Below are 56,794 nucleotides of genomic sequence, written 5' to 3'. Positions count from 1 at the left end.
CTAAGCTCGACAATAGAAATGAATTCAATTGCTTCAGTACTCACAGTAAAATCAACTGTGTAAGTACACATATATATAACCTTAAAATTATTGGATATAATTTATTGTATAATCCCCGTCAATATATGCAATTTTTAATGTTTAATTCCCATAATGAAACAAGTTTTTTCATCTGGAATAAATAGAACTTAAGCATGCCAGATGCCGTACTCGACGAATATAAAACTGCATTGGTTTTTTGTAGGGGCTATAAATCAAGTTTATAACACAACTTTGTGCTCATTCTTGCTATAGCCCGAGCCTACATACCACACCTAATTTTTCCCATTATGAAACTGAGTGCGTACCCATTTCACTCGTCCACGGGTGAGTTGTTGCCCGCCTACCGAGACGCCTATTTGCGAGGCGACTTGAGCAGTGAAAATACTGCGCTGGTAGATGGATTTTTAAAAGAACACAAGGAAAAAGGTGACGAGGTACTGCGCCGTTTCTACGAGATGAGCCAGAAAGGCCACACTGTACAGCCCGTGGGTTGGGTGCAGCGCCAGTTTGATCTGATCCGCACGGAGCCCGAGCGGTTTCGGCGGCGGGCGGCCTCTTTGCTGATTGGTGGAGTGGTTGTCAGCGGCGCTGTATTCGCTAGTAACAATCTGCCAACTGCCGTTAACACGCCCACTGAAAACACGCCGGTGGTAACTGATGCTATCGAAATGCCCGTTGAAGCCGGAACTACCAGTGCTGTGCGCATGGTAGCCGTGAAGGGCCGCATTTTGGATGAGAATGGTCACCCGCTGATTGGGGCAACGGTGTTGCAGAAGGGCACCCACCGCGGCGTAAGCACTGATGCCGAGGGCAATTACACCCTCCGGCTTCCTGCTAACCAGAAATCTACTCTGCAGTACGGTTACGCCGGCTACTCGGAGGAGGAAATGCTGGTGCGCAGCGGGGCTACCGCCAACGTGACTTTGCTGCCAAAGGCGGGTAAACCCGTAGCCAAGAAGCGCTGGTTGTTCTTTTAATTTACCCCAGAGAGAGGGTGCTGGGCTTCAGCACACTCTTCTCCGTGGGAGGCTAAAGTGATGTGCGGCATCTTGCACTGCTACAGTCATTTCAGGAGGATTTTTCTTTGATACTGCCTCCTTTTTTACGCCCAGAATCAGTTACATGAGACTTCCTTTTCTGCACAAGTTCACTGTGAAGAAAGTTACGGGAGATGCCTCAGGGATAGAGCGCCAGCAAGCAGAAGCAATTCTGACGGCTATTTTGCGGGAGCTACCGGAGCTGCTGGCCATGGCGGTGGTAGAAGTCCAGTCGGGTAAAACGATGGCAGCCTACACGGCTACTGCTCTCCTCGACCCCTACAAGCTCAATAGCCGCTATGCCGCCAACATTCGGCAAACCCGGCAATTTCTGACGCAACCCTGGCTTTCCGCCCAGAACCTGACGGACTTTGTGCTTTTGCTGGAAGACCAGCAGCATTGCCTGCGCCTTGCCGCTGATGGCCGGTGGCTGTGCTACGTGGTAGTGCGGATTGCTGATGCCAACCTGGCGTTGGTGCGGGAGGTGATGCGCCGGTGCACTGCCTGATTATTACTGAATTTTTCTCAACATTTTTTCTTTTGACCATGTCAGCCATTACCCCCAACCAAGCTATCCAGAACATTCTGAAAGAGTTGCCTTCACTGGTGGCAGTAGCTGTGGTAGAAACCGAAACTGGTATGCCCCTGGCCCACCACTCTAACCTGGCTTCGTTTGACGCAGAAACAGCTGCTGCTTACAACACGGAAGTAGTAAAGCAGAAGCTGAAAGCCATTCAGGCCCTGAAGCTGGACCAGACGATTCAGGACATTCTGCTGACGCTGACAGACCAGTTGCACCTGCTGAAGCTGTCGGCTGATGGCGGCAAATTCATTTATCTGGCTGTTAACTCCCGGGATACGAACTTGGCCATGGCTCGTCAGATTCTGAAAAGCCAGACGGCGGTTCTGAACTAAGCACTGCCCCGCTTTAACCTAAAAATCCCCGTCAGCAGCTGCTGGCGGGGATTTTTAGGTTAAAGCGGCGGCCCGGTCGGCTTTGGCTTATTCATCTCGCGATGCATCTGCGTCATCATGTTCAAGTAGTTTTCCAGCGGCTCCATACCAATGGCGGCGCGGCGCTGGTTGACGCGGGCAGGGTCGCGCAGCGACTTGGGCACCGCTTTGACAGTTGGCGTGCCTACCCCCTCATACACCACCTGCGTACCGTATTCTTCGGGTTTACCAGCGTTGATGGCTACGCGGTCAGTGAGGTAGGCATAGTTGATAGCACTGGCGTTTTTGCGTCGTACTTCGGCCAACATCAGCTTGCGAATGCGCCGCTGGAAGTCCGGGTGGGCATCAGCGTGCTGCACCAGGAGCCAGAAGTTGTTGGAGCTTTTCTCGCCCACCTCCTTGAAACCAGGGTAGCCGTACCGCCTTACAATAGCCTCCAGCACGGGTTGGTGGCGGGCATAATTAGCCTTTTCCACGTCTTCCAGATTGCGCCCGGCACTATCAGGCAGTTGCTGAAACATGCGTTGCATGGGCCATTGGTCAACGACTGCCAGACTATCGAGGGTGCGGCTAAGGGCGGGGTAGTGCGGGCGGGCAGTCTGCGCGGAAACTCCGCTACTTACCCTCAACAAGGTCAGTAAGACGAGCAGCTGTTTCATAGCAGTACTAGATGGTGACGACAGGTAACGGAGAATAGCTGCAACAGCTCCTGGCATTGCTTACTGCCCATTCAGCAGCATACGGTAGGCGCGCACGCGGGCCCCGGCGTTCTGGCGGATGTTGGTGTAGAACAGAGCATAATCGGCAATGTGGAAGGAGTGGCGCAGCTCGGGGTGGCCGGGTAGCAGAAACCGGGGGTAGCCTTTGGCCACGGGCGGGTGCACCCACACCAACCCATCCTGCACCTTGGCATCCACCACGCGCTTATCCTGGCGGTTGTAATCGTGCGGGACGCCGCCGAGGTTGAGGCGGGCCGGGGCCGTAACCGTATCCCGTGACCAGGTAAGCGGATTTACCGCCACCCCGTTGGCGAAGGGCGCGTAGGTATTGCCCCAGGCCACCGTGTTCCAGGCCACAAAACAGCCGGTTTGGGTGGAGTCTTCGCAGGGGCGCAGCACCTTGTACTCGTCGGCTTTCACTTTGAAGCCGATGAGGTAGGCAGCCACCAGCTGGCGGCGCAGCTTGGGGTCCTCATCAAAAAAATCGTGCAGGAGGCGGGTGGCGTGCACCGTACCCTGGCTGTGGCCAGCAATGATGATGGGGCGGCCGTGGTTGTAGTTATCGAGGTAGAACTGGAAGGCCGTTTTCACATCGGAGTAGGCCAGGTCGAGGGCCTCCCGCCCGCTCTCATCCTTGGTGTCGAAAAAGGAAAACAGCGTGGCTTGGCGGTAGCGGGGCGCGTACACGCGGGCCGTGCCGTTGAAGGCCGTGGCTTGCCCCCGAATCACCGATTCATCGGTAAACCGGTTCAGCCGCTCATCGGTGAGGCTGGCGTTCCACTGCTTGCGCCAGTAATAGGTGGTGGGGTGAACGAAGAACACATCAGCGGGGGCGTCGCGCTGCTGGTCGTGCAGCAAGGTGCCACGCGGTACCACATCGGCCGAGTCGCGCCGGTCGGGCAGGGCGGCCCAGTTACCTTCCATGCGGTAGTCGGGCACTTCGGGTGCGGGGGCCTGGGCGAAGTCCTTGGCGGGCTTCAGCACACTCAGGCAGGAAGTCAGCAGGGCAGCCCCAAAAATAAGTAAGTAGGAAACGGATACGCGCATGAAACGGAACAGCAAATCGGCAGGAGCTAACAACACCAACGCCCGCCGCCGGTTGCAGGCGGCGGGCGTACGCGCACAGTAAAACAGCTGCGCGGCTAGTCGATGAAGTTGTTTTCGAGCAGCTTTTCCTGGCGCAGGTACACGATTTTGAAGTTCTTATCGAAGCGCACCCGCACCTGAGCCGCCGTTTGCTGGCGCTTCTGCAGCGACTGGCGCAGGGCCGTACTCCGCTCCACAAAGGTGACAACGCGGGAGCCATCGGCCACCGGCGGGCTTACCTTAAGCGTGCCCGGCTCAATAGTGGTCTGTCCTTCCAGGAATTCGGGGAAATGGGTTTTCTCCAGCTCGGCATTGATGGCCGCCGGCGTGGTGTTTTGCTGCAGATAAAACCGCTCCACCTTAGGGGCGAAGTAGGCCGTGGCGGAAAAGGGGGCGGCCTGCAAATCGGAGTAATAGTTCTGCAGGGTACTCTCTATCCGGTTTTGGGCGGCTCCCTCGTCGGCGGCAGATGGAGCCAACGGAGCCGTTTCTTCAGGAGCGGGGGCGGGAGCAGCAGTAGCAACTGAATCGACGGGGGCCACGGGCACGACCGGCGCCACACGGATGGTTTCGGGCGCGGCGGCCGGGGGCAGCTCAATCTGCTCGGTCTGGGGGCCTACCTCGGGGTTAGTAGCCAGGGAATCGGCGGCGGTGCGGGTGGTGCTGGTCAGGCGCTCCGATTCCCGGTTACCCAGCATCAGATACGCCACCAGCGCCAACAGCAGCACAATACCACCCACCACCAGAATGGTGCCCAGCGGACTTTTGGCCGGGGCCGTGTAGGCGGTATCCTCCACGTATTCCTCCTCCGCAGCCGGGGCCGTAGAGGTTACGAAAGCATCATCCTGGCTGGGCGAAGCGCCGGGGCGGCCAGCTTCCAGTGGGTGCGAGAAGCCCGGCGTAGCAGTGGGCGGTGTGGGTGGAAGCGGCGGGTAGCCGGGCACTGGCTCGGTAGTAACGGGCGGTAGCAGCGGCTCCGAAACGGGCGCGGCCATGGTGGTCGGCTCGTGAACAAGAGGTGTCGGCGTTATGGGCGGGGTGCTGGGCGGCGCGGGGGAAGCCGGCGGAACATGGGCCGCAGGCGGAGTAGCCGCAGGGGCGGGCGTTTGGTTAAACACCAGCTTCTGCTTCAGGGCGTCAAACTCCTGTTGCGTAATGGTACCGGCGTCCAGCCACTCCTTGAGCTGGCGCAGGGTGTCGAGGGAAGAATCTTTGTCCATGAGAGAGGGAAGCGGCGGCAGGGTTATTTCCGGTCGAGGTTAGTGAGGCGGGCGCGGCGGCGCTCCAGCTGCTGTTTACGCAGCTCCATGAGGCGGGCGTTATCTAGCAGCTTTACGGAATCTTCGGCCGACTTCAGCTTATTGTCGATATTCTGCTTTTTGAGCTGCTCAATTTTCTCCAGGTTGGATTTGGTGTTACCGGCCAGGCTTACCCGCTCCTTTTCCAGCTTCTCCTTGTCTTTTTCGGCGGCGGTCAGCTGCTTTTCGGCTTCCGAAATCTGCTCCCGGTAGGCCTGCAGGCGGGCGGCGGCGGCAAAGCTCTGCACCATGGTGCGCAGGGAGCTGAACTCGGAGGGCGTACCAGATGAGGACAGAAACGAATCGGGGCCCATGGCGGCCCACACCGACAGTTCGGCTACCGTGTCGGCGGGGGCCGTAACGGTGGAATACAAATCCAGCAATTTGCCCGTGACGTTGGACATGGGTACCTGCTTGGCGGCCAGCACGTCCTTCTTACCCACGCCAAATACCCCGTCGCCTTTCAGCTTGATGTTGTACGTATCCTTGAGCCAGCGTTGCCAGAAGTCGCGCGTCCATTGGGCAGTGCCGTCAATCTGCACTTTCAGGGCTTCCCGCTCCCGCTTTTCCACGTTTACGCTGCTGGTACGCACTTCGTAAAGTTGGGCGTGCACAGCCACGGGGCCCAACAGAATGGGCAGGAACAGAAGATAGTGAAAGAGCCGTTTCATAGGTAGGCGAGTTAGGAAGGGAAGCTGCACGCAACGTGTGCATTAAATACCGTGCCGGTCGAAGGCGGCCTGCAAATCCTGCTGCATGCCTTTGAAGCGCTGCACGGCCGCCTGCACAAACTCCTCGTCCAGTAATTGGTGAATATCATCTTCGCTGGTTAGGTCTAGTTCGCTCACCTTGTAGGTTTGCTCGAAGGAGCCTTTTTCCAGCTTGATGAGGTACTTGCCGTTCCAGCTGAACAGGGTGATTTTGGCCTCGGAGTGCGGAATAATGGCGAGTTGACGCATAGGAGTAGCAGGGCGGTTACGTGGGGCGAAGATACGCACCGGCCCGCAACCCGGTTCCGGAGCTCCGCATAACACAGCTACCCCGGGCGCGTACTGTCTGGTAGTACGTGGTTGTTTCACTTCTAACCCATTTGCATCATGCCCCAGGGAGATAAATCGGCCTACACCGACAAGCAGAAGCGGCAGGCTGAGCACATTGAAGAGAGCTACGAGAAGCGCGGCCTTTCGGAGGAAGAAGCCGAAAAACGCGCCTGGGCCACCGTCAATAAGCAAGACGGCGGCGGCAAGAAAAGCGGCTCGGGCCGCAAGAATTAATCTGATGTTCGATAAAGCAGAAAGCCCCGCCAAAGTCTTCGGCGGGGCTTTCTGCTTGCTTGTACTACTTGAATCAGGCGTGCAGAATCACGTACAGAGAGGCCGTGGAAATGACCAACCAGAGCAGCACGCCTAAGGCAAACGGTTTCGGCCCCACTGAGCGAATAGCCTTCATAGACAAGCCGGCCCCAATGAAGAACAACGTAACCGTGAGCCCCAAGCGGGCCGCCTGTACCAGCCAAGGGCCTACTACGTGCGTAGCGGGCACGTACGTGTTCAGCAGCATGGCCCCGATAAAGCCTAGGATGAAATAAGGAATCTTCACTTTTACCTCCTTCTGCTTGAAGAGCATGGCCGTACCCAGCGCCACGGGAATAATCCAGAGGGCGCGCGCCAGCTTCACGGTAGTAGCCACTTCCAGGGCCTCTTTGCCGTAGGCCGTAGCGGCTCCTACCACCGAGGAGGTATCGTGAATGGCAATGGCACACCACAGGCCGAACTGCTGCTGGGTAAGGCTGAACGCGTGCCCGATGGCTGGAAAAGCGAACAGCGCAATGGCGTTGAGCACAAACACCGTAGCCAGCGCCACCGACATTTCCTCATCCTTGGCGCGCAAAACCGGACCCACGGCCGCAATGGCCGAGCCCCCGCAAATGGCAGTGCCGCAGGAAATGAGGTGGGTAACGTGGCGGCCTAGCTTCAGCCAGCGTCCCGCCGCGTAGCCCAGCAGCAACGTGCCAGCAATGGAGCAGATGGTGAACAAAATGCCCTGGCGCCCGGCCTGCACCGCCGAGTGCGCATTCATGCCAAAGCCCAGCCCGATAACCGAGTATTGCAGCAGCTTGGCGGTGTACTGCTTGGTGAACGTGGGAAACGGGTTGCCGAGGGTTTGGGCCAGCACCAGCCCCAGGGCCAGGGCCAGCGGCGGCGAAGCCCAGGGCGTCAGACAAAACACCAGTACCAGCCCGAAGCCCACGCGGGCCAGCTGGTGCCGGTGGTTGCGGTTGAGGTCGTTGGGGGGGAGAGTGGGCGCAGCTGAAACGCGGGTGGGGGCTACTAGGGTGGCTTTCACGGAGGGGAAACTGAAGTGGGTGCTTCAGCTCAAAAGTACGGCCTCTCCTGCCCTATCGATAATCCCGAATAGTTATGCGTTATTACCTGAAGTTATAACGATTTGTACGTACCGCAAAAACCGCTCGGCGGGCCGGGTCAGGGGCTGACCTTGTATCCAGAGGCCTTCAAACTGCCGCCGTAGCTGCAGGCCGGCAATGGGCACTTCCTCCAGCAGGCCCGCCGCCAGCTCGCGCGTCAGGGCCCGCCTCGATACAAATCCCAGGGCCTCGGGCGCGGCTTCCAGGTAGGTTTTGATGGCCTCGGTATTATCAAAGTAGAACACGACTTGCAGGCTGGCCGGCTTGATGCCCCGCTCCCGCAGGGCAAACTCCAGCACTTCCAGCGTACCCGAACCCCGCTCCCGCAGCACCAGCGGGTGGGCCAGGGCCTCGGCCAGGGCCAGCGGCTGGGCGGGCGGCCCGGCGGCGGTTGCGCGGCGCACGGCTACCAGCTCATCCTCCAACAACGGCTCGTAGTGCAAATCCCGGCTCTTGGAGCGGCCTTCCACAAAGCCCAGGTCGAGCTGCCCGGCCAGAATGGCTTCGGCAATCTGCTCGGAGTTGCCGTTGAGCAGGGTCAGCTGGACCTGGGGGTAGCGGTGCTGAAACCCGGGCAGCAGGGCCGGCAGCACGTATTGGCTGAGCGTAGTGCTGGCCCCCAGGCGCAGCCGGCCGGCCGCTTCGCCGTGCAGGTTGTGCAATTGCTCGGTCAGGTGTTGGTGCAGTTGCTCCACCTCATCGGCGTGAGCGAGCAGCAGAGCGCCGGCTTCGGTGAGGCTTACGCGGTTGCCGCGGCGCTCAAACAGGCGCTGCCCGTAAGTGCGCTCCAGCTCCCGGATGTGCTTGGTAATGGCGGGCTGGGTGATAAACAGCTCCTGGGCCGCCTTGGTAAAGCTCAGGTGCCGGGCCACTGCCTGGAACACGCGCAAACGAAAATCGGGCATAAGCAGGCCGGCAGGAAAGGAGAAGCGGGGAGAATAGTGCCGCGCTTTCTGCAACACCGCCTAAATTTAGCCCATGAAACGAAACCTATTGACCGCGCTGGCGCTGTTGCCGCTGGCCGCCGCTGCCCAAACCGGCAGCGTATATACTCCCGAGCTGCTCTGGAAGCTGGGCCGCCTGGGCGAAATGCAGGTGTCGCCGGACCGCAAAACCGTGGCCTACACCGTTACGCGCTACAACCTGGCCGATAACAAAGGGCAGTCCGATATCTGGACGGTGCCGGTGGCGGGCGGCGCGCCTCGTCAGCTGACCAGCACGCCTACCGTCTCGGAGAATACCCTGAACTGGCGGCCCGATGGCAAGCTGACCTTTCTGAGTGGGGAAAGCGGCACCGACCAGCTCTACGTGATAAGCGCCGATGGCTCGGGCAAGCAGCTGCTGAGCCAGTTCCCCGAGGAGGGCCTGAACAACCTAAAGCTGGCTCCCAAGGGCAACTTCATGCTGTACACTCAGGACGTGAAAACCGGCAAATCAGTGCAGGACTGGTACCCCGACCTGCCCAAGGCCGACGCCAAAATCATCGACGACCTGAACTACCGCCACTGGAACGTATGGGACGACTACAAAGCCTCGCACGTATTCTTCCAGCCCCTGGGAGCTGATGGCAAGCCCACCGGCTACAGCAAGGACGTAATGGCCGGGGAGAAATTCGATTCGCCGCTGCAGCCCCTGGGCGGCTCGGAGCAGCTGAACTTCGCGCCCGATGGGTACCGGCTGGCCTACACCTCGCGCAAGCTCACAGGCAAAGCCGAGGCCGAAAGCACCAACTCCGACATCTACCTCTACGACGTGCGCACCGGCCAGACCCAGAACCTGAGCGAGGGCCTGGGCGGCTACGATACCGAGCCGGTTTTCTCGCCCGACGGCACCAAAGTAGCCTGGCTGAGCATGGCCACGCCGGGCTTCGAGTCGGACCGCAACGGGGTGGTGGTGTATGATTTCAAGACTAAGAAGCGCGAGGACGTAACCAAGGGCTCGGAGCAAACCGCCGCCAATGTGCGCTGGAGCCTGGATGGCAAAACGCTGTACTTCGTGAGTCCGCTGGAAGGCACCGAGCAGCTGTTCAGCGTACCGGCTAAGGGCGGCAAGGTGCAGCAGCTGAGCCGCGGGGCCTTCAACTACAACAGCTTCGAGCTGGCCGGCCCCGGCGTGGCCATCGTCAGCAAAACCACCCAGGCTACCCCCGCCGACCTGGTGCGCGTAGACCTGAAAACCGGCCGCGAAACTGCCCTGACCAACATCAACGAGCAGGAGTTGGCCGGCGTGAAAACCGGCAAAACCGAGGCCCGTATGGTGCGTACTACCGACGGTAAGCAAATGCAGGTGTACGTTATCTATCCGCCTGATTTTGACCCGGCCAAGAAGTATCCGGCCTTGCTGTACTGCCAGGGCGGCCCCCAGAGCCCCATTACCCAAAGCTTTTCGTACCGCTGGAATTTCCAGCTGCTGGCGGCCAACGGCTACATCGTGGTGGCGCCTAACCGCCGCGGCCTGCCCGGCTTCGGCACGGAGTGGAACAACAGCATTTCCGGCGACTGGGGCGGGCAACCCATCCGCGACTACCTCTCAGCCATTGACGCCGTGAGTGCCGAGCCCTACGTGGACAAAGCCCGCCTGGGGTGCGTGGGAGCCAGCTACGGGGGCTACTCGGTGTATTTGCTGGCCGGCAAGCATGAGGGGCGCTTCAAGACGTTTATTGCCCACTGTGGCCTCTACAACCTTACCAGCTGGTACCCCAGCACCGAGGAAATGTTCTTCGCCAAGCAGGATATCGGGGCAGCACCCTGGGAAACGCCGCAGCATAAAAGCTACACCGACTTCAACCCCCAGCTGTTCGCCAAAAATTGGGATACGCCCCTGCTGGTGATTCACGGGGGCAAGGACTTCCGGGTGCCCGAGGGCCAGGGCATGGAGGCGTTTGGCACGGCGCAGCTGCGCGGTATTCCCAGCCGCTTCCTCTACTTCCCCAACGAAGGCCACTGGATTGGCAAACCCCAGAACTCGGTACTCTGGAACCGGGTGTTCTTCGACTGGCTGGGCCGCACGCTCAAGCCGGAAGCTTCCGCTACGAAGTAGAAGCCCGATTCACCTCCCAAAACGCAAGCTCTGGCAACGGGGCTTGCGTTTTTGCTTTTCTGCCAGCTGCACGGCAGATACCGCGCAGTGTCCTCTGGTCCGGCGGGCGGAGCCCGTCGGGCCGGTTGAAGCCAGCTGACACCTGAACGACACGCCACCACCTCAGCACGCGGCAACCGGCCCGACGGGCTCCGCCCGCCAGACCGGCACGCTAGCCGTAAAATTGCCACGGCGGTAAAGCCCCTAGGCAACCGGCCGGGGCAGCCGCCGCAGCCAGAGCAATAACACGAGCACCACCAAGCCGCACCCGAAGCCCAGTACTGGGGCCGACATTACCTTCAGGGCCCAGCCCGTGACGTAGGAGCCCGCCACCCCGCACAGATTCACCAAAGCCATGTAGGTGGTGAATTGGGAGCCTTCGATGCGGGGGCGGCACAGACCCATAAGTAGGGGCAGCGCGGCTACGCTCAGGCTGGGGTCGGCCATGTTCCAGACGAGCAGGCCCAGAGTAGCTACGGGTTTGGAGTGCCAGGTGAAGCTCAGGGCGCAGAACACCAGCAGAAAGCTGCCCAACACCAGCATCACCCAGCGCTGCAGCCGGGCCGCACCCAGGCGGTCGGCCAGCACGCCCCCGGCCACAATCAGGCAGAGGGTGGCCACGCTGCCCCAACTGCCCTGCAGAATCGACACCTCACTATCGGCCCAGTGCAGGCGCTGAATCAGGTGGTAGGAATAGGCCCACCCGAAGGCTCCGAAGCAGAGGTAGGTAAGAGCAATGATGCCGAACAGCAGCAGGGTCCGCGGCTCCAGCATGGCGCGCAGCAGCTCCCGAAACAGCCAGCTTACGGGCGGATTATCGACGTTGCGGCGGGCCGGGGCGGGCACCGCCCCGAAGCGGGGCAGCAACTGGTCGGTGCGCTCCAGCCGGATAAAGAAGGTAAGCACCGTAAAAACCAGCAAGGCCCCCGACTGCGCCAGCGCCGCCTGAAAGAAGCCGTAGCGGTGCAGCATCCACGACAGGCCAGCCGCCCCCAGGGAGGAACCCAGCAGAAAACCGCCCCGCATAAACGCATTGACCCGCCCCCGCTCGGTCTCGGGCACCACGGCAATGGCAATGGCATCCACGCTGGCATCCTGAATGGAGGCAAATACGCTGTGCACCACGAAAGCCAGCAGCATGAGCCGGAGCTGGGCGGCGGGGTCGCGCACGAGCAGCAGCAGCAACGAGGCCAGCACTGCCACCAGCTGCGTGAGCACCACCCACTGCTTGCGCTGCCCCAGCACCGACTCCTGGTATTTGTCAATCAGCGGCCCCCACACAAACTGCAGCGTCCAGGGCAAGCCCACGGCCGCCGAAAACGAAGCCACTACGGGAGCATCCAGTCCCTGCCCAATCAGGTAATTCACTACCGCCGTCAGCCCAAAGCCCGCCGGGATGCCCTGCATGATGTACAGGTAGAAAAAGGTGAAATACCGCAGGCGGGTACTTTCGCGCAGAACCAGAGCAGCCACAACAATAGAAGGTAAAGCAGGATCGAGATGGACCTGAATATAGCACCGCGCCTGCACGGAGCCGACCACCCAAGCTACTCCTTCCCGGCAAGCCCCACTTATTCATTGGTGAACGAGGCTTTTTGGCGTAGCTTTCCTTTTCCACGCAGGGTTCCGCGGGGAGGCGGCGCAGTGGTTTGCAGTGCCCGACCACCGCGAGACCCTGCGCCACTCAGTTGTGAACCACCGAGAGAAACTGTATGACTAACGCTACTATTCGCCTGCTCCTGGTCGGCTTAATGGCCACCGCCCCGCTGCTGGTACCGGCCCAGAAAAAACCCGCCAATTCCCTCAGCGCCATTAAGGAGGCCGATATCAAAGCCGACCTGTTTGCGCTGGCCGATGACAAGTACCGCGGCCGGGAGGGCGGCACCCTCGATGAGTTGCGGGCCAGTATGTGGCTGGCCGAGAAGATGCGCGCCCTGGGCCTGCAGCCCGCCGGCGACGACGGCACCTTCTTCCAGTTCTTTAATCTACAGCGTACCCGCCTCACCAAAAGCAGCCGCCTGAGCATCGGCAGCCACCAACTGCGGCCCAACCACGATGCCCTGGTGTTTGCGCCCACCACCTATGCCATGCAGGCTCCGCTGGTGTACGTGGGCACCGGCACGGCCGCCGAGCTAGCCAAAACTGACATCAAAGGCAAGGCCGTGGCCCTGTTGTTCTCGGGACAGCCCGCGTCCGACATGAGTTTCCGGCGCTACCTGAGCCAAGTGCTGCGCGAAAAATCGGCGGAGCTGCTGAAGGCCGGGGCGGTAGCCGTGGTGTTCGTGGCTGATGAGCGGGCCCAGAACATTTACGAGCACTGGGGCCACACCTACGAGCGGGGCCGCTATGGTCTGCCCGGCGACGCCAACGTGGCCGCCGTCACTACCGCCCCTACCCTGCTGCTGCCTAGTAGCGCCCTGAGCTGGGCGCAGCAGGCCGGCCAGCAGTTCACCGCTGATTTACGCACCGAGTCGTTCCAGTACCCTTCCGTAAACATTGTGGCCACTGTGCCCGGCACCGATGCCCAGCTCAAAAACGAATACGTGCTGTTCAGCACCCACCAGGACCACGACGGGGTGCGCGAGGCCGTGCAGGGGGACTCCATCTGGAACGGGGCCGACGACAATGCCACTGGCTGCGCGGCTTTGCTGGCTATTATGCGGGCCTACAAGCAGCAGCCGGCCCGTCGCTCCGCCTTGTTTGTGTTTCACGGGGCTGAGGAACGGGGCTTGCTGGGTTCCCGCTACTATTCGGCCAAGCCCACCGTGCCTCAACAACGCATTGTGGCCGTGCTGAACGCCGAAATGATGGGCCGCAACGCCCCCGACTCGGCCGCGCTGCTGGGTTCCATTCCACCCCACCGCAACTCCTCCGACCTAGTTAACCTGGCCCTGGAGGCTAACCAACAGGGTCCCAAGTTTAAGCTGGATACCAAGTGGGACCAGGCCACCCACCCCGAGGGCTGGTACTTCCGCTCCGACCACCTGCCCTACGCCCGCCTGGGCATTCCGGCCGTCATGTACACCTCCTGGCTCCACCCAGACTACCACACGCCCAAGGACGAAGCCAACCGCATCAACTACCCCAAGCTCCTGCGCATGACGCAGTGGATGTACCTCACCGGCTGGGCCGTGGCCAACCGCACTGCCCCACCCGCTCGGGAACCAGGCTTCAAGCTGGAGCGGTAAATGATACGTTGAGACTGTCATTCCGAGCGAAGCGAGGAATCTGGGTGTACCATCTTGTGGATTTACCCAGATTCCTCGCTTCGCTCGGAATGACACTTTATTTCAGCACGGCTTCCGTCACCTTGCCAATGTCACTGCTTACCTTCTGAATAAACTCCAGCTGCTCGCCCAAGTGGGCATCGGGCTGGTGAGCGGGGGCGGGCGTGGGTAGGTCGGCGGGCAGGTTTTCGGGTTCCTTGAGGTCGAGGCGGCGGAGGCTGCGGTGCAGGGTCTGCTGGGCTTGGCGCAGGTTTTTGAGGCCACTGGCCGGCAGATTGGGTCGGGTTTCGCCGTTGAGCAGGGAGGTGGTGATGGAGGCCACGTTGGACGACAGAATGTGGTTGAGAACCACAAACTCGTGCACCTCCGTGGGCCGGTGCTGCTTGGCTCGGGGCTCCGACATCATGCGCTGAAAAGCTGCCCCCAGATTAGCCGACGACACATATACCTCTTTACGGGCCAGCTTGTAGTCAACCAGCGCCACCGGGGAGCCGATGAGTACTTCCTGCAGCGTGCGCAGGTACTTGAGGTTGGCGCGCAGCACAGCCACGAAATAGTCCTGCAACTGGTCGGACTCCCACCTTGGAAACAGCAGATAGCCCACCGAAAACGCAATCAGGCACCCCAGCACCGTATCAAACACCCGCTCCTCCACCACCTGCACGTAGCCCAGCCCCAGGAAGCTGAACAGGATGAGAATAAACGGCGTCATGAACGTAACGGTAACCAGGTAGTTGATGCGCACAAAGCTGTAGGATACCACCATGAATACCACCATAATGCCCAGCAGCACCTGCCGGTCCGGAATCAGCCACAGAATGCCCGCCCCCAAAATGCCGCCCGCCAGCGTGCCCAGCACGCGCTGCACGTTGCGCTGCTTGGTGAGGCTGAAGGCGGGCTTGAGCATGTAGGTAATCGTCATCAGCACCCAGTAGCTGTGGTGGCCGGGCAGCAGTTTGGTACCGATAAACCCGATAGAGCAGGCAATGAGCATGCGCACCGAGTGGCGAAAAATACCCGAGCGCATGGTCAGGTGGTCGCGCAACACCTTTAAATCAAAGCTCTGGTGGGTTACAAAGCGGCCAAACTCCAGCTCCCGCCCGGCCGGTACCGGCGAGTTGGCATCGAAGTAGGCCAGAATATCCTGGAGGCGGCCCACGAGGTTGCGCAGGTTCACCAGAATCTTCTTGAGCATGCGGGTATGGCCGGGGCGGGCGGGGTCTTCCAGGGCATCAATGCGGCTTTTCACCCGCTCCAGCCCAGCCGGCAAGTCGCGGCGGGACGTGTGGCCGTGATTGGCCTGAATGGCGAAGCCGATGCTTTCCAGCTCGGCGGCCAGTTCCTCAATTTCGTGGGCAATGGCATCGAGCACCCCGCTGGCCTCGAAGCGGCGGTGCAGGTCGGCGTAGTTGTAGTAGGTGATGGTAATCTGCTCATAGAGGTCTACCAGATCCACGAAGGTGAGCACCAGGCGGCGGCCGGTGCCGGTGGAGTCTTTCACGAGTTGGCGGGTTTTGAACAGGATTTCACGGACGGCATCCTGCTTTTCGCTCACGGTTACCTGCTGCTGCACCAGGCGACGGTAGTCGGCCTCCAGGTTGGTACCGGTACGGTAGAATTCGGCCTTGAGGCGCAGGAAATCGGCAATGGCCCGGATACAGTCGCCGAGGGCCTGCTGGGCCACCCGGTGCGGGCGCAGCTGGTTGAGCAGGCCTGCAATACCCGCGTACCACAACCCACCCAGCACAATGTAGCCGGCATGCGGTAACACTTGGTGTGGGGCCAAGGGCCGGTCCAGCATCAGAATCATAATGAGCAGGCCCGCCGTGCCCACCGTGCCGGCCCGGTTGCCGTAGGCCAGCAGCAGGGTAAACACAAAGCTCGCCCCCACCAGCACCATGCCCAGCAGAACGGGGTAAGGCTGAATAAACCCGGTAACCAAGGCCATCAGGCCCACCAGCGCCGTGGCGGCCAGCATACCGTTGCGCTTGTGCACAGGAGGGCCCGGCATATCAGCCAAGCTCACGCACACCGCCCCCAAGGATACCGTAAGGCCCGTTTCCAGGTCGCCCAAGACCGATAGTACCAGGCCCGGTAGCAAAATGGACAGCGTGGTACGCACACCATCGGAGAATTCCTGACTGGAAAAAAAGTACCGAATGGACCGGAGTCGTTCGTTCATGGGAGCCGCGCCGAAAAGTAGACCCAGCTTGTACGTAGCGGGCCTGATTCGGGGGTGCAAGGTACGACGGCGGAGTTAGTCAACGGGTGGTAAATCGGAGTTGGCGGGGCCGTTCACCAGTTTCCCGAACGCATCAAAACGCGAGCCGTGGCAGGGGCAGTCCCAGCTATTTTCCAGCCCATTCCAGTGCACTACGCAGCCCAGATGCGGGCAAATGGCCGAGCACTCGTGCGTGTGGCCTTTGGTATCACGATACACGGCTACTTTACTGAGGCCGCGCCGCACTACAGCCCCGGTACCGGGCGCAATTTCCTTGCTCGTATCTACGTCGCCGCCAGTCAACAGCTCCGTGTACTCAACTGCCACATTCACATTCTCCCGCACAAATTCCTTGATGGATTCGGGCTTGAGCGTAACGCGGCCAGGGTCGTAGATGCCTGCCCACGGATTTTCCCGGCCCGCTATCAGGTCGGTAATGAGCATAGCACCCAGAGTAGCGTGCGTCATGCCGTGCCCCGAGTCGCCGGTGATGATGTACACATTTTCACTATCCAGGGGGTTGCGGCCGGCGTAGGCCAGCCCATCGGTAGGCTCCATTACCTGCCCCGACCACCGGTACTCCACCCGCCCGGCCGTGGGAAAATGCTCCGTTACCCACTCTTCCAGGCACTGCAGCCGCGCCTCGGGATGTTCTTCCTGGCCGGTTTTGTGGTCCTCTCCGCCCACAATCAATAAGTCGTAGTCGGCGCCGGGTACTTCCTGCAGGCGGATGTAGTGGTAGGGGTCGGCAGTGTCCCAGTACAGGGCTTTGGTTACGGAGCCTTTGGGCACCCGCACGCCCACCACGTAGGTGCGGTAGGGAGCCTGCTTGGTATGCATCACCACCCGGTCGTTGAACGGAGTGTTGGTGGCCACTACCACCGCCTGGGCCTGTACTTTCAGCCCTTCGGCCAACAATACCCGTGCCGTGGTGCCCCCCTCTACCCCGGTTACGTGAGTGCGCGTGAAAATGCGGCCACCCTGCCGCTCAATGGCCTGCACCAGCCCCCGTAGATAGTTAAGAATATGAAACTGCCCTTGCTCCGGAAATACCAGGCACTCTCCCGTCTGGAAGCCCGTGGCCTGGGCATCGGGCAGGCGCTTCACCTTGCTCAGTCCTGCCCGGTGGGCAGCAGCCAGCTCCTCATCCAACTCCTCGGTAGTGCCGTTTTTGGGCAGAAACAGGTAACCGGGCAGGCGCTCAAAGTCGCAGGCTATGTTTTCCTGCTGCACAATCTGCTCAATGCGGTCTACGGCCGCGCGGTGGCTGTCGGCGGCCAGGCGGGCTCCTTCCTTGCCGAACAGCTGCTCCAAGGTGGTGTACCGATCGTCAAGCGCGAAGCTGAGGTGGGCGGTGGTACGGCCGGTTTCGCCGCTGGCCAGCTCCCCGTCTTCCAGCACTATCACTTTTTTGCCTTCCAGCCCCAGCAGGTAGGCCGTGGTCAGGCCAGCAATGCCGCCGCCCACTACCACTACATCGGCAGTGCTATTCTGGCGAAGCGGCTGGAAAGAAGGCAGCGCGTCGGCGGTGGCAAACCACGAAGAAACGGTGGCACCCGAAGTCAGGGCAGGAGAAAAGCGGGGCATAGCACGGAGGCGTAGAGTGGCAGGATGAGTATGCAGAAACCTACGCCGCCCGGTTCCGGCGGGTTAACGCCGAGCTAGGTCTTTTTCGCCCGTAACCTCCAAAAATTCAGTTTTTTATACACAAAATAAAAAGACCATCACACATTGCCATTGGCGCTGTATGATGGTCTTTCTCAAAAAAACGGGGCATATTTCCCGTTGGCCCGTCCACGGTCCAGCTGTCTGTCCTCCGCTTGCGCTAGTACAGAATATCCTCTACCGGCTCCAGCTTGGGCGGCACTTCGGTTTCGCCCAACATCTGGCGCAGATCAATTTCAATGGAGCGGCAGATGGCCGTCATTGATACGTCGTTCATGTTGTTTTCAAACGGATTCTCGCTGCTGTGGCCCACGGTTTCGATGGTAGAAAACACCCAGGACACCAGCACTGAAAACGGCACCGTGAGCCAGATGTGGTTGGGGCCCATCTTGGCGAATTCGGTAACCAGGCCCAGGGGCATCAGGGCCGTAAACAGGTACACGAACACCATGCTGAAAAAGGCGTACTGGCGCGGAAACGGCGTGTTCTTGATTCTTTCGCAGCCACCCTGCAGGTTATAGAGCACTTCCAGGGTGTTCATCATGGTCACGTGCTGGAAATCGTTGAGCAGGCCCCGCTCCTCGCGCAGCTTGCGCAGCTCGGCGGCCTGCTGCCGCACAATTTGGGCCGGGGGGTTGGCCAGTTGCCGCAGCTTTTCCGATTCCTCTTCTTCCAGAAAGGGAGCCACGGCCGCATCCCACTGTTCAGGCTGGCGGCGCAGGTGAATACGCAGGGCGTTGCACCAGGCAATCTGGCGGTATACCATGCGGCGGTGGCGCTGGGTAAGCTCCTCGGCCGAGGCGGCGGGCGCATCTACACCGGGGGCATCTACCACCGAGGTAACGAATTCCAGAATCTGCACGGCGCTGGTACGGCTGCTGTTCACGATACCGCCCCACAGCTGCCGGCCTTCCCAGAAACGGTCGTAGGAGCCGTTATTTTTAAAGCCGATATAAAACGCCACGGCCGTACCCAGCGTGGCCACCGGCTGCCACGGAATGGCTACCGAGTGAAAGTTCAGAGGGCCATAAACCAGGCAAACAAGGGCACTGTACACCGTAAAGACGGCCACAGATTTCCAGCCTAGTTTCCAGATAATATGCCAGCGGAGATTTTCGCGAATGTACACAGAGCGAGGGGGTGAGCGTGAGGGAAGCAGGATCGGCCGGCAAGGTAGAGGGCCAACATTAACCTCCTATTAAACCCGGCAATTCTGTACGTGCTTACGCAGTACCCCCCGGTACAAGTTGCTCAACTGTAATTCGGCTTCATTAAGCCTCAGTGTCTACCACAATGCCCATCAGGCGCATAAGCTGGCTGGCGTTGAAGGAGCGGCACATGCCAGGGGTAAGCTGGTAGTCGAAGCGCAGGGTGCCATCGGGGTTGAGGTAGCTGTTGAAGCTCACGTTGCGCACGTTGGCGGGCAAATCGGTTTCCAGCGCGGCCAGCTCCAGGTCGTGGGTACTGATGAGGCCACTGGCGGCGCGGTGGCGCAGCTGGTACACCAGGGCCCGGGCTCCCCGGTGGCGGTCCTCGGAGTTGGTACCTTTCAGAATCTCATCGAGCAGGTAGAAGATTGGTTTTTGGTTGTTTGTTATCGGGGATGCGGCCGACGGGGCGGGGTGGCCGTCCGTCAAGTCCAGCAGCAGGCGCAGGCGCTTCAGCTCAGCGTAGAAGGAGGAGGTGCTTTCGGCCAGATTATCGTTGGAGCGCATGGCGGTAAACACCTGGGCGGGGCCGCAGCGCAGCGCCTGAGCCGGCACCACCGCCCCCGCCTGAGCCAGCACCAAATTCAAACCTACTGTGCGCAGGAAAGTGCTTTTGCCCGCCATATTGGAGCCCGTTACCACCACCGTTTGCCCGGCTCCGCTCGTCCGAAAATCATTGCGCACTCCCTCGCCCTTGAATAATAACGGGTGTCCGAGCTGGCTAGCCTCCAGGGTAAGGGCCGGGGCCGTCACGTCGGGCTCGGCAAAGGTGGGGTTAGCCGCCCGGAAAGCGGCCAGGCTCACCAAGGCATCCAGCTCGGCGGCGGCTTCCAGTAGCGGCTCCAGACCGCCCTGCAACCGGCGCTTCCAGCGTTCCAGCTGCCACATACCCCACAAATCCCAGAGCAGCAGCGTATTCAGCCCACCGGCTACGGCCGGATTCTGGCGGGCCGAAAACCACCCGGCCACTCCCGACAACCGACTCAGCAGCTGCGCGGCTGCCGTGCCACCCGTCTCGTACAACACCTGGTGCAGGCGGCGCAGAGGGGGGCTCTGCCACTGGCCCGCTTCAAACAGGGCCAGTTGGTCGTGGGCGGCCCGCAGCGCGTCCCGGATGGTCGTAGTTTGCTGGTAATACTCGGCCCGCACAGCGGCAAACCGGTTGTTGAGCAGTACCGCTGGCAGCAGTAGCAGCAGCCACAGGTTGCCATAGCCGTTGAGTGCCGCCAGTACCGCCCCCACGGCTAACAGCGGCAGCCCGGCCATCAGCGGCAGCAGCCACGCCCGACCCGCAAAAAAATCGGGGGTACGCAGCCAGCCGGAGAATTCGCGGGGGTCCTGTTCCTGGCGCGGATAGTGGCGGGCCCGGGCCTGCCACTCCTGCTGCCAGGCCACATCGGGGGCCAGCTCGGCGGCGGCTTGCTGCCGCTCCCGCACGGCAGCCGGGGCGGCCGGGGCCAGCAGCCAGCCGGCCAGCCAATCTTGGCCCAGGCGGGAGGTGCTGCGGTTCAGTAATTGAAACACGGAGTGCGGCCCAAATACGTCGAGGTCGGCGGCGTAGGGATGCTGAGCATCCAGGTAGCGCAAACCGGGGTCGAAGCCGCTGAGCTTGCCTTCCAGCCGGGCCAGCTCGTCGCGGTTCAGCTGGGCCAGCAGGCGGTGGTGCTCCCGCTGGTAGCCTACCTTGCTATGCCACTGCACCAGCCCCAGAAAGAGCAGGTACGCGGCCAGTATCACCCCAAAACCGGCCAGAACTGCATCAGCACTGAACAGGACCCACGCCCCTACCGCGGCCCCACCAAACACCAGCAGCCGCACCAGAGCCACCAAGCGGTGGCGGCCGGCAAAGTAACTCTCCCGCTCAGTGTGGTGAGTCAGATTTTCCTGAAAAAGCTCGGCGGGAGCAACGGTAGGCTTGCGAAAATCAGCGGAAACAGGCACGGCAGCAGAAACGGGTGAAGCTGCAAAGGTACGGCTATGTGGTGCTTTCCTCCCGAATACCGAGACACGCCTGAACTCCAGTTACAACAGGCGGCGCAAGGGACTGCTGGGCTTCAGAAAGGGCGTGAGCTCCGCGTAGGTAAACGTCACCTGAAAGTTGCCCCGCAGTGTTTTCCAGATATAATTAGACAGGCCATCATACGACACCGGGTGGTCGAACACGAGGCCGCCGGTGCCGATGGTATATTCTTCGGTGCTGCGCAGGGAAAACTCCTGGCTGAGCACCCCGGCCTGGTCTTCGGCCGATAGGAAATCCCCCTGCTCGGCCACGCATTCTTTGGACCTTACCGCAAGTTTCCGTTGCCCCAGCGCCAGAAACTGGGGCAGCAATTCCGGCTTCAACTCGTCGGCCAGCCGAATAGCAAAACCGGTTACCAAATCCAGGTTGTAGGTTCGGTCGTCGTACCAGGCACTGGCACCCTGGCCATAGTTTTGGGCCGTGAGGCTGAGCAGGCCCTGAGCATTGTAATTTTCGGTATACTCTGCACCCTGAATGCCCTGGTGCTCCTGCAGTTGCTCCTGCAAGCCGGCTATGTCGTCGTTTGTCAGGTTTTGCAGAGAAAATACGTGGGCCAGCAGGCGGCTCACGCCCGCATCCGGCACCGTTACCACCGGCACCCGAAACGACTTGAGGTAGGTTTTAGGAGTAATATAGGCTACCAGTCCCGCCGGGCGGGCCGCACCGCCAACTCGCTGGAGCTTCACGGGTAGTAGTGTGGTGCCGGAGGCGTTGTACCATTGGCCCAACAACTCCGGCCCATTCACGTTGCTGAGGCCGATGGTGAACCAGCCAGTAGCCTGAGCATTTGCCAGGGTATTCTCGCGCAGTTCCAGGGCCTGGGTCGGCACGCTAGGTCGGGTAAAGCCCTTTAGCTCCAAGGGCTGCCCCTTGGAAAGATAGTAGTACGTGCCCGTCAGCAGCGTATCGGCTTCGCCCGGGCTGAGCTGCAACCGGATGGCGTATTTGCCCCCAATCTGGCCCTCGTACGTACCGGTCAGGGCCTGCAGTCTGGCCACCTGCTCTTTCCGAAGTTGGGCCCAGGTATCCGTATTCTGACCCGCGTTCTGGGCCTGGACAGCCGGAGAAAGGCCCGGCACCGCCAGCAGCAGCGCGGCGGCGGCTTTCGTATAAATATTCATGTAGCTCTATTCTATACAATACCTAACCGACTGCTCCCCTACCCCGGCAGGGCCGCTACGCACTTCAGCTCAATGGCAATGGGCGTGGGCAGGCAGTTGATTTCGACGGTGGTGCGGCAAGGCTGGTTGGTCTGGAAATACTCGGCGTAGAGGCGGTTGTAGGTGGCGAAATCGGCGCGCATATTGGTCAGAAACACCGTCACATCTACCAAGTCCTCCCAGCGGGCCCCGGCATCTTCCAGAATGTAGCGCACGTTTTGGAATACGGCGTGGCACTGGCTTTCGAAATCATAGCGCCGGATGCGGCCTTGCTCGTCCAGCTCCACGCCGGGCACCTGCTGCTGGCCCCGCTGGCGCGGACCGACCCCCGAGAGAAACAGCAGGTTGCCCACGCGGCGGGCATGCGGGTACAGGCCCACCGGCTCGGGGGCGCGGCCAGAATGGTGGGCGGCGGAAGTTACGTCAGGTTGCATAGCGTCAAATCTACCGAAAAGCCGTTCTTTTCGTATCACCCGGAAACCCAGGCCGGGGCTGGTGCGGTTGTTGTGCCAGCTGGTCAGTCTGCCCTTCTCTGCCTTCATCCGTTATGAAACACGCTTTCCGTTTGCTGCCGCTGGCGGCTTTGCTGAGCACGACCGCGCTGGTGCCGGCCACCGCCCAAAAGCTGAAGTATCCCAAAGCCGCCGCCGCTTCCGAAATTTATGACGCGGTGGAGAAGCCCGCCGTACCGGTGGGCGGCGTGGAGGCCTACGCCCAGTACCTGGCCGACAACCAGCAGTACCCTACCGCTGCCCTGCAGGCCAAGGCCCAGGGCACGGCCACCGTCACGTTTGTGGTGGAGAAAAACGGCTCCGTTTCCAACGTGGCCGTGGCCCAGCCCCTGCACCCACTGCTGGATGCCGAGGCCATTCGCGTTATCAAAGGCGGGCCCCGCTGGACGCCCGCCCAGCACAAGGGCGGCACGGTGCGCCAGCGCGTGTCGGTACCCATCACGTTTGAAATTCCGGCGGAAGCTGGCACTGGCACGGCCGCCGCGCCGGGCGGCACCGCCCCCGATGGGCCCATTACCCAAGTAGTAAAACCCGACCAACCTGCCCGCCCGGTGGGAGGCACCGACGCTTTTTTTGAGTGGATTCAGCAAAATCAGAAGTACCCTGCCCTGGCACGCCAGAAAAAGGTACAGGGCCGCGTGATGATGGAGTTTGTAGTACAGAAAGACGGCTCCCTCAGCGAGATAAAGCCCGTCAAACGTCTCGGCGCCGGCCTCGACGAGGAGGCCATCCGGCTGATTAAGGCCGCACCCAAGTGGCAGCCCGCCACCTACCAGGGCCAGCCCATGAAGCAAAAGATGGTGTTGCCGGTTGTATTTACGCTGTAGCCCGCGGGCAGCTTCACCCGCCCGCTCTAAAGTATTGTTTCGCCTTTTTCGTCAGCCTGAGAAGTATGGGCTGATTTCCTCGGGTCAGCACGCTGGCTGTACCTGTTTGCTGCTCCGTTATGTTGTCGCCCCTGCCCCTGCTTGCTGCTCCCCCCGTTGCCTTCGGTACGCCTTTGCCCCTGCCCACCAGCTTCTCCATCTGGCCTTACCAGACCCGGTTCCGGCAGGCGGCCCAGGCCATAGCCACCGGCATTTTTGAAGTACTGGATGAAGATTTGAACCCCTACGTACTCCTGCTGGCCCTGCCCGCCGACGAAGCCGACCAGGGTAATTTCGACGAGAATCCTGCTCCCATTTGCCTGGAACCCGCCGACTGCGGCCTCGAAGCCCTGGCGTTTCAGGAGGCCCGTGCCCGGGGGCGTTATTACCAGTATCTGCATCCTTGGAGTGCCCCGGAGGGGGAGCTGATGCCCGAGGAAATGGTGCAGCGTAAGCGTGTGGCGCTGGGCCTGCGCCAGGCTGTGCAGGAGGTGCTGGAAGACCTAACCGGCAGCAAATACCAGTACTACGCCGGGGCACCGGTACTTATTCAGGCGCACTTTGTGGTACCGGTATTGCGGCTCAACCGCAAGGTGGTACAGGCTTATCCCACCCTTCAGAAAAACCGCTACTACACCGACGGCCGCCTGCTGTCCCACTCTCTGCTGATGTCGGCGGTGCTGCGGTTTCACGAGGAGTGCTTCAAGTCGCTGACGGAGCCCGAGCCAGGCTCCGGCTTGCTGGTGCGCCCCCGCGAAACCGACGAAATTGTGCGCTCAGCCGGCAAGCTGTTCATGGACACGCCGGCTCAGGATCTGGGCATGAATCCCTCGGCCACCAAGCTATTTGCCACCTGTAACACCATTTCCTCTTTGCGCTACGAGGGTGCCGAGGGTGTGGGCAAATTGCTGCTGGCTCGCCGGGGGCATCCCAACTTGGCGGAGGTATTTGCCCTCACCTGCCCCACCCCGCTCACCGACTACCGGGCCGTGCGCAAGCTGCTCGAAATGACCACCCAGGACGTAAGCTTGCTGGCCGATGGCGAGAACGTATATGCCCTGGGCCGGCAGATCGGCCAGTATGATGCCGCGCGGGAGGACCTGTTCGTTATCAGCTTTGTAACCCACTATGCCTGGGAGTTTCAGCACGGTGGGCAGGTGCTCATGCGCGCCCACTACGGCCTGCCCAGCCTGCCCCGCACCCGCCTCAACCGCGCCCGGTTCCGCCGCGACCTGAAGCAGACCTTCCAACTCACCGACAGCACCAAGGTTGAGCGCCTGTGGGATGTGGTAGTAGAAGCCAGCCGCCAGAAGCACGGCACCCTGCTGGTCATCACCACCGAAGCCCTGGCCGAAGCTGACCGGCTCAAGCTGCAATGCACGCTCATTGAGCCCGTGCCGCTCACTCCGCTCATTACCCGCCTGGTTACCGCCATTGACGGGGCCGTGCTCCTCGACCCAGAAAGCTACTGCTACTCTATTGGGGTGATTCTGGACGGCAAAGCCTCCGGCCACGGCACCAGCACCCGCGGGGCCCGCTACAACTCCGCCATCCGCTACGTGGAAAGCTCCCCCTACCCCTGCCTGGCCATTGTGGTGAGCGAAGACGGGTTGGTGGACGTGATAACCAAGGAAAGCCTCCGGGACGAAAACTAGGGCCTAGCTAGCCCGCCTTGGCCAGCTTCTTCAGCTGCTTTAGCTCCGCACGTTTCACTTCCCTGAGTTCCTGGCCCCGGTTGCAGAGGCTGGTAGCAAAGTAGGGTGCAATGGGCGTGGCCGGGCCGCCATCTGCCGGATACTTCTCGCTGACTTGAAAACCGTATAACAGATACGCAGAACCTACTTTGAACTCCCGGCCGCAGGAGGCACTTTGGGTTTCAGACGACACTTGTACCCTGGATTCAGTTGTTAAACCCTTGTACTTGCGCGCTACAGCAAACGTATAGCGGAACGTTTCATGCTGTGTGAGCCGTACGCGCTGCTCCAGTGGGCCCGTATCGGAAACCCAGAGCGTATCGGTTGTCACTACTTTCTCTACGCTAAGCACGCGCCCCACAAACACCAGCGCGTCGCGTTGGTAGGCAGCAGCAACCTGCTCCTTTTCGGAGCCAATGGCGCCAATGCAGGAACAGGCTAACGCGGCGGAAGAGTGTAGCAGCAGGAAAAACAGAATTACAGGAACAGATTTCATACAAAGAAGAAGGAGGTTTAGAGTTTCTCTGGTCACCCCCGCTGGCTATGCATAAGAGCTGAGGCATCCAGGGAAGGTTCAAGGGCTAAAGGCAGGCGCTTGCTCGTTAGATGCCAGTCCCACTTCTATTCCACATAACTTCCCTTCTTTTTTCTTACCAACCGGAAAACGGGCTCAATTACCGTTTGCACTGCGCTGGAAAACCTCGTGCCGCAAAGCTTACCGCTTATTTCTTCGCCCGGAAGGACCAGGTAATACGGAAGGTAGCCACCGTGTCGCCGGCAGCATCGAGGCCCGTGCTGGTGCACACCACCGTGCGGCCTTCGCCGGTGGCGCGGCTTTCGGCAATGGCTTGGGCAATGGCCGCCCCGTCCTGGCTGCTGAAGCGAATGAGGCCCACGGCTTTCTTGCTGAAATCAGCTTCCAGACCCACAACCAGCATGGATACTGGCGGCCCGGCCTGCACGTGCATCATGCTGAGCAGCCCACTGGCCATTTCGGCCGCCATACTCAGGCAGGCGAAATAAACGCTGCGAAACGGGTTCTGTGTGAGGTATTTGTAGGGCACCGTTACGGTGGCCCGCTCCGCCGTTAGCTCCGCCACGCGCAACCCAGCTAAGTAGGCCATTGGTAGCCGCCGCAGCATAAATAGCTTCAGCTTAAGCGGATTGCTGATGTCGCGGCGGAACTTCTCCAGGCGGGCGGCATCGGCCGGAACGGCGGTAGTGGGTGAGGTCATGGCTATGGCAGTTGGGCATCTGCAATGAACAAAAAATACTCGGCATGCTGAGTATATTCTTCAACCAGCACCAACCACGCAAGCTGGCGGCTCTTCAGTTTCTTGATTTCCCAGCCCCTCACCTAAAGGGCCCAAAGGCTGCTAGCTTGCAAAAACCGGCAACGAAGAACCGGTAGCTTACTGCTTTTTCTTGGCCCGCGCCGGCTTCGGCAACGTGACGGGGGGAGCGGCTGCTGGGGTAGCAGGGTGTATGGTCAGCTCTTTGTAGCCAAAGGTTGGATCAGCTTCCCGGCGGAATTCCAGTTCCGGCAATTCGCCAATCACCAGTTCCAGGGTGGTGTACACCAGGTTGCCATCCAGTAAGTGCCCGCCCACCGTCCGGCCGGTGGAGTCGGCTACGGAGAGGTGCAGGTGGCTGCCGCTGATAGCCAGCGTGCCCACCAACGACACAACTTCAAAATGGCCGTGGTACACTGTGGGCCCTTCCTGGTTAGCCAGGCGCAGGGTGGCGGTAGTCAGGCTGCCTACGCTCGTCAGAATGCAGGCGGCCTTTAGCTGGTGCTGCCGGGCAAAGGCTTGTAGCTCCTGGCGTACATCCTGCCCCGGCCGGAGGCGCAGCGCGTAGGTGCGCATGGCGGAAGAACCCGATACTGGCGAAGCAGCAGACATAACGGAAGGTGTAGTTTGGGCAGCGACCCGGCTGTGCCCGAAAGCCAGCACAAGCATACAGCCGCAGAACGTGAGCCGTTGAACAGAGTAAGGCAGCATGGCGGAAATATACAAAGCCCCTGCCCGATCAAAGACCGAACAGGGGCTGCGTATCATGAGGGCGGTAGCTTAGCGGTTGAAGCTCACATTGCCGTAGCGCACTTTAATGTTCACGTTGCTGGCGTTGCGGGCCGGCACGGCAGCCCCGAAAGAGCCCTGCAGGTCGCTGGAGCCGGCGGTGGTTTCTTCTGAGGCCACCTTCACCAGGCGCTTATCTACCAGCAGCTGGCCATGCTCGGTGTTCACATCGAAATCAAAGGCCGCGCCATCCGGGAAGTTGAGCAAAATGGTGCTGTAGCCGCCGTCGAGGTTGATTTGCTGGAAGTTTTTACCCGTGTTGCGCACCTCAAAGCTGGGGCAATACTGCAGCTTCATATCCAGCTGGTTGCTGAGCTTATCAATGCTGAACTTAGAGTAGCCGGACGTGCCGCGCAGGTTGCGCACTGTACCCAAAGCTACGTCGCCGTACTTGCTATGCACAGTCAGGTCTTGCACCGTACCGATATCGATGGTCGAAGAATTATTGCGCAGGTCCACAGTGCCGCCATCAGTGAGGCGCAGCTTGGAGTAGGAAGCATCTACGGCCATGCGGCGGGCGTAAGGCACGGAGCATTGCGCATTGCACAGGCGCACTGTATTACGCGGACCGTCCAAGCGGGCGGTACGCAGGCTGCCGTACTCCACGGCCAGCTCGGTGGCGCCGCTTACGTCACCGGTCAGGCTGATTTCGCCGAAAGTGTTGTGCAGGGCCATAGGCGTGTTTTTGGGCACCCACACGGTGTAGTTCACCTCATAGAGTTTGGTACGGCTCCAGCACTCCCGGGGCATGGCCCCAAAGCGGGAGCGAACCACAATTCCACCAGTGGTAGGGTCCTTGTCCTGCAGCTGCACCTGAATCATATCCTGAAGCTGCTGGGCTTTTTCGTCGGTATCGGCCCGGGTTATTACGTCTACGTCCGTCCGGATTTCGGGCCGGTTCCATACGTTTACCTGGACCCGGCCGTAGCGCGTATCGAGCGTATAGAGCTTGGTGGCACTGGCCGGAAACGTCCGGCTGATTTTGCGCACCTTCTCTACTGCCGGCGTAGGTTGGGCTTCTTCCTGAGGCCCTTGACCGCCTCCACCCTGAACCGGGCCGCCCTGGCGGGCATCGGGGGTGCCTTGGCCAGTACCCGTCCACCCAAGCGGAGCAGGCTCACAGAAGTACACGGCCGCCATATCGGAGCTGCCGCCCGCTACCTGAGCCTGGCTACTCAGTGGGACAGCACCCACCAGGCCGAGCAGCACCGCCAGACAAGCAGCACGGCCGGTATATAGAAAAGATGAGCGCATAGGTTACGGAATCCGGCGGTTGTCGGCTACCATGTATGGCTGGCTATGATAGTCCCGGATTCGCTCCCGCGTGTGCAGTTGCTGGGTCAGCAAATCCAGCCGGATTTGCATGTTGCGGTTCATAGCTTCCAGCACTACATCGGGCTCAGGGTTGCGGTACAATTCGGCTTTGAGCTGCTGATAGGTAGAATCCAGGGCCGCAAGCTCCTGCTGCCAGTCGGCTTTCGGAGCGACACCCACCGTTTCGGCGGCTACCTCATGCAATTCCTGCTGGCGCTCCGCAATCTGAGTGGCGTAGTAGGATTCCATACGCTGCACGGCGCTGGCCAACCGCTGCTCGGGACCGGCAGCAGCCGTCGTAGCCGTCAGGTCGGAGCCCGCATAGAAGTCATGGTCAGGCGCCGCGGGGGCTGCTGCGGTCAGGGCCGGCTGGCCAGTACGCGTCCAGATGGTGGCCTCGGTGCGGTGCTGCCAAAACCACGTACCCAGCAGCAACAGGGCGGCCACGGCGGCAGCCATACCGTAAGGGCGCGCCGAGCGTACCGCCGCCATATCGGGGGCCGCAGCCGGAGCCAGTGGAGTTGCTTCAGCGGCTGGGAACAATGGCACTACGCGCAGAGGCGCAGTTTCTTCGGCAGCTTGGGTAGCGCCTGATTCTAAATCCAGGGCAATATCATCCCAGAGGTCAGCGCGGGGCTCAAACGCGTCGAAATCGGCGCGGTGGTATTCCACAAAGGCTTCCAGTCCGGTTTTCTTCTCGTTCATGGTAGGTGGTAGTGGTAGGGCGGCAGGCCAGGAGCAAACTGGTCGGTATGGTTGGGTGGGCCAGTGAAAAAGCGGCTGGTCCGGAATGCCGCGCCTGCGGTCAGAGGGATAAAATCAGGTGGCAGAATTACAGCCCGTGCTGGCGGGCCAGCTCCAGAAGTTTTTTCCGGGCCCGGCTGTACTGCGACTTCGAAGTAGATTCAGTGATGTTGAGAATACCGGCAATTTCAGCGTGGTCGTAGCCCTCCAGCAGATAGAGCGTGAGCACCACGCGGTACCCATCGGGGAGTTCCTGCACGCAGCGGCGCACCACATCGGCCCGCCAGCTGAGCTCCTCCCCATCCAGACTACCAACAGCATCGGCCTCGGGAGCAGCGCCATCGTGCTGCTCGGCCAGGGGCACCAGCTGCAGGCGCCGGTTGCGCAGGCAGTTAATGCTCTTGTTGATAACGATGCGCTTCAGCCAGGAGCCAAACGACGAATCCCCTTTGTAGCTGTGCAATTCCCGGAAGGCGCTCAGAAACGACTCCTGCAATACATCCTCCGCCTCAGCATAGTCGCCCGTGATGCGCAGACTAGCGTTAAACATGGCCTTGGAGTAGCGCTTGTAGATTTCGGCCTGGGCCCGCCGGTCGCCCAGGCGGCACCGCTCGACTAGCGGCGCGTTGATGTCAGTGTACGCAAATGCCTCCATTGGTTGCTGTGTTGGCGGGGATTCGGAAACGAGAGAATCGTAAATATCCAACTTTCCGGGGTAAAGCGGCGGGTGCTGGTAGGTAAGCAAGTGAAAGACAGCCGACCGCAAGGCGGGGTTGCACCCGGTTCAAATTACCTTGTCTCACTCCGCTATATCCTGCTTTATCGTTTTATTTGCTCTGATGAAAACAGGCCGTTTACTCCAATTAGTTCTCCTCCCCCTATTCGTGTGGCTTGCTTTGCCGGCTGCGGCACAATTGTCCCTGGACAAAACGCCATCTAAGGCTGAAATCCACATGACTCTCGCATTACTGGACACCATCCGGCAAGATATTCGACACCAACGGGCGCTGCTAACTCCCCTTATCAGCCCCGATGATCAAACGCATTTGCAGCAGCACTGGGACAGATTACACCAATTCGCTACCCAGCAACAGAGGACACCGCCAGTGCTGCAAAAGCAGGCTCGGCAGCAGCATTTGGCCGCTGTTATGCGCGAGCAGCAGGCATTGGCTCCTCTCATCCAGAAGTACACGCCCGCCTGCCAGCAGCTCACCGCTCCACTCGCCAAGCAACAGCCTCGGTGGGTGAGCCGGATGCAAGCTATTCACCGCCATTTCTCATCGCCTGAACACCACTGCAACCCCACTGAAATTCTTCCCAGCGTGAAGCTCATCGACCAGCTGCTGGAGCCGGCGGTTTTTCTGACTTCACGTCCCAACTTGTAAGTGAACATATCACCACGCAACACGGCCCGCTCGGTTTATCCAAGCGGGCCGTGTTGCGTGAAAATCAGGCTGATTCTGGCGTTATACGTCGAACTTGATGCCCTGAGCCAGCGGGAGCTGGGTGCTGTAGTTGATGGTGTTGGTCTGGCGGCGCATGTACACGCGCCAGGCGTCGGAGCCGGATTCACGGCCGCCGCCGGTTTCCTTCTCGCCACCAAACGCGCCGCCAATTTCAGCGCCGCTGGTGCCGATGTTCACGTTGGCAATGCCGCAGTCGGAGCCGGCGTGGCTGAGGAAGGCTTCGGCCTCGCGCATGTTCACCGTGAAGATGCTGGAGGAAAGGCCCTGCCGCACCCCGTTCTGGGCGTAAATGGCGTTTTCTACGCCGCCGCTGTACTTGATGAGGTAGAGAATAGGGGCAAAAGTTTCTTCCTGCACGGTGTGGTACTCGTTGCGGGCCTCCACTAGGGCGGGCTTCACGTAGGTACCAGTTTCGTAGCCGGCGCCGCTCAGCACTTCGCCCCCAATCAGCAGCTGGCCGCCTTCGGCCTGCACGGCTTCCAGGGCTTTCTGGAAGCTGGCTACGGCGTCTTTGTCAATCAGCGGGCCAACCAGGGTGCCTTCCTGCAAGGGGTGGCCGATGGGCAGGTTGGGGTAAATTTTAAGCAGGCGGGCCTTTACATCCTCGTAAATGGAGTCGTGGATGATGAGGCGGCGGGTGGTGGTGCAGCGCTGTCCGGCCGTACCTACCGCCCCAAATACGATACCCGGAATGGCAATGCCCAGGTCGGCGTGCTCGGTGAGGATGATAGCGTTGTTGCCGCCCAGCTCCAGCAGGGCGCGGCCTAGGCGGGCACCCACCACTTCGCCCACTTTCTTACCCATGCGGGTGCTGCCCGTGGCCGATACCAGCGGCACGCGACCATCGGCGGCCATTTTAGCTCCAATTTCAGCGTCACCAATCAGCAGGTTGAAGATACCTTCGGGCAGCTCGTTTTCGCGCAGTACGTCCTGCAGAATATGCTGCACAGCTACGGCCGTGAGGGGCGTTTTCTCGGAAGGCTTCCAGACGCAGGTGTCACCGCACACGGCGGCCAGCATGGCATTCCAGCTCCACACGGCCACCGGGAAGTTGAAGGCCGAAATGATGCCGACCACACCCAGCGGGTGGTACTGCTCGTACATGCGGTGGCCGGGCCGCTCAGAGTGCATGGTGTAGCCGGTGAGCTGGCGCGAGAGGCCCACGGCAAAGTCGCAGATGTCAATCATTTCCTGCACTTCGCCGAGGCCTTCCTGCAGGATTTTGCCCATTTCGTAGCTCACCAGCTTACCCAGGGGCTCTTTGAACTCGCGCAGCTTGTTGCCAATCTGACGCACAATTTCGCCGCGCTTGGGTGCCGGCACCAACCGCCAGGTGGCAAACGCCTCCTGGGCTTTTTGCACCACCTGCTCGTAATCTTCGGCGGTGGCCAGGGCCACGGTGCCAATGGTGCGGCCATCGGCGGTGGAGGTGATGGTGCGGGTGCTGCTGTTTTGCTGGCCGCCCCAGGCGAGGCCGGTGCTCCAAGCCGCGTTGTGGGCGGCAATGCCCAGCTCCTGCAGTACCTGCCGGATGCCGTGGTGGTCGTGGTCCTGGATATCGGTGCCGGTGGCAACGGCTTCTTCAAGCGCTTGTTTCATGGGAGTGAAAACGGGTATGGTTGGGTGGGAATGAGATGTTGAAGGAGGTGTCGCCGGAGCGGTCAGCAAAGCTAGCAAAACCATTTTGAGCACATGGTCGCTTCGTATCTTTATGCCATGACCTCCGCCCTCTCCCTCACTCCCCGCCCCGATCTACACGCTTTAGTTGCCCGTTGGTCCGATGACAGCCCTACCCTGCAGCTGCAGCAGGATTATGCCAACATTCTGGCCCAGGCCCAGGAACACCGCCTGGCACGGTGGCTACTGGACGTACGCCGCCGCGACCAGCTGAACCCCGAGCTGGGGCGTTGGACTACCCACGAGTTTTATCCCCTCGCTGCCTCCAGCCTCGAGCCGCAGCACCTCCGTATTGCCGTGCTCTGCTCCCCGGGGCGGTTAGCGGTGTATGAGGCTGACCCATCCCAGCAGCAGTACCTGGCCTATGGCCTGGAGCCCGGCCGCAATTACGATTTACGCCTGTTCATTGAGGAAGGCGTAGCTATGGAGTGGCTGCTGGGCAGTGCTTGAAAACCCCGGAACGTCATACTGAGCTTGCCGAAGCATGACGCGCAAAATAGTTGCAAATGACTTTTCTGGCCCAGACCACACCTTGAATAGCAAAGGCCTTCCGCTGGTGCAGCGGAAGGCCTTTGCTACTAAATGATACAAGCTACTGGGCTTGCCCGATAGGGTAGTATGCCTTGCGGCCATCGGGGTACACCCCCTCAACCAAGGCGCCCTCGGTTTCTTTGGCTGCTTCGAGGTAACGCTGCACGTCCTGGGGTTTGCTCACCTTGTTCTTATCGATGCGGGTGATGATGAAGCCGTCGGCAATGCCGGTTTCGCGGAAGTTGGAGTTACGGATGCCGCTGATTTTGGCCCCGCCCTCAATATCCAGCTTGCTCAGCTCTTGGCGCGTTACCGGGGCCAGCGTGGCTCCTTCATATTTCAGGGTAGAAGCTACTTCCTCCCGAATAATATCGGTGGTGCCGGTGGAGTTACGCAGAGTAGCGCTGGCAGTGTTTTGGCGGCCGTCGCGCAGGTAGGTCACCTTGATTTTGTCGCCGGGACGGAAGCGAGCCACCTGTTCCTGCAGCTGCGAGGAGGTGTTCACCTTAGCACCGTTGATTTCCGTGATAATGTCGCCTTCTTTCAGGCCAGCATCGGCCGCAGAGCTGGTTTTGTTGAAGCCCATCACGTACACCCCATTCAGGGTGTTCAACTTCTTCTCAGAAGCCAGTTGGGCATCTACCTCCCGGATTTGCACACCCAGCAAGGCGCGCTGCACCACTTTGTACTTGAGCAAATCATCTACCACCTTGCTCACAATGGAGCTGGGTACAGCAAACGAGTAGCCCACGAACGAGCCGGTTTGCGAGGCAATGGCGGAGTTGATACCAATCAGGTCGCCGTTGAGGTTTACCAGCGCCCCACCCGAGTTACCGGGGTTCACCACGGCATCAGTCTGCAGGAACGACTCTACCCCCATGCCATCCTCGCGGCGCAGGATATTGATGTTGCGGCCTTTGGCGGAGATGATACCGGCCGTAACGGTGGAGTTCAGGTTGAAGGGGTTGCCCACGGCCAGTACCCACTCCCCTACTTTCACCTGGTCGGAGTTGCCGTAGCGGATGAAGGGTAGGTTATCGGCCTTTACCTTGAGCAGGGCCAGGTCGGTAGTGGGGTCGACACCTACCAGCTCCGCCTGAAACTTGCGCTTGTCGTCCATCACCACCTCAATCTTGTCGGCCTTATCCACCACGTGATTGTTGGTCACGATGTAGCCATTGGCGGCAATGATAACACCCGAGCCGGAGCCCTGCTGCGGTCCGCGCTGGCGTCCCCGGCCTTGGTATTGATCTATCTCATCGCCAAAAAACTGCCGCAGAAAGGGGTCCATGCGCGACATCTCATCCTGGCTGTTTTTGGGGGCATATTCCGTCATTACGTGTACTACAGCGGGCGTTACGGAAGCCGCGGCAGCCGTGAAGTTGAGGCCTTCCGGCACCGTATAGGTGCTGCTGCGTAGCTCACTGGTATAGCGCACATTAGGGTCGGCAGCAACGGCCTGGGGCGAGTACGGGCGCTCCGGCTCCAGCAGCTTGTACCCACCTACCGCTACGCCGCCACCCAAAATGGCGGAACCGAGCAGGCCGAGCATCATTTGTTTTGCTTGCATGGGTAAGAAAGAGGTGAAAATTGAACGGTTTAATGACTTGAAAATACAACGGAAACGTGAGCTAACCATGCCCCACTTACCCGAGTACGTGACCAGGAGGCCGTTTTATTACCTTCCTAACGCCAGATACCAACCAATTGGTGTCCGGTTGCATGGCTGTTGAAGGAGGAAAAAAGGCCGTTGGTAGATTTTTTGGCAAACCGCTACCAATCTGAACGGTAGCGCACCGGGCTGTAAACAAAAAGAGCACCGTTTCGGGTGCCCTTTTTGTAAACTACTTAGCGCACCTCAATCTGGTGCTTTGTTACTTTCTTACTATCGAAGGGCAGTTGCAGGCGCAGGATGCCGTTGGTCAGTTCGGCTTCAATGGCCGTTACATCTACGGTATCGGGGAGGCGGAAGCTGCGGGAGAAACTACCGTAGCCCGACTCTACGCGGCGGAATTTAGGGGCCTGCTCATCCGTGTTTTCGGGGGCCTTCCGCTCCCCGCTGATGGTGAGTTGGCTGTCCTGAAAGTCAATTTTCACATCTTCTTTCGCCACGCCGGGGAGCAACAGGTGCAGCTCAAAGCCCGTTGGGCCTTCCAGCACGTCGGCTTGGGGTACAAAGGTTTTTACGGGCTCGTTGAGAGTGGGCAGCGTGTCGCGCAGCATTTCGTTAAGAACTGAGTTGAAAGCGCGGGCGGGACGGTTGTTATACAGCAGAGTTGCCATGGTAGTAAGGATTGTTTAGCGTTAAGGTTTTACCTGTCACTTCCGAAGCGGTGACACCCGTATTCTATAAAATCTATACCACCTTGCTTTTTATGACTTTTTGGCATTAAAAGAAAAAAGGGATGCTGTAAACACAGCCCCCCTTTTAATAAATAGTTGCTCAAAAATTGTCTCTTCGCCTATTACTACCTTTTTCCGTTAATGTCAAAATGACATTAATATTGAGTGGGCAACTGACGACGCTCTGCGCTCTTGACGCCATTGCCCAGCGTAACGCGCATATCCAGGCCCAGTATAGGCTGCACGTAGCGGCTGTTGCCGCCGGGTATCTTCACGGTGCCATCGGCATTGTATTGGGGCAGGGCAATGGAGTAGCTGTTCTGCCAAGAAAACCAAGGCGTAAAGTCAAAGCGAGGTGAGAGCCGTACCCCTACTTCTCCACGCAGTTCCGAGAAATCCAGGAAAGGCTCCTTGGCTTCGTAGTCTTCGCGCTGAAAACGCAGGTAAGCAACCGGCTCCACGGCCAGCCGGGGGAGCAGGGCGAGGCCGCTGCTACCCAACGGGAAAACCCGGTCCACATCGAGGCGAAGAGCCGCCAAGGCCCGCTCCTCCGGACCGTCGAGAGGAATTCGATAGCGCAACCCCAGGCGCTGCCGAAAATTAACGGTACCCCAGGTATTCCAATGACGGGCAAATACTTCAGGCTCGAGCTGTCTGCCACCCAACTGACTGAGAAACAGCCGCCCGCCCCCACTCCACTGGTTGTTCCAAAAATGTTCGTAGCCTACCCGGATTTCTCCCCCCGCAAAAGTGCTGCCTGACGGACTGTACGAATAAATATTGGGTATCAAGTTAAAGGCCGCAAACACGTAGTCGTCACCTCGCAGGGAGTATTCACCCTGTACCTGGGGCAGAAGCGTTAAGTCACCTACAGTCCGGCGTTGGGCCTGAGCGGAAGCAACGAGGCTTAACACGAAAAATGGTAATAGCAAAGAGAAACAGATACGCATCCGATACATATTCAGGAAATTAAGACCGAGACTCACTTGATTCAGCAGTAGTAATTCAGATAACAGTGTCAAGCTATTCTCCCAGCTCCCGCAGCGTTAGCCAGGCCATGAGGCCAGGGCCGGTTTCCAGGGCGGCGGGGTCAATATCGAAGGTAGGCGTGTGCACCGAGGACGTATGCCGGCCGCTACCATCGGCGGCGGCGGTGCCCAGGCGGTAGAAGCAGGCGCTGGTGGCCTGGCTGAAGTAGGCGAAATCCTCGGCGGCCATCCACTGGTCCAGCTCCACCACGTTGTCGCGGCCCAGGTACTCCACGGCGGCCTGTTCGGTGCGGGCGGTGAGGGCGGGCTCGTTTTCCAGGTAAGGATAACCACGGCGGATTTCCAGCTCGCAGGTAGCACCCATGCTCCCGGCCAGCCCCTCGCAGAGGCGGCGCAGGTGCTTGTGGGCCTCGTTGCGCCACTCCTCGTTCAGGGTCCGGAACGTGCCTTCCAGATGCACTTCATTGGGGATGACGTTGGTGGCACCCTGAGCAATGACTTTCCCGAACGACAGCACCGAGGGTAGCTTGGGGTTGGCGCGGCGGCTCACAATCTGCTGGGCGGCCACAATAATGTGGGCGGCCACCAGCACAGGGTCGATGTTCTGCTCGGGCATGGCGCCGTGGCCGCCTTGGCCGCGCACAGTCAGGTACAGCTCATCGGTGCTGGCCATGTAGCGGCCGGCGCGCAGGCCTACCTTACCGGCCGGCAGGCGCGGAAATACGTGCTGGCCCAACACGCTGTCGGGAGCGGGATTTTCCAGCACGCCTTCCTTGATCATCAGGGAGGCACCACCGGGCAACAGCTCCTCGCCGGGCTGAAACATGAGCTTCACGGTGCCTTCAAATTCTTCCTTCAGGGCCACCAGAATGCGGGCCACACCCAGCAGGGAAGCCGTATGCACATCGTGGCCGCAGGCGTGCATTACGCCGGGGTTGGTGGATTTATAAGGTACCTCGTTCTGCTCCGTGATGGGCAGCGCGTCCATGTCGGCGCGCAGGGCCACGGTACGGCGGCCGGGGTTGCGGCCTTCGATGAGGGCCACCACGCCGGTACCGGCAATGGGCTGGGTAGGCAGGCCCAACTTGTGCAGCTGCGCGGTTACGTAGGCCACCGTGTTGTGTTCCTGAAAGGAAAGCTCGGGGTGGGCGTGCAGGTGCTGGCGCAAGGCCACGGTATCGGCGGCGGCCTCGGCGGCCAGCGTTTTGATGCGGGGTATCAGATCAAGCATAAGGCAAAGCTGCCCGGGCAGCACAAATGAAAGGTACACGAAGCCATCCGTGGACAGCAGCCGGCCAAATTACTCAAACAGCACGCTTGGGCAGGGGCGCACCGACAGCAGCATGGAGCGGCCGAAGGTATTGGCACTAAAGGCGGCCTCATCCTGCTCCAAAGAAAACGAGATGCGGCTGACCAGCACACAATCGGGAAACTCCAGGTACTGGCCGCGCTTATCGTTGTTGAAGCGGATGCGGCCGCGCACGGCCACCGTAAAATCCAGCAGAATGGCGCGGGTTTGCAGGTGTAGCAGTGTCACATCTACCACCCCCGCCTGGGCCCAGAGCGTTACCAGCAGCTTTAGCCCAGCCTGCTCCACCTCAAAGTGAAGGCCGCCATTGTCGTTTTCGGAGGGCACCACTTCCAGGCCCTGCAAGAGGTCCAGCTCATCCCACTGCAACTGGCGCATACTTGCCATACGTATTGCGGACTTGCGGCTTACCGGCCTAGTAGGCAGTTTTGTTGATGATAACCTGAGCCGATTCCAGCTCGGCTTTGGGGGCCAGCGGCCGGATGCGTAGCAGGGCCTGCTCGGCTTCCAGGCGGGTCATGTAATCACCCACCCACAAACGGAAAATGGGCTGCTTGAAGGCCAGATAGTCGGTTTCCTCGGGGTAGCGGCTGATGACGGCCCGCCGAATAGCCATAGCCTGCTCCTTCTCCAGTCCCACATAGGCCAGAATGCGGTAACCCTGGGCGTACTTCACGTTCTGGTTGGTGAAGGCCTGGTCACGGAGGCGCTGCTCCACCTGGGCATTCACGTGGTTGGTAGGCGTTACAACCCGGGCCGGGGTAACTGGCGCAACCGATGCCTTCGGGGTTGCAAACGTGGGCCGGTAGCGGCTTAAGTCCTCGGCCGGTACTGGCGCGGCCGTAGCCGCTTTGCGCGCGGTATCGGGGGCCGGGGAAACGGCTGGGGCCGCCGGGCCGGAAGAGGCGCAGCTTCCCAGCGCAAACAGGGCGGATAACAGCAGCACGTTAGGTAACAGATGGTTCATGAGAAGATTCGGCCACTAAAGCCAGACTATTAGAGGAGCCAATCCGGTCGGCGCCAGCCTGCACCAGCGCCAGGGCAAACGCCCGCTCCCGGATACCGCCCGAGGCCTTGATACGCATGTGCGCCGGCAACGACTGCCGCATCAGGGCAATATCGGCCACCGAGGCCCCGCGGCTGGCAAAGCCGGTGGAGGTTTTCACGAAGTCAGCTCCAGCTTCCTCGCAGAGGCGACAAACCGTTACAATTTCCTCGTTGGTGAGCAAAGCCGTTTCGATGATGACTTTGAGCAGGGCCCCGCGCAGGTGGCACAGCTCGGCTAACTGCCCGATTTCCTCCTCCACTTCCGCCAGCCGGCCCGCTTTCAGGGCGCCCACATTGATAACCATATCCAGTTCCGTTGCGCCTTCGGTCAGGGCCTGGTGGGCTTCAAAGAACTTCACTTTGGCCAAGGAGTAGCCCAGCGGAAACCCAACAACGGTGCATACCGGCACACCGGTGCCGTGCAGTTGCTCAGCGGCCAGTCGCACGTAGCAGGGCGGCACGCACACGCTGGCAAAACGGTACTGGGCGGCTTCCCGGCAGAGTTGCGCAATCTGCTCCGGCGTAGCGTCCGGCTTCAGCAGAGTATGGTCGATGTGGGAGGCGAGGTTCACAGGCACAAAGGTACGAGGTGAGGCGAAGTAGGGCGCTATAACAAAAACCGCCCCAGCCTTGCGGCCGGGGCGGTTAAAACATCGGAATGAATCTGTGCTATCTAAAAAATCTGCACCATCTGTGATTTAGTCGATGAGCACGGCCCGGTCGTTGAGCAGATCGTCTTCTACCGATTTGTATTTCACGTCGCGCACGATGCGGCCATCCATGTACTGCACGCTCACTTTCTCGTTGCGGTTAGCCACTTTCTGCGACTTGGCAGGCTGCTGCTTTTCCAGCACGTCCGTCATGGCGCCGTCCTGCTCCAGGTCTTCGGGGCCAGCGCCCAGCGACACCGACGATACTTCCTTCTCGGCTTTCAGCTTGGGCTGGGGTGGCGCTACGGGCAGTTCGTCCTCGGTGAAGTACTCGGGCTCATCGTAGCCATCCTGGCCAGCCTGCATCGGCACATCGGCGCGGAACAGGAACTGAATGGTTTCCTCATTCACCTTGCTGATCATCTGCTTGAACAGCTCGAACGACTCGAACTTGTACACTAGTAGCGGGTCTTTCTGCTCGTACACGGCGTTCTGTACCACCTGCTTCAGGTCGTCCATAGCGCGCAGGTGCTTGGTCCAAGCTTCGTCGATAACCGACAGTACCACGACCTTCTCCATGCCCCGGATAATCTCCTGACCCTGCGAGGCCTGGGAGCGGCGCAGGTTGGCCACGGCCTGAATCTGCTTGCGGCCGTCGGTGAAGGGAATGGCAATGTTTTCGTAGGGCGCATTCTGACTCAGCAGGTCGTTAATGAGCGGCATGGAGTTGCCCCCGATGAACTCATTCTTGCTGTGGTAGTAGCTCAGGGCTTCGTCATAGAGCTTCTGGGTGAGCTGACCGGCGGCCATACCTCCCAAATCCTGGGCGGTCAGGTGGGTATCATAGCCGAACACGCGGATGATGGCGAGCTTGAAGTCCTCGTAGTCGTTGTTGCCTTTGTGGCCCACCACGATGTCCTCGCACACGTCATAAATCATGTTCCAGATGTCCAGCTCCAGCCGTTCCCCGTGCAGGGCGTTGCGGCGGCGCTTGTACACCACCTCGCGCTGGGCATTCATCACGTCATCGTACTCCAGCAGGCGCTTGCGGATGCCGAAGTTGTTTTCCTCCACCTTTTTCTGGGCGCGCTCAATGGAAGAGGTAATCATGGAGTGCTGAATCACTTCGCCTTCCTCCAGACCCATGCGGTCCATGAGTTTGGCAATGCGGTCGGAGCCGAACAAGCGCATCAGGTTATCCTCTAGGCTCACGAAAAACTGCGAAGAGCCTGGGTCGCCCTGGCGGCCGGCGCGGCCCCGCAGCTGACGGTCCACGCGGCGCGACTCGTGCCGCTCGGTGCCGATGATAGCCAGCCCGCCCGATTCCTTGGAGGTTTCTTTCAGCTTGATGTCGGTACCACGGCCGGCCATGTTGGTGGCAATGGTAACGGTGCCAGGGTAGCCGGCGGCGGCCACAATTTCGGCCTCACGCTGGTTCTGCTTGGCGTTGAGCACCTGGTGCGGAATGCCCTTGAACTTGAGCATGCGGCTCACCAGCTCCGAAATTTCTACCGAGGTGGTACCTACCAGCACGGGGCGGCCGGCCTGCACCAGGGTCTGGATTTCGTCGGCTACGGCGTTGTACTTCTCACGGACCGTCTTGTAGACTTTGTCGTGCTCGTCCTTGCGGGCAATGCCGCGGTTGGTGGGAATTACCACCACGTCGAGCTTGTAGATTTCCCAGAACTCGCCGGCCTCGGTTTCGGCAGTACCCGTCATGCCGCCCAGCTTGTGGTACATGCGGAAGTAGTTCTGCAGGGTCACGGTGGCGTAGGTCTGGGTGGCGTCTTCTACGCGCACGTTTTCCTTGGCCTCAATGGCCTGGTGCAGCCCGTCGGAGTAGCGGCGACCTTCCATTACGCGGCCGGTCTGCTCATCCACAATCTTCACCTTGCCGTCGTCGGTGAGGATGTATTGGTCATCCTTCTCGAACAGGGTGTAAGCTTTCAGCAGCTGGTTGATGGTGTGGATACGCTCCGACTTCACCTGGAAGTCGTCCATCACCTTCTCCTTGGTGTGCAGTTTTTCCTCGCCGGTCAGGCTCTCGTTTTTCTCGATGTTGGCCAGTTCCGAGCCGATATCGGGCATGATGAAGAAGCTGTGGTCTTCCCCTTCGCCGGTAATCAGGTCGACGCCTTTCTCGGTCAGCTCAATCTGGTTGTTTTTCTCGTCGATGGTGAAGAACAGCGGCTCATCGGCCTTGGGCATCTGGCGCTGGTTGTCCTGCAGGTAATGGTTCTCGGTTTTCTGCAGCACGGCACGCATGCCGGTTTCCGAGAGGAACTTAATGAGGGGCTTGCTCTTGGGCAGGCCGCGGTGGGCCCGGAACAGCATCAGACCGCCTTCGCCTTCCTTGGGCCCATCGTTGCCTTCTTTGATTAGGCGGCGGGCTTCCACCAGGTAGTTCTGCACCTGCTTTTTCTGGGCTTCCACCAGCTTCTGAATGCGGGGCTTAAGCTGGTAGAACTCGTGTACGTCACCGCGGGGCACGGGGCCCGAAATGATAAGCGGAGTCCGGGCGTCGTCAATCAGCACGGAGTCCACTTCGTCCACCATGGCGTAGTGATGCTTGCGCTGCACCAGCTCCTCGGGGTCGCGCGCCATGTTGTCGCGCAGGTAGTCGAAGCCGAATTCGTTGTTGGTGCCGTAGGTAATGTCAGCTAAGTAGGCTTTGCGGCGGGCGTCGGTGTTAGGCTGGTGCTTGTCGATGCAGTCCACCGAAATACCGTGGAACTCGAACAGGGGTGCATTCCACTCCGAGTCACGCTTGGCCAGGTAGTCGTTTACGGTTACCAAGTGCACGCCGCGCTTGGCCAGGGAATTCAGGAAGGCGGGCAGGGTTGAAACCAGGGTTTTGCCCTCACCCGTGGCCATTTCCGAAATCTTGCCCTGGTGCAGCACCACGCCGCCGATAATCTGCACGTCGTAGTGAATCATGTCCCAGGTTACCTCGGCCCCGGCGGCCAGCCACTTGTTGCTCCAAATGGCTTTATCGCCCTCAATGCGCACGTTGGGCTTACGGCTGGCGTATTCCCGGTCGTAGTCGGTGGCGGTAACGGTAAGCTGGCCGTTCTGGGTGTAGCGGCGGGCAGTGTCTTTGCAGATGGCGAAGGCTACCGGCAGCACTTCCATCAGCACTACTTCCAGCTCCTTATTGCGCTGCTTTTCCAGCGTATCAATCTGGTCGAACAGCTCCTCTTTCTGCACCGCGTCTAAGGAAGCATCCTCGTTTACGCGGGTGTGCAGGTTGGCAATCTGCTCGTCAATGGCTTTCAGGTGAGCGTTAATCCGGGCCCGTACTTCGTCAGTGCGGGCGCGCAGCTCGTCGTCGCTGAGTTGTGCCAGTTTGGCATATTCGGCGTTTACAAGCGCCACATACGGTACAATCTCCTTTAAATCCCGCTCCGACTTGGAGCCGAAAATTTTGGCGACGGTTTTACCTAGAAAATCAAACATGCTGGTTTACCTTAATTGAAACGCCGGGGCGCAACTCAAATTTACAGCGTTTTTCGGGAAAGTCCCGGCTCATTTACCGCAAACCCGTCGCCCTGGCCCCCAAAACGACAAAGCCCGTACCTCAAAGAGTGTGCGGGCTTTGTTGTTTCGGTTATGTTGTCAGGTACAGGAGCCACTTTCCGGCCCGGTTTTCGGCCCGGAGGCTAGTAGCGCACTACTACCTCCGTAGTATCGAAGGGCTGCAGGGTGAAGGGCTGATGGTAGCGGGTGAGCTGGCCGCCGTAGTTCACCTCCCAATTCACAGTAGTGGTGCTGGGTAGGGTCGAATCGACGACGTGGTAGCTGACAGTGCCGTAATCCTTGGGGCGTAAGCCGATGGTCGAGATATAGCCCTGGTCATACCAAGGGCCCCACACGTTAATAGCGTCGGGCACGGGGCCGGGCTTCTGCTCCACCCGAATTTTGAGCCAAGCGGGGGCAGCTACCGGAATGACCAAATCACGGTTTTTCTGGCCCTCCTCCACGTCCGGTTCTTCCCCCCATTTGGAGGCGTGTCCGTCTTTGGAAAACGCCTTCAACAGATAGGAAGTACCCTCAGCAGCCTCAAACTGAAAGCTGAAGCGGCCATTGGCGTCGGCTTGCTGGGGGGTAGCACTGGGGCTGTAGCCCGACTGCAGGCCACTGCCACTCTGGCCATATACCTCAATTGTGGCATACGGCACTGGCTTGTTGGTGCGCATCTCAATCACCTGGCCTTCTACCAGAGTAGGGCCGTCCTGTTTCTGGCAGGCGCTGAGCAGGCCACTCAGGGCCACTAGGGAGCAAAGGGTATAGAAATAATTCATCTGGAATGAGGGGTTGAATACGATAGTAAACCACGCCTGTCCAGCATTATTCTCCCAACCACAAGCTGCCATTAACCGACTTTATAAATAATCACACAGGAGTATTAATCAACTAAGCATTAAATATTTACCTACCAATATTTCATACTTCGCTAAACCCATAAAAACAGAACCCACCCTTATACAAAGTGGGTTCTGGTGCTGCTATGTCCTGGTAAGGTTACTCCTTGGCTGGGTCGCGGGGTACTAGCTTCTCCATAATGGAGGTGGAACCGGTAATGGCGGGCATTTTGGGCTTCAGGCTTTCCTCCTTGTCCGTGAGCTTTTTATAGAGCGTGAGGGCCTGGGCTACTACCTGGTCCATATTGTAGTATTTGTAGGTGGCTAAGCGGCCCACGAAGTGTACGTTGGGCGTTTCATCGGCCAGTTTCTTGTACTTGTTGTACAACTCGGCGTTTTCCAGGCGGGGTACGGGGTAGTACGGGTCACCTTCGGCTTTCGGGTACTCATACACCAAGGCCGTTTTGGGGTGTTTTTGGCCAGTGAGGGCCTTAAACTCCGTGATGCGGGTGTAGAGGTTGTCGTTAGGAAAGTTAACCACGGGGGCCGCCAGATGCTGCTCCTCGTTCAGCGTTTCGTGCTTGAACTCCAGGGAGCGGTAGGGTAGCTTGCCATATTTGAAGTCGAAGTACTCATCCACGGGGCCCGTGAAAATCATTTCCTTGAAGGGAATGAAGTCGATGATGTCGTGGTAATCGGTGTTGAGCATCACCTTGATGTTGGGGTGGTCCAGCATGCGCTCAAACATGCGGGTGTAGCCGTGCAAGGGCATCGCCTGGTATGTATCGGTGAAGTACCGGTCGTCGCGGTTGGTGCGCGTGGGCACGCGGCTGGTTACCGATTTGTCCAGCTCGGAGGGGTCGAGGCCCCACTGCTTGCGGGTGTAGTTCTTGAAGAACTTCTCATAGAGCTGACGACCTACTTTACTTACTACCACATCCTCAGAGGTGCGGATTACGGGTACTTCCTCAGCCTGCGACTCGAAGAACTGCTCCACCTCAAAGCTGTTCAGCGAGAGGCCGTACAGCTTGTTGATGGTGTCAAGGTTGATGGGCATGGGCACCAGTTGGCCATCCACGGAGGCCAATACGCGGTGCTCATAAGGGCGCCAATCGGTGAAATTGGAGAGGTACTCGAATACGTCCTTGGCGTTGGTGTGGAAGATATGCGGCCCGTACTTGTGGACCAGGATGCCATCCTCGTTGTAGTGGTCGAAGGCGTTGCCGGCAATGTGGCAGCGCTTGTCTACAATCAGCACTTTTTTGTTGGAGCGCGTGGCCAGCCGCTCGGCTAGCACACTACCGGCGAAACCGGCTCCTACGATGAGATAATCGAACATAGCTAGCGGTGTTTGGGGAAAAAGAATAGGGGGAGGTTGGGCAAGTAGCAGGTAAGGAGAAGGCACTAGGCCGTGGCAGCAAGCTTCCGGCGCAACAGGGCCACCATTTGCTCCCAGGTCTGGTCCCAGCTGATGGTAGCCAGGTACTCATCGGTGCGACGGCGCCAGTCGGTGTCCTGGGTTTGAGTCAGAGCTGTTTCAATGGCCTTGCCGAATTCAGCGGCCGTGGCGGCAATCTGTACCAGGTTTAGCTCGCCGTAAGGCCGCACCACGTCGCGGATAGGTGTGCTCACCACTGGCCGGCCGGCAGCCAGATACTCGGGCGTTTTGGTGGGCGAAATGAATTTGGTGCTCTCGTTGTCGGCGAAAAGCAGGGTAGCTACATCCCAACCCTGCAAATAGGCGGGTAGTTCCTGGTAGTCCTTACTGCCGAGGTAATGGATGTTCTGGTGGCGGGGCAGCAGGGCGTGGTCGATTTTTACCACCGGCCCGATGATAACGAACTGCCATTCCGGATGAGCTTCGGCCAACTGACCCAGCAGGTCAATATCCAGGCGTTCGTCAATTACTCCAAAAAAGCCTACGCGGGGGTGGGCAATGCCAGCCTGGTCCTGGGGCTCGGGCATGGGCTGGCGGGCCTGGCCGAAGTGGGCCTTATCGATGCTGCTCGGGAAAGGGTGCGCATCGGGGTGTTGCTGGCGTTTGGCCTCGTACAGCGTGTGGCCGCCCGTAAATACGTAATCAGCTTTCCGGAACAACTCCTGCTCCCGCTCCCGCAGCGCTGGCGGCGCAAACTTGAAAGCAGCCAGCTCATCCATGCAGTCGTAGATGGTGAGGCGGGGCGTGAAGTGGCGCGACTTGCCCAGAGCCATGGGCGTGTAGTACCAGAATAAATAGTTGCTGATACCTTGCTCCTGAAAATACTGGCTGAGCACTTCGTACTGCGCTTGGTCGGTGGCATCTTCCTGGCCGCGCAGGCAGTTGGGCAGGTGTACCACCAGCACTTTCAGGCCGTGTTGCCGCTCTTTCACCTCCATGTGTGGCTCCACCAAGTCGTCGGCGTGGAAGAAAGGCTCTTCCACATAAAACACCCGGCCCTGCTGCGCAAAGCGCGACATCAGGTGCTGGGGCCGCTGCCATACAAAATCCCAGTGTAAATGGGCAAAGCAGATTACATCGGGCAGGGCAGTGGGTACGGGTGTAGCAGGGGCAGCAGATTGAGGATGGTCAGAGGCACGCACGGGCGACTCCGCGGTTGACGACAGCGGCATAGAGGGGAGAAAAATATAAGGTCCAGGTGTCATTCGGCAGCAACACAAGCCCACGTACCGGACGGCTTAGTCCTGTACGCACGGTTTAGTAAAAGGATATCGTTCAGCTTGTTTTACGCTGTTTTTCGGCCCTCATCCGCCGCCCGATGCTAGCCTGCTTAGCCGGCTGTTACGGCTGCAACAGCCGTTGAAACTCCACTGCATCCTGCCAACCCTGAGCCGTGCGCAACCACTGCCGCCGTACGCCTACTTCGGTGAAACCAGCTCCTCTGAACAAACGCAGGCTAGCGCCATTGTCGGCGGCTATGGTGCAGAACAGCTGATGGAGCCGCAACACGTGGCGGGCGTAGGGCAGTAACAGAGCCAGGGCAGCTTGGGCGTAGCCCTGTTGCCGGTGCCGGGCCAGAATGGTGATGCCCACGCCGGCGCGCTGGTGCAGAGGCTCAAACCCAAAAATATCCAGCGTACCTACTGCCGTACCGGTAGCCACCTCCCCTATCACCAACCGCAACTGCCGCACCTCAAAAAAATCAGCCGCCGCGCTATCCAAATACTGCCGCAAAGTGTGCCGCGACACGGGCACCAGCGTATCCGACACACCCCACACCGAAGGGTCGTTTTCCAGGGCATAAAGAAACTCCAGGTCCTCGGCTTCCAGGGGGCGCAGGAAAATCAGGTCGGAGCGGAGCATGGGCGGAACTATGGCCGATTCAGTTGAAAAATACCTGGGGGGCGCCCGCCATCAGCCGCACCGCTATGGGCCCCTCCTCGGGCACGGCAACAGTGCGGGTTCGTAGCCGTGAGCCGGCGGGCAGCAACACATCTGCCTCGTAATAACTGCCCATGAACCGCACAGCCTGTACCTCTGCTGGCACTCCAGATTCGGTAGTGGGCAGTAGCTGCACGTTTTCTGGCCGAACCAGCAGAGCCGTACCGGGCAGCTTGCGGCGGGGTGCAGCCAGCAAGGCGCGCATATCGGGGCCCGATACCGTTGCATAGTCCCCGAGCAACGCGGCCGCGTATTCATTTATGGGCTGACGGTACACCTGCTCAGGCGGGCCTTGCTGAATGAGTTGCCCTTGTTGCAGTACCAATAGCTCATCGGCCCAGGGCAGAGTATCGGCCGAGTCATGCGACACCAGCAGGCAGGTAATAGCCAGCTGTTCACCCACTTCCTGAATAATGCGCTGCATCTGCTGCTTGTGGCCCCGGTCGAGGTTGGAGAAGGGCTCATCCAGCAGCAGCAGGCGCGGGGCCGACAGCAGCAGCCGGGCCAGGGCCACCCGCTGCTGCTCCCCGCCCGACAGCTCATCGGTGCGACGGGGCAGCAACTGCGTAATCCGGCACACTTCGTACACGGCGGCAGCTTCGGCGGCGGGCCGCTTGCTGGCGTAGCGTAGCACCTGCTCCACCCGCAAAGAGTGCGGCAACTCCGACTTCTGCGACAAGTACACGATGCCGGGGTGGCTGGGTACCAGTATTTCCTGGGGGCCTTTCACGCGGCGGCCCGCAAACCGAATTTCGCCGGCGGTGGGTTGCACTAAGCCCGCAATGCATTGCAACAGAGTGCTTTTTCCCGCTCCCGACTCACCGACCAATGCCAGCCGCTGCCCGGGCTCCTGCCGAAAGCTGATGTTTTGCAACGCCACTGCGCCGCGCTCAGCCAGGCTTAAGTTGGTTACGGTGAGAAAGTCGTCGGTTTCGGGCATTGGGTTAAGCAAAGGTCGGCTACGTTACACCTCAATGGTGCCACTGAACACGCGCTGGGCCGGGCCACTGAGGTACACGTTGGTGAAAGAACCATCGGGGCGGGCCTCGTAGGCCACGTGCAGGTCGCCGCCGGGGGTGCGCAGGTGCACGGGGCTGGTAGCGCCCCGCTTGCTGGCAGCCAAGGCCACGGCCGTTACGCCGGTGCCGCAGCTCAGGGTTTCGTCCTCCACGCCCCGCTCGTAGGTGCGCACCTGCCAGGGCTGCCCGGGCACGGCCGGGGCTTCCACGAAGTTGACGTTGGTGCCTCTCTCCCGAAACCGCTCATTATAGCGAATGGCGCGGCCCTCCGTAAACACGTTCAGCTCGGCCAGGGTGCTGGTGGGCTGGAAGCGCACCAGGTGGGGGGAGCCGGTATCCAGAAAAATGCCGTACTCCTCTACTTCCTGCTGGCCCAGCACATCCTGCATGCGCAAGTGCACCAACCCTGTATTGTCGATGTGGGCTTCGTGCGGACCATCAGCCGCCTGGAAACGCGTTTCCCGGTCAATCAGGCCCAAGTCGTGGGCAAAGGCTACGGCGCAGCGGCTGCCGTTACCGCACAAAGACCCCACATAGCCATCGGCGTTGAAGTACACCATCTCAAAATCCAGCTGCTGGTGGGGGCGCAGCAAAATCAGCCCATCAGCCCCAATACCGCGGCGCCGGTCGCAGAGGAAGCGCACCAATTGGTGGTTGTCGGCGTCGAAGTGCTGGGCCCGGTCATCTAGCAGCACAAAGTCGTTGCCGGTGCCCTGGTACTTAAAGAAGGAAAGTGTCGTCATACCCGTCAAATCAGAAAGCAAAGATGGCACCTAGCAGCCGGAACACCGCTCATGCGTTACGATAACCACGGCTTCAGGCAACTGCTTTTCGCAGCAAAGCAAGTTGGCCGGTGTGGTACTGGTTGTGCTGAACTACTCCGTGCAACAACACATAATACGAGCCCGGCGTGCCAGCCGGGTAGTCCGCCGAGGGCGTGGGCAGCTGCAGCAGGTTTTCATCCGTTAGCGCCTGCACCGCCGCCAGCAATTCCGTGTGCGCGGCCTGCAAATCGGCTAACGCCTGCTGCCAGGCGGCATCATGGGGTACGGTGGGCAGTGAGGGCCAGTTTTCCGCATCAGTAGGGCCGATGAGCGTGTGGGTGGCCAGGCGTTGCCGCACTACCCGCAGCCACGTGGTGAGGTGCAGCACAATTTCCCAGATGCTGTGCGCCCCCGCCAGCGGGTGGGCCGCCGCCTGCGCCGCCGAAAGCCCCGCCAGCGTTGATTGTAGGTTGGGCCCCGACCAGGCGTCGCCGTCGAAGGCACGGTGCAGCTGGTCGAGCAGGCGGTTGATTTCGGACATGAGTGTAGCGGCGTGGTGTACGGCCTTGTACGATACCAGCCGAAACTTCGCCATGCCGTACCTTTGCCTCCCTGCCTGACCGGGCAGCCTACTTCCCGATCTATGTACACGTTTCTGACTACCAGCCCCTGGGCCGATTACGAGCTGATTGACGCCGGCAACTTTGAAAAGCTGGAGCGCTTCGGCAAGCACATCCTGGCCCGGCCCGAGCCCCAGGCCATTTGGGACCCGCACCTGCCCGCTTCGGAGTGGCAGCGCGCCAATGCCATTTTCACCCGCGAAAAAGGCAGCCAGGAACGGGGCCAGTGGAAAATCAAGGCCGGCACGCCCGAGCAGTGGGTAATTGGCTACGAGCGGCCCGACGGGCTGAAGCTGCGGTTCCGGCTGGGCATGTCGTCGTTTAAGCACGTGGGGCTGTTCCCGGAGCAGGACCCCAACTGGCAGTTTATCTATACCCAGACGCGAAAGCGCCGGGCCGCCCAGCCCCGGGTGCTCAACCTGTTTGCCTACACCGGAGCTGCTACCCTGGCCGCCCGCGCCGCCGGAGCCGATGTGACCCACCTGGATTCGGTGAAGCAGGTGAACTTCTGGGCCCGCGACAATATGGAGGCCTCCAACCTGGATGGAGTGCGCTGGCTGGTGGAAGACGCCATGAAGTATGTGAAGCGCGAAGTAAAGCGCGGCAGCAAGTACCAGGGCCTTATCCTCGACCCGCCCGCCTACGGCCGCGGCCCCAACGGCGAAAAGTGGCAGCTGGAGGACGAACTCAACGAAATGCTTAAGCTCTGCAAGGAGCTACTCGACCCCGAGGACCACTTTTTCCTAATTAACCTGTATTCCCTGGGTTTCTCGGCCCTGATTCTGGAAAATCTGGTACACGAAATTTTCCCGGCAGCCCGCCAGACCCGCGAAATCGGGGAAATTTACCTGCACGATGCAGCGGCGCGTAAACTGCCCCTGGGCACGTTTTGCCGGTTCGGTAATTAGGGTAAGAGGGTAAGCGTTCAGGAGTTGATCTGTTAAGAAGGTCTTTCCTCCGAAAAGCTTACCCCCCTACCTTCCTACCCGCTCACCCTCCTACCCTCTCCTAACGTGCATCATCCGCTCCACCGCCGCCTGGCCCTCATTGATATGGGCACCAACACCTTTCATTTGCTGATTGTGGAAATGCCCGAGGCCCGCCACGCGCAGCCCGTTAAGCTACTGCGCACGAAAGTGGGCGTGCGCCTGGGTGAAGGCGGCATCAGCCAGGGCCGCATTGCCGAGGCCCCCTACGAGCGCGCTTTGCACGCTCTGGCCGGTTTCAAGGAGGAAATGGAGCTGCACCAGGTTACCGATGTGCGCGCCACGGCCACCAGCGCCATGCGCGTATCCCAAAACGGCCCCCAGCTGGTGCAGGATATCTTCGAGCAAACTGGTATCCGGGTAGAAGTAATTGGCGGCGACCGGGAAGCTGAGCTTATTGCCAAAGGCGTGCGGCAAGCCGTGGCCTTGGGCCCGGCGCCCCACCTGCTTATGGATATTGGCGGGGGCTCGGTGGAGTTTATTGTGGCCGATGACAGCCACATTTTCTGGAAGCGTAGCTTTGAAATCGGGGCCCAACGCCTGCTCGACAAGTTTTTTCCCGACCCCAGTGGCGTGTTCCCGCCCGAGGCCGTAGCCGCCGAGCAGGCCTATCTGCGGGAAGTGCTGCAGCCCCTGGCCGAAGCCATGCAGCAGTTTCGGCCGGTGGGCTTGGTGGGTGCGTCCGGCTCCTTTGATAGCCTAGCCGATATGCAGCTGGGCCGGCTGCGCACCGAAGCCGAGCTGCCGCCCAGCTCCGACCTGACGTTTGAAGGCTTCCGCCACAGCTACCAGCAGATGCTCAGCCTTACCCACGAGCAGCGCGTGGCCCTGCCCGGTATCTTACCCATGCGCGCCGATATGCTGGTAGTGGCCTCGGTACTCATCGACTACGTGCTGCAGCTCACCGGCATTACCAACATCCGCACCTCAGCGTATGCCCTGAAAGAAGGTTTACTGGCTGAAATGCTGGCCACCCCCGAGTAACCCTTAGTCCTATCATTCCGAGCAGGTGGCGCATCAATCCAGTGCCAAGGAATCTGGGGTAACCGTTTCGGCCCATACCCCAGATTCCTCCCCTTGCTCGCAATGACAAGGCCTTTCTCCGACTTATTCTCAAACCTCAGCGGCTTCCGCTACGTGCGTGCTCCACCCATGACTCCTACCCTATTCTCCTACTCCCAGCTGTTTGCCTTCACCGAAACCGTTTTCCGCAGCATGGGTTGCCCCGAGGCCTATGCTACGCAAGCCACGGAAACGTTGCTGTCGGCGGATTTGCGCGGGGTGGATTCGCACGGGGTGGCACGGCTGGTGGGCTACGTGCGCCTCTGGGAAGCGGGCCGCATCAACGCTACGCCCCGCATCGGCGTCACCTACGAAACGCCCAGCACCGCCGTGGTGGATGGCGACGGAGGTTTGGGCCTGGTCGTTGGCCCCCGGGCTATGCAGGTGGCTCTGGAAAAAGCCCGGCAGGTGGGCACTGGCTGGGTATCGGTGAAGAATTCCAACCACTTCGGCATTGCCGGCTACCACGCCATGCAGGCCCTGGCCCATGACATGATTGGCGTGGCCATGACCAACGCCTCACCCCTGGTAGCGCCAACCTACTCGCTGGAGCGGCTGCTGGGCACCAACCCCATTGCCGTGGCCGTACCCGCCGGTGAGCAGCCCGATTTTGTGCTGGATATGGCTACCACCACCGCCGCCAACGGCAAGCTGGAAATTGCCCAGCGCAAAAACCTCCCTATTCCCGAAGGCTGGGCTCAGGATGCGCAGGGCACAGGCTCTACGGATGCCAACGCCGTGAAAAACGGCGGCGCGCTGCTGCCGCTGGGCGGGGTTACCGGCTCGCACAAGGGCTATGGGCTAGGTGCCGTGGTGGATATCTTCTCGGCCGTGCTCAGTGGGGCCAATTACGGCCCCTGGGTACCGCCGTTCGTGGCGTTCCTGCAGCCCTCTGCCAATCCGGTGGGCCAGGGCCTCGGGCACTTCTTCGGAGCCATGCGGGTGGATGCCTTCCGCCCTGCCGACGAGTTCAAGGCCCACATGGACAACTGGATTACTACGTTCCGTTCGGCTCAGGCCGTGGAGGGCCACCAAGTGCTTATCCCCGGCGACCCGGAGCGGGAAACCTCGGCCGTACGCTTAATTGACGGCATTCCCCTACTCGACGCAGTTATTAAAGACCTGGAGACGGTGGGTAACAAGTTTGGCGTGAAGCTGTAAATCCCCGATGGTGCAGATAAGGCAGATGCCACAGCTTCATACGACGGTCGTATGAAGCTGTGGCATCTGCCTTATCTGCACCATCGGGGATTTATATCATCTGATTGTCCCGATCGAGCAAGCTGGCTACGGCCACATCCTGATTCAGGTATTTCGAAGAATATGACTGATCAGGACCATTCAGAAACAGGCAGGTCTGGCCTTCCACGGCGGCAATAATGGCGTCCTTCTGATCCATGGGCAACGCGGGGCAACCCAAGCTGCGGCCCAAACGGCCATTTTGCCGGATGAAGTCCTCGCTCACGTAATCAGCACCGTGCATCACCACCGAGCGGCTCAGGGCATTGGTGTTGTAGCCCTCATCCAAGCCTTTAAGCTTGAGTGAGCGGCCGTGCTTGCCCTGGTACTCGCCTTGGGTTACGTAAAAGCCCAGGCTGCTCATGTTCGACTCGTTCTCGTTGGAGAAGTTGGTAGCCATGTTTTCGCCGGAATTGTGGCCGTGGGCCACCAGCGTGTGGAACTTCACTTGCTTGGCCTCCAAGTCCAGCACCCACAGGCGCTTTTCCGTGGAGGGTAACTCGAAATCAACTACGGTCAGCAACTGCTTTTCGCTAAGCTTACCTTGCTTGTCCAAGTTGAGGTAACCGGTCATGGCCTTCTCGAATACCTCAAAGCGCAGGCCCTGCTGCTCCACCTGCAGGTCGCGGTAGAGGTCGTGCAGGTGCTGGTTGAACAGCGTAGTTTTGGTAACTGCCGCCGTAGGCAAGCGCATTTCGGAGCTCGTGGTGGCCGCTTTGGAGCGCACCGGGGCAGCTAGTGGCGTGGCCAGAAACAGGGATGCCACGAAAGGCAAAATCCGGCGCGCCACTCGGCGGGCCCGGCGTTTGATACGCTGACGGCGCACTACACTCTGGTTTTCCATCGACACAGTTCGGTTTCAGGTTTTGAACAACACGCCTGGGCATTTGAAAATCAGGCGCACGTGTTCTTACGAGTATTCGGCCATTGCAGATGCCTATAAGCACCCGAATAGTACCTGAATGTAAGGATAAAATGGCCCGTTTAATTCCCTCATCATTCAGAACCGGCCAAGCCAGAACCGGCATACGGTAATATACCATCGGTATTTTACTATTTAATTACCGACTTTAGAAACCCCAAATTCGCTCTTCGCGGCGTCACCCGCCGTTTCTTTTTTCCCACCAACCAATTCCCACATGTACACAAGTACCCCCTCCCGGTGGCGCAAGCTCACCCTGGCCGCCGCTGCCCTTTTTGTTCTGGGCGGCCAACCCGCCAACGCCCAAAAAGTAGTGCTGCAAGGCTACTGGTGGGACTATTGGAACTCTAACTACCCCAATGGCTGGGCCAACTACATTGCCCTGCTGGCTCCGCGCCTGAAAGCCATGGGCATTGATGCCGTGTGGCTGCCCCCGAGCATCAAGAACGGTAATCAGGGCAACGGCTACTCCCCCTTCGATAACTACGACCTCGGGGATAAGTACCAAAAAGGCTTCACCGCCACCCGCCTGGGTAACAAGGATGAGCTGCTGCGGGCCGTGGCCGTGCTGCACGCCAACGGCATTGAGGTGGTGCAGGATATTGTGCTCAACCACAACGACGGCGCCGGCTCCCAAACTGGCGGCGGTGGCCAGGACCCCGCCGCTTGGGAAGATGGCTCGACCAGCAAGTACAAGAACTTCCGGTACGTGAGTTACACCAAGCCCGCTACCGACGAAACGGCCGCCAACTACCTGGCCCGCAACGGCCGCTTCCCCAAAAACTGGCAGAACTTCAACCCCAACCCCGGCAATAACTCCACCTCCGGCGACTGGAATGCCGTGTACTTCGGGCCCGATGTGAGCTACTATAACGGCTCCTACGGCCAGAGCTCCAACGCTACCTTTAACCCTACCCAGGGCGCCGACTACATGCGCAATGAGGTGCGCAACTGGCTGGTGTGGTACAAGAAGCAGGAAGGCTTTGATGGCGTGCGCCTGGATGCCGTGAAGCACTTCCCCGACTTTGCCATGGAGGATTTCCTCTACAACATGCAAAGCAACGCCGGTTGGGCCAGCGGCGGCGCTACCATGTACGCCGTGGGCGAATGGGTAGGCTCCTCGGGGCAGATGGACAACTGGGTAGGCAACGTGCAGAACCGCGCCGGCACCTTCGATTTCTCCCTGCGCAACGGCCTTTACAGCATTGTGAGTGGGGGCGGCAACTTTGATTTGGGCAGCCTGCCCAGCTACCAGCAGGGAGCCCGGGTGGTGAACATCAACGGCACCTACGTGCACCGCACCGTGCCTTTCGTGAACAACCACGACACCTTCCGCCCCCAGACGGACGCCAACGGCAACTACACCGGCTGGAATACCGGCTCGGAGCTGGCGCCCCACATCGACCCCTCGGACGGCCGCCTCTCCCCGGCCTACGCGGCGGCCCTGGCCGTGGATGGCTCTCCCCAGATTTTCTTCGAGGACCTGTTCAACATTGGCAGCACCAGCAAGCGGTATTCCCACCAGCCCACCAGCACCACCGACCTACCCCAGCGCTCCGACATCGAAAACCTGATTTGGTGTCACCAGAACCTGCGCTTTAAGGATGGTGCCTACAAAGTGCGCTGGCAGGCCGCCGACCACCTGGTAATTGAGCGGAGCACCAAGGCCCTAATCGGCATCAACGACAACTGGAATACCTGGCAGAACAGTACCGTCAGCTGTGACTTTGCGCCCGGCACGGTACTGAAGGACTACTCCGGGGCCAACGGCACGGCTACCGTAACGGTAAGCGCCTCCCAAACCGTGAGCATCAACACGCCGCCCTGCAACGGCACGGCCACGGGCGGCCGCCGCGGCTACTCGGTGTGGGCCCCCACCGGCATCGGCACCAACTACAACCGCGCGGCCATGGCGACTACTCAGGAGTGGGAACTGGCCGATGACCTGGGCGATTCGCACGCCTCCTCGCTGAAACAGGGCGGGCAGCTGCCGGCTTCGTCTACGGCTTACCGCACGGCGGGCCGCATATACGTGGCCTCGGGCAAGGCGGTAACCTACACCCTCTTTCCCACCGATGCTACCCGCAGCTTAGCCGTTGAAGTTGTAAGTGGCACCACCATTGTGAGCAGCAAAACCGGCACCGGCACCCTCACAGGCACCTACACGCCCACGGCTACCGGCTGGCTGACGCTGCGCGCCAAGAATGCCGCTACCACCAACCCCGCCCAGCGTGCTTTCGTGAAGGCTACCTACACGGCTCCGGCCGTACTCACCAGCACCGCCCTGCGCGAGTCTACCATCACGGCCACCAAGGAAGCCACCGTAACTGGTGCCGATTTGGCCGTGTACCCCAACCCCACCGCCGCCGACCGGATTGATGTAGTGGTGCAGTCGCCGAAGGAAACGGCCGCTACCCTGCGCCTCATTGACCTGCTGGGCCGCCCGGTTCACGAGCAATCCGTGCGCCTGTACCCCGGCTCCACCGAGCAGCGCCTGCGCGTGACGCGCACCCTGCCCGCCGGCGTCTACCATCTGACTATCCCGGAGCTAGGCCTAAGCCGCAAAGTGGTAGTGAAATAACTACTAGTTCTGTTTCATTAAAGAGCCCCGCTGGAATAATCCGGCGGGGCTTTTTTCTTCTGCCTCAGAAGCTGATTTTATTTCATGTAAGACCATTTGTTTGCGCTTTTATTGTCTCACGCCAGCCATACAAACCACCATCACCATTTTGTCCCCAGACACCGTCAGCTAAGAATCTGCTAATGAATTCTGGGAGAGATGAAGTCAATATCACGTCCTCTTCAGTCTTGTGATTGTTATTGACGATGTAATAAACTTCTGGATTCTGCTCATCGAGAAGCAAGTCCCAAGTATCACTAAAAATCATATAGTCAGCAATCGGGAACCGCAGCCGGTCAGGATGTGCTCCTCTCGCGTGACGAATTTCTTCCAGAATGTCAGCCGGCGACAATACTCTAAATAAGAACCTGTTTAGGAAGGGGGCAACAGGCTAAAACAGAAAGGACTCCCACAACATGAGCGAAATTTGAGGTGCGACCCATCTCCTTTCTCTCCGCT

52 protein-coding genes and 1 pseudogene are annotated in these 56,794 nt (G+C 59.9%); 14 read left to right on the top strand and 39 right to left on the bottom strand.

Going from position 1 to position 56,794, the window contains the following annotated elements; translation table 11 throughout:
• Positions 1-329 precede the first annotated feature (329 nt).
• The 3 genes from ABIB60_RS20005 (at position 330) to ABIB60_RS19995 (ending at position 1,994) form a co-directional block, all read left to right on the top strand.
• The gene (locus ABIB60_RS20005; protein ID WP_354582148.1) at positions 330-1,019 is read left to right on the top strand and encodes a carboxypeptidase-like regulatory domain-containing protein; all 690 of its coding nucleotides are present in this window, start codon (positions 330-332) and stop codon (positions 1,017-1,019) included.
• A gap of 145 nt (positions 1,020-1,164) precedes the next feature.
• Positions 1,165-1,587, top strand: coding sequence for a hypothetical protein (locus ABIB60_RS20000; RefSeq protein ID WP_354582147.1), 423 nt, complete (start codon positions 1,165-1,167; stop codon positions 1,585-1,587).
• 38 nt (positions 1,588-1,625) lie between these two features.
• Positions 1,626-1,994 (top strand): hypothetical protein, encoded by a 369-nt coding sequence (locus ABIB60_RS19995; protein WP_354582146.1) that lies wholly within the window; start codon positions 1,626-1,628, stop codon positions 1,992-1,994.
• 59 nt (positions 1,995-2,053) lie between these two features.
• Here the strand turns inward: ABIB60_RS19995 and ABIB60_RS19990 are convergent, their stop codons facing one another.
• The 5 genes from ABIB60_RS19990 to ABIB60_RS19970 form a co-directional block, all read right to left on the bottom strand.
• Entirely contained in the window at positions 2,054-2,692 is a 639-nt protein-coding gene (locus tag ABIB60_RS19990; protein ID WP_354582145.1) for a DUF6624 domain-containing protein, read from the bottom strand.
• Positions 2,693-2,752: 60 nt separating this feature from the next.
• On the bottom strand, positions 2,753-3,799 hold the full coding sequence (locus tag ABIB60_RS19985; RefSeq protein ID WP_354582144.1) for a DUF3089 domain-containing protein: 1,047 nt from the start codon (positions 3,797-3,799) through the stop codon (positions 2,753-2,755).
• Between the two features lie 95 nt (positions 3,800-3,894).
• Positions 3,895-5,058 carry an SHOCT domain-containing protein gene (locus ABIB60_RS19980; RefSeq protein WP_354582143.1) on the bottom strand — a complete coding sequence of 388 codons (1,164 nt, stop codon included), beginning with the start codon at positions 5,056-5,058 and terminating at the stop codon, positions 3,895-3,897.
• A gap of 23 nt (positions 5,059-5,081) precedes the next feature.
• A complete protein-coding gene (locus ABIB60_RS19975; protein ID WP_354582142.1) occupies positions 5,082-5,807 on the bottom strand; it encodes a glutathione S-transferase family protein in 726 nt (241 codons plus the stop codon).
• Between the two features lie 42 nt (positions 5,808-5,849).
• On the bottom strand, positions 5,850-6,095 hold the full coding sequence (locus ABIB60_RS19970; RefSeq protein WP_354582141.1) for a hypothetical protein: 246 nt from the start codon (positions 6,093-6,095) through the stop codon (positions 5,850-5,852).
• A 138-nt stretch (positions 6,096-6,233) separates the two neighbouring features.
• Between ABIB60_RS19970 and ABIB60_RS19965 the strand changes: the two genes are divergently transcribed.
• Positions 6,234-6,410 carry a hypothetical protein gene (locus ABIB60_RS19965; protein WP_045688286.1) on the top strand — a complete coding sequence of 59 codons (177 nt, stop codon included), beginning with the start codon at positions 6,234-6,236 and terminating at the stop codon, positions 6,408-6,410.
• A 73-nt stretch (positions 6,411-6,483) separates the two neighbouring features.
• On the opposite strand, the gene ABIB60_RS19960 is transcribed toward ABIB60_RS19965, so the two are convergent.
• Together ABIB60_RS19960 and ABIB60_RS19955 are read right to left on the bottom strand one after the other, a co-directional pair.
• A complete protein-coding gene (locus ABIB60_RS19960) occupies positions 6,484-7,482 on the bottom strand; it encodes a YeiH family protein (RefSeq protein ID WP_354582140.1) in 999 nt (332 codons plus the stop codon).
• A 72-nt stretch (positions 7,483-7,554) separates the two neighbouring features.
• Positions 7,555-8,466, bottom strand: coding sequence for a LysR substrate-binding domain-containing protein (locus ABIB60_RS19955; protein ID WP_354582139.1), 912 nt, complete (start codon positions 8,464-8,466; stop codon positions 7,555-7,557).
• Between the two features lie 73 nt (positions 8,467-8,539).
• On the opposite strand from ABIB60_RS19955, the gene ABIB60_RS19950 reads away from it, so the two are divergent.
• Positions 8,540-10,600: a S9 family peptidase gene (locus tag ABIB60_RS19950; protein ID WP_354582138.1), complete on the top strand. Its 2,061-nt coding sequence runs from the start codon at positions 8,540-8,542 to the stop codon at positions 10,598-10,600.
• A 243-nt stretch (positions 10,601-10,843) separates the two neighbouring features.
• Here ABIB60_RS19950 and ABIB60_RS19945 read toward each other — a convergent pair whose 3' ends face one another.
• Positions 10,844-12,112 carry an MFS transporter gene (locus ABIB60_RS19945; protein ID WP_354582137.1) on the bottom strand — a complete coding sequence of 423 codons (1,269 nt, stop codon included), beginning with the start codon at positions 12,110-12,112 and terminating at the stop codon, positions 10,844-10,846.
• Between the two features lie 239 nt (positions 12,113-12,351).
• Between ABIB60_RS19945 and ABIB60_RS19940 the strand changes: the two genes are divergently transcribed.
• Complete coding sequence (locus ABIB60_RS19940; RefSeq protein WP_502915141.1) at positions 12,352-13,827, top strand: M28 family metallopeptidase; 1,476 nt, start codon at positions 12,352-12,354, stop codon at positions 13,825-13,827.
• Between the two features lie 97 nt (positions 13,828-13,924).
• Here the strand turns inward: ABIB60_RS19940 and ABIB60_RS19935 are convergent, their stop codons facing one another.
• From ABIB60_RS19935 to ABIB60_RS19910, 6 genes are all read right to left on the bottom strand, one after another.
• Positions 13,925-16,048 carry an FUSC family protein gene (locus ABIB60_RS19935; protein WP_354582136.1) on the bottom strand — a complete coding sequence of 708 codons (2,124 nt, stop codon included), beginning with the start codon at positions 16,046-16,048 and terminating at the stop codon, positions 13,925-13,927.
• 75 nt (positions 16,049-16,123) lie between these two features.
• The gene (locus ABIB60_RS19930) at positions 16,124-17,674 is read right to left on the bottom strand and encodes an FAD-dependent oxidoreductase (RefSeq protein ID WP_354582135.1); all 1,551 of its coding nucleotides are present in this window, start codon (positions 17,672-17,674) and stop codon (positions 16,124-16,126) included.
• A 238-nt stretch (positions 17,675-17,912) separates the two neighbouring features.
• A complete protein-coding gene (locus ABIB60_RS19925; RefSeq protein WP_502915140.1) occupies positions 17,913-18,824 on the bottom strand; it encodes a bestrophin family protein in 912 nt (303 codons plus the stop codon).
• A 199-nt stretch (positions 18,825-19,023) separates the two neighbouring features.
• Positions 19,024-20,901, bottom strand: a complete 1,878-nt coding sequence (locus tag ABIB60_RS19920) for a MutS-related protein (RefSeq protein ID WP_354582133.1) — start codon at positions 20,899-20,901, stop codon at positions 19,024-19,026.
• Between the two features lie 81 nt (positions 20,902-20,982).
• Positions 20,983-22,101 carry a hypothetical protein gene (locus tag ABIB60_RS19915; RefSeq protein WP_354582132.1) on the bottom strand — a complete coding sequence of 373 codons (1,119 nt, stop codon included), beginning with the start codon at positions 22,099-22,101 and terminating at the stop codon, positions 20,983-20,985.
• A gap of 38 nt (positions 22,102-22,139) precedes the next feature.
• Complete coding sequence (locus tag ABIB60_RS19910; protein WP_354582131.1) at positions 22,140-22,574, bottom strand: RidA family protein; 435 nt, start codon at positions 22,572-22,574, stop codon at positions 22,140-22,142.
• 113 nt (positions 22,575-22,687) lie between these two features.
• On the opposite strand from ABIB60_RS19910, the gene ABIB60_RS19905 reads away from it, so the two are divergent.
• Together ABIB60_RS19905 and ABIB60_RS19900 are read left to right on the top strand one after the other, a co-directional pair.
• Complete coding sequence (locus ABIB60_RS19905; RefSeq protein WP_354582130.1) at positions 22,688-23,479, top strand: energy transducer TonB; 792 nt, start codon at positions 22,688-22,690, stop codon at positions 23,477-23,479.
• A gap of 119 nt (positions 23,480-23,598) precedes the next feature.
• Positions 23,599-25,173 carry a DNA integrity scanning protein DisA nucleotide-binding domain protein gene (locus ABIB60_RS19900; protein WP_354582129.1) on the top strand — a complete coding sequence of 525 codons (1,575 nt, stop codon included), beginning with the start codon at positions 23,599-23,601 and terminating at the stop codon, positions 25,171-25,173.
• Positions 25,174-25,180: 7 nt separating this feature from the next.
• On the opposite strand, the gene ABIB60_RS19895 is transcribed toward ABIB60_RS19900, so the two are convergent.
• The 6 genes from ABIB60_RS19895 to ABIB60_RS19870 form a co-directional block, all read right to left on the bottom strand.
• A complete protein-coding gene (locus tag ABIB60_RS19895; RefSeq protein ID WP_354582128.1) occupies positions 25,181-25,708 on the bottom strand; it encodes a hypothetical protein in 528 nt (175 codons plus the stop codon).
• A gap of 226 nt (positions 25,709-25,934) precedes the next feature.
• Positions 25,935-26,447, bottom strand: a complete 513-nt coding sequence (locus tag ABIB60_RS19890; RefSeq protein ID WP_354582127.1) for a PaaI family thioesterase — start codon at positions 26,445-26,447, stop codon at positions 25,935-25,937.
• A 177-nt stretch (positions 26,448-26,624) separates the two neighbouring features.
• Positions 26,625-27,116, bottom strand: a complete 492-nt coding sequence (locus tag ABIB60_RS19885; RefSeq protein ID WP_354582126.1) for a PPC domain-containing DNA-binding protein — start codon at positions 27,114-27,116, stop codon at positions 26,625-26,627.
• A gap of 168 nt (positions 27,117-27,284) precedes the next feature.
• Entirely contained in the window at positions 27,285-28,547 is a 1,263-nt protein-coding gene (locus ABIB60_RS19880; RefSeq protein WP_354582125.1) for a hypothetical protein, read from the bottom strand.
• Between the two features lie 3 nt (positions 28,548-28,550).
• Complete coding sequence (locus ABIB60_RS19875; RefSeq protein ID WP_354582124.1) at positions 28,551-29,312, bottom strand: hypothetical protein; 762 nt, start codon at positions 29,310-29,312, stop codon at positions 28,551-28,553.
• A 127-nt stretch (positions 29,313-29,439) separates the two neighbouring features.
• Positions 29,440-30,006: an RNA polymerase sigma factor gene (locus ABIB60_RS19870; protein WP_354582123.1), complete on the bottom strand. Its 567-nt coding sequence runs from the start codon at positions 30,004-30,006 to the stop codon at positions 29,440-29,442.
• A gap of 298 nt (positions 30,007-30,304) precedes the next feature.
• Between ABIB60_RS19870 and ABIB60_RS19865 the strand changes: the two genes are divergently transcribed.
• Positions 30,305-30,736, top strand: coding sequence for a hypothetical protein (locus tag ABIB60_RS19865; RefSeq protein ID WP_354582122.1), 432 nt, complete (start codon positions 30,305-30,307; stop codon positions 30,734-30,736).
• Between the two features lie 81 nt (positions 30,737-30,817).
• Here the strand turns inward: ABIB60_RS19865 and amaB are convergent, their stop codons facing one another.
• Entirely contained in the window at positions 30,818-32,416 is a 1,599-nt protein-coding gene (gene amaB / locus ABIB60_RS19860) for an L-piperidine-6-carboxylate dehydrogenase (protein WP_354582121.1), read from the bottom strand.
• 117 nt (positions 32,417-32,533) lie between these two features.
• On the opposite strand from amaB, the gene ABIB60_RS19855 reads away from it, so the two are divergent.
• Positions 32,534-32,944, top strand: coding sequence for a hypothetical protein (locus ABIB60_RS19855; RefSeq protein WP_354582120.1), 411 nt, complete (start codon positions 32,534-32,536; stop codon positions 32,942-32,944).
• A gap of 142 nt (positions 32,945-33,086) precedes the next feature.
• On the opposite strand, the gene ABIB60_RS19850 is transcribed toward ABIB60_RS19855, so the two are convergent.
• The 16 genes and pseudogenes from ABIB60_RS19850 to ABIB60_RS19780 form a co-directional block, all read right to left on the bottom strand.
• A complete protein-coding gene (locus ABIB60_RS19850; protein WP_354582119.1) occupies positions 33,087-34,595 on the bottom strand; it encodes a Do family serine endopeptidase in 1,509 nt (502 codons plus the stop codon).
• A 278-nt stretch (positions 34,596-34,873) separates the two neighbouring features.
• A complete protein-coding gene (locus ABIB60_RS19845) occupies positions 34,874-35,308 on the bottom strand; it encodes an Hsp20/alpha crystallin family protein (RefSeq protein ID WP_354582118.1) in 435 nt (144 codons plus the stop codon).
• A gap of 215 nt (positions 35,309-35,523) precedes the next feature.
• Positions 35,524-36,282, bottom strand: a complete 759-nt coding sequence (locus ABIB60_RS19840) for a hypothetical protein (protein ID WP_354582117.1) — start codon at positions 36,280-36,282, stop codon at positions 35,524-35,526.
• Between the two features lie 109 nt (positions 36,283-36,391).
• Entirely contained in the window at positions 36,392-37,588 is a 1,197-nt protein-coding gene (locus ABIB60_RS19835; RefSeq protein WP_354582116.1) for a M20 metallopeptidase family protein, read from the bottom strand.
• A 69-nt stretch (positions 37,589-37,657) separates the two neighbouring features.
• Complete coding sequence (locus tag ABIB60_RS19830; RefSeq protein ID WP_354582115.1) at positions 37,658-38,044, bottom strand: hypothetical protein; 387 nt, start codon at positions 38,042-38,044, stop codon at positions 37,658-37,660.
• Between the two features lie 37 nt (positions 38,045-38,081).
• A complete protein-coding gene (locus tag ABIB60_RS19825; protein WP_354582114.1) occupies positions 38,082-38,633 on the bottom strand; it encodes a sporulation protein in 552 nt (183 codons plus the stop codon).
• On the bottom strand, positions 38,614-39,285 hold the full coding sequence (gene deoC, locus ABIB60_RS19820) for a deoxyribose-phosphate aldolase (RefSeq protein ID WP_354582113.1): 672 nt from the start codon (positions 39,283-39,285) through the stop codon (positions 38,614-38,616). The genes ABIB60_RS19825 and deoC overlap by 20 nt, the downstream gene beginning before the upstream one ends.
• Positions 39,286-39,411: 126 nt before the next feature.
• A complete protein-coding gene (gene secA / locus ABIB60_RS19815; protein ID WP_354582112.1) occupies positions 39,412-42,819 on the bottom strand; it encodes a preprotein translocase subunit SecA in 3,408 nt (1,135 codons plus the stop codon).
• A gap of 203 nt (positions 42,820-43,022) precedes the next feature.
• Positions 43,023-43,664 carry a peptidase associated/transthyretin-like domain-containing protein gene (locus tag ABIB60_RS19810; RefSeq protein WP_354582111.1) on the bottom strand — a complete coding sequence of 214 codons (642 nt, stop codon included), beginning with the start codon at positions 43,662-43,664 and terminating at the stop codon, positions 43,023-43,025.
• Positions 43,665-43,884: 220 nt separating this feature from the next.
• A complete protein-coding gene (gene glf / locus ABIB60_RS19805) occupies positions 43,885-45,063 on the bottom strand; it encodes a UDP-galactopyranose mutase (protein WP_315996847.1) in 1,179 nt (392 codons plus the stop codon).
• 65 nt (positions 45,064-45,128) lie between these two features.
• The gene (locus ABIB60_RS19800) at positions 45,129-46,334 is read right to left on the bottom strand and encodes a glycosyltransferase family 1 protein (RefSeq protein WP_354582110.1); all 1,206 of its coding nucleotides are present in this window, start codon (positions 46,332-46,334) and stop codon (positions 45,129-45,131) included.
• Positions 46,335-46,503: 169 nt separating this feature from the next.
• Positions 46,504-47,025, bottom strand: coding sequence for a GNAT family N-acetyltransferase (locus ABIB60_RS19795; protein ID WP_354582109.1), 522 nt, complete (start codon positions 47,023-47,025; stop codon positions 46,504-46,506).
• Between the two features lie 19 nt (positions 47,026-47,044).
• Positions 47,045-47,308: a TOBE domain-containing protein gene (locus tag ABIB60_RS22440; protein ID WP_502915143.1), complete on the bottom strand. Its 264-nt coding sequence runs from the start codon at positions 47,306-47,308 to the stop codon at positions 47,045-47,047.
• A gap of 309 nt (positions 47,309-47,617) precedes the next feature.
• Positions 47,618-47,947: pseudogene (locus tag ABIB60_RS22435) on the bottom strand (ATP-binding cassette domain-containing protein); the annotation flags it as partial.
• 120 nt (positions 47,948-48,067) lie between these two features.
• On the bottom strand, positions 48,068-48,865 hold the full coding sequence (gene dapF, locus ABIB60_RS19785) for a diaminopimelate epimerase (RefSeq protein WP_354582107.1): 798 nt from the start codon (positions 48,863-48,865) through the stop codon (positions 48,068-48,070).
• Between the two features lie 73 nt (positions 48,866-48,938).
• The gene (locus ABIB60_RS19780) at positions 48,939-49,427 is read right to left on the bottom strand and encodes a DinB family protein (protein ID WP_354582106.1); all 489 of its coding nucleotides are present in this window, start codon (positions 49,425-49,427) and stop codon (positions 48,939-48,941) included.
• Between the two features lie 102 nt (positions 49,428-49,529).
• Between ABIB60_RS19780 and ABIB60_RS19775 the strand changes: the two genes are divergently transcribed.
• From ABIB60_RS19775 to ABIB60_RS19765, 3 genes are all read left to right on the top strand, one after another.
• Complete coding sequence (locus ABIB60_RS19775; RefSeq protein ID WP_354582105.1) at positions 49,530-50,414, top strand: class I SAM-dependent methyltransferase; 885 nt, start codon at positions 49,530-49,532, stop codon at positions 50,412-50,414.
• 105 nt (positions 50,415-50,519) lie between these two features.
• Entirely contained in the window at positions 50,520-51,476 is a 957-nt protein-coding gene (locus tag ABIB60_RS19770) for a Ppx/GppA phosphatase family protein (RefSeq protein WP_354582104.1), read from the top strand.
• A gap of 168 nt (positions 51,477-51,644) precedes the next feature.
• A complete protein-coding gene (locus tag ABIB60_RS19765) occupies positions 51,645-52,715 on the top strand; it encodes an Ldh family oxidoreductase (protein ID WP_354582103.1) in 1,071 nt (356 codons plus the stop codon).
• Between the two features lie 91 nt (positions 52,716-52,806).
• On the opposite strand, the gene ABIB60_RS19760 is transcribed toward ABIB60_RS19765, so the two are convergent.
• Positions 52,807-53,637, bottom strand: a complete 831-nt coding sequence (locus ABIB60_RS19760) for a murein L,D-transpeptidase catalytic domain family protein (protein WP_354582102.1) — start codon at positions 53,635-53,637, stop codon at positions 52,807-52,809.
• 295 nt (positions 53,638-53,932) lie between these two features.
• Here ABIB60_RS19760 and ABIB60_RS19755 point away from each other — a divergent pair, with 295 nt between their 5' ends.
• Positions 53,933-56,296 (top strand): alpha-amylase family glycosyl hydrolase, encoded by a 2,364-nt coding sequence (locus ABIB60_RS19755; RefSeq protein ID WP_354582101.1) that lies wholly within the window; start codon positions 53,933-53,935, stop codon positions 56,294-56,296.
• 82 nt (positions 56,297-56,378) lie between these two features.
• Here the strand turns inward: ABIB60_RS19755 and ABIB60_RS19750 are convergent, their stop codons facing one another.
• Positions 56,379-56,687, bottom strand: a complete 309-nt coding sequence (locus ABIB60_RS19750; protein WP_354582100.1) for a hypothetical protein — start codon at positions 56,685-56,687, stop codon at positions 56,379-56,381.
• Positions 56,688-56,794 lie beyond the last annotated feature (107 nt).

It is taken from the genome of Hymenobacter sp. UYP22, from assembly GCF_040547285.1.
GTDB lineage: Bacteria > Bacteroidota > Bacteroidia > Cytophagales > Hymenobacteraceae > Hymenobacter.
Note: the sequence above shows the minus strand (reverse complement) of the source record. Positions and strands in the feature narration are given on the sequence as shown.

Coding starts and splice junctions, on each gene's coding strand:
- ABIB60_RS20005 (WP_354582148.1), top strand. CDS start 330: ATGAAACTGAGTGCGTACCCATTTCACTCGTCCACGGGTGAGTTGTTG.
- ABIB60_RS20000 (WP_354582147.1), top strand. CDS start 1,165: ATGAGACTTCCTTTTCTGCACAAGTTCACTGTGAAGAAAGTTACGGGA.
- ABIB60_RS19995 (WP_354582146.1), top strand. CDS start 1,626: ATGTCAGCCATTACCCCCAACCAAGCTATCCAGAACATTCTGAAAGAG.
- ABIB60_RS19990 (WP_354582145.1), bottom strand. CDS start 2,692: ATGAAACAGCTGCTCGTCTTACTGACCTTGTTGAGGGTAAGTAGCGGA.
- ABIB60_RS19985 (WP_354582144.1), bottom strand. CDS start 3,799: ATGCGCGTATCCGTTTCCTACTTACTTATTTTTGGGGCTGCCCTGCTG.
- ABIB60_RS19980 (WP_354582143.1), bottom strand. CDS start 5,058: ATGGACAAAGATTCTTCCCTCGACACCCTGCGCCAGCTCAAGGAGTGG.
- ABIB60_RS19975 (WP_354582142.1), bottom strand. CDS start 5,807: ATGAAACGGCTCTTTCACTATCTTCTGTTCCTGCCCATTCTGTTGGGC.
- ABIB60_RS19970 (WP_354582141.1), bottom strand. CDS start 6,095: ATGCGTCAACTCGCCATTATTCCGCACTCCGAGGCCAAAATCACCCTG.
- ABIB60_RS19965 (WP_045688286.1), top strand. CDS start 6,234: ATGCCCCAGGGAGATAAATCGGCCTACACCGACAAGCAGAAGCGGCAG.
- ABIB60_RS19955 (WP_354582139.1), bottom strand. CDS start 8,466: ATGCCCGATTTTCGTTTGCGCGTGTTCCAGGCAGTGGCCCGGCACCTG.
- ABIB60_RS19950 (WP_354582138.1), top strand. CDS start 8,540: ATGAAACGAAACCTATTGACCGCGCTGGCGCTGTTGCCGCTGGCCGCC.
- ABIB60_RS19940 (WP_502915141.1), top strand. CDS start 12,352: ATGACTAACGCTACTATTCGCCTGCTCCTGGTCGGCTTAATGGCCACC.
- ABIB60_RS19935 (WP_354582136.1), bottom strand. CDS start 16,048: ATGAACGAACGACTCCGGTCCATTCGGTACTTTTTTTCCAGTCAGGAA.
- ABIB60_RS19930 (WP_354582135.1), bottom strand. CDS start 17,674: ATGCCCCGCTTTTCTCCTGCCCTGACTTCGGGTGCCACCGTTTCTTCG.
- ABIB60_RS19915 (WP_354582132.1), bottom strand. CDS start 22,101: ATGAATATTTATACGAAAGCCGCCGCCGCGCTGCTGCTGGCGGTGCCG.
- ABIB60_RS19910 (WP_354582131.1), bottom strand. CDS start 22,574: ATGCAACCTGACGTAACTTCCGCCGCCCACCATTCTGGCCGCGCCCCC.
- ABIB60_RS19905 (WP_354582130.1), top strand. CDS start 22,688: ATGAAACACGCTTTCCGTTTGCTGCCGCTGGCGGCTTTGCTGAGCACG.
- ABIB60_RS19900 (WP_354582129.1), top strand. CDS start 23,599: ATGTTGTCGCCCCTGCCCCTGCTTGCTGCTCCCCCCGTTGCCTTCGGT.
- ABIB60_RS19895 (WP_354582128.1), bottom strand. CDS start 25,708: ATGAAATCTGTTCCTGTAATTCTGTTTTTCCTGCTGCTACACTCTTCC.
- ABIB60_RS19890 (WP_354582127.1), bottom strand. CDS start 26,447: ATGACCTCACCCACTACCGCCGTTCCGGCCGATGCCGCCCGCCTGGAG.
- ABIB60_RS19885 (WP_354582126.1), bottom strand. CDS start 27,116: ATGTCTGCTGCTTCGCCAGTATCGGGTTCTTCCGCCATGCGCACCTAC.
- ABIB60_RS19880 (WP_354582125.1), bottom strand. CDS start 28,547: ATGCGCTCATCTTTTCTATATACCGGCCGTGCTGCTTGTCTGGCGGTG.
- ABIB60_RS19875 (WP_354582124.1), bottom strand. CDS start 29,312: ATGAACGAGAAGAAAACCGGACTGGAAGCCTTTGTGGAATACCACCGC.
- ABIB60_RS19870 (WP_354582123.1), bottom strand. CDS start 30,006: ATGGAGGCATTTGCGTACACTGACATCAACGCGCCGCTAGTCGAGCGG.
- ABIB60_RS19865 (WP_354582122.1), top strand. CDS start 30,305: ATGACTCTCGCATTACTGGACACCATCCGGCAAGATATTCGACACCAA.
- amaB (WP_354582121.1), bottom strand. CDS start 32,416: ATGAAACAAGCGCTTGAAGAAGCCGTTGCCACCGGCACCGATATCCAG.
- ABIB60_RS19855 (WP_354582120.1), top strand. CDS start 32,534: ATGACCTCCGCCCTCTCCCTCACTCCCCGCCCCGATCTACACGCTTTA.
- ABIB60_RS19850 (WP_354582119.1), bottom strand. CDS start 34,595: ATGCAAGCAAAACAAATGATGCTCGGCCTGCTCGGTTCCGCCATTTTG.
- ABIB60_RS19845 (WP_354582118.1), bottom strand. CDS start 35,308: ATGGCAACTCTGCTGTATAACAACCGTCCCGCCCGCGCTTTCAACTCA.
- ABIB60_RS19835 (WP_354582116.1), bottom strand. CDS start 37,588: ATGCTTGATCTGATACCCCGCATCAAAACGCTGGCCGCCGAGGCCGCC.
- ABIB60_RS19830 (WP_354582115.1), bottom strand. CDS start 38,044: ATGCGCCAGTTGCAGTGGGATGAGCTGGACCTCTTGCAGGGCCTGGAA.
- ABIB60_RS19825 (WP_354582114.1), bottom strand. CDS start 38,633: ATGAACCATCTGTTACCTAACGTGCTGCTGTTATCCGCCCTGTTTGCG.
- secA (WP_354582112.1), bottom strand. CDS start 42,819: ATGTTTGATTTTCTAGGTAAAACCGTCGCCAAAATTTTCGGCTCCAAG.
- ABIB60_RS19810 (WP_354582111.1), bottom strand. CDS start 43,664: ATGAATTATTTCTATACCCTTTGCTCCCTAGTGGCCCTGAGTGGCCTG.
- glf (WP_315996847.1), bottom strand. CDS start 45,063: ATGTTCGATTATCTCATCGTAGGAGCCGGTTTCGCCGGTAGTGTGCTA.
- ABIB60_RS19800 (WP_354582110.1), bottom strand. CDS start 46,334: ATGCCGCTGTCGTCAACCGCGGAGTCGCCCGTGCGTGCCTCTGACCAT.
- ABIB60_RS19795 (WP_354582109.1), bottom strand. CDS start 47,025: ATGCTCCGCTCCGACCTGATTTTCCTGCGCCCCCTGGAAGCCGAGGAC.
- ABIB60_RS22440 (WP_502915143.1), bottom strand. CDS start 47,308: ATGCGCGCCTTGCTGGCTGCACCCCGCCGCAAGCTGCCCGGTACGGCT.
- dapF (WP_354582107.1), bottom strand. CDS start 48,865: ATGACGACACTTTCCTTCTTTAAGTACCAGGGCACCGGCAACGACTTT.
- ABIB60_RS19780 (WP_354582106.1), bottom strand. CDS start 49,427: ATGTCCGAAATCAACCGCCTGCTCGACCAGCTGCACCGTGCCTTCGAC.
- ABIB60_RS19775 (WP_354582105.1), top strand. CDS start 49,530: ATGTACACGTTTCTGACTACCAGCCCCTGGGCCGATTACGAGCTGATT.
- ABIB60_RS19765 (WP_354582103.1), top strand. CDS start 51,645: ATGACTCCTACCCTATTCTCCTACTCCCAGCTGTTTGCCTTCACCGAA.
- ABIB60_RS19760 (WP_354582102.1), bottom strand. CDS start 53,637: ATGGAAAACCAGAGTGTAGTGCGCCGTCAGCGTATCAAACGCCGGGCC.
- ABIB60_RS19755 (WP_354582101.1), top strand. CDS start 53,933: ATGTACACAAGTACCCCCTCCCGGTGGCGCAAGCTCACCCTGGCCGCC.